Origin of the sequence: Hoylesella marshii DSM 16973 = JCM 13450 (genome assembly GCF_000146675.1) — a bacterium.
In the GTDB taxonomy this organism is placed as follows: domain Bacteria; phylum Bacteroidota; class Bacteroidia; order Bacteroidales; family Bacteroidaceae; genus Prevotella; species Prevotella marshii.
In genome coordinates, this window is the sequence record NZ_GL397214.1 from 1,199,887 (window position 1) to 1,257,557 (window position 57,671).

Below are 57,671 nucleotides of genomic sequence, written 5' to 3' on the forward strand. Positions count from 1 at the left end.
AAACACCGACTTGTCAATCCCAACTTTACAACCCAGAAAACCGACAATCATAAACACCAGAACAGCAAATACGAAAAAAGCACCACAAAAACAAAACAAAAAACAATCCATAAACAACACAACCAGGACAAAGACAGAAAATTATCAAGAAAAAGGGGCATGAAACTTTCCTCGCACTACACATCTTACACCTTTTTTTACTAACTTTGCACAAAGCAAATTCACGCTATTAGCCTATCGACCTATCATTTTCATCCATTCTACCTCATATTAAAAGATATTAAAATGGCGTATCGCATAAGAGAAAATATCGAGAAAAATTGTGAACTATCGGCGAAAATAGTATATTTGCAAGCTTTCATACACAATGAAGACTCTCTCTATGAAGAAACAAACAATACACATACAATAACCTAATATTAAAAAACAATCACAACAATGAAAAGGATTCTACCTCTTTTGCTGCTTTTGTTGCTGCTTATCAATCCGGCCTTTGCCCGCAAGGTGAAGCAGGCAGAAGCTCAACAGATAGCAGCAGCATTCTTACAAAGTACCCGGCAGGGAGACGTGAAAACGCGCTTCCAAGCTATGCCTCCAAAGTTCAAAGCGGCCACAACAACCTCTGATGAGTACGCCCCTTTCTATGTGTACAACGTAGAGGGAGATAAGGGCTTTGTCATCGTATCGGGCGACGATGCTGTAGCCAACATTTTCGGCTATGCGGACAAAGGCTCGTTCGATTTGGAGAATGCTCCCGCCAACGTGGTAGCTATGATGAAACTCTATGCCCACTTGGTCGATGTAGCAGGTGATGGAGCTAAAGTCAATGGCCGACAATCTGCTATGTCAAAGGGTACACCTGTTATTGCACCGCTTTTGGGCAGCATCGAATGGAATCAAAACGCTCCGTATAACAGCAAATGTCCCACCTATCAGAATAAGCAAGGTCAGACCGTAAACTATTATGTAGGATGCGTGGCAACAGCCATGGCGCAGATTATGAGATTCTATTCTTATCCTACCAAAGGTAAGGGGACTAAGAGCTATATATCGAATGTGGGCAAACTGGAGGCCGATTTCGGTAACACCACATATGCATGGGACAGAATGCCTGCCCGTATGTATCCGGATAATGCGAATACAGCACAGAACAATGCCGTCGGCACACTCTGCTTCCATCTGGGTGTTTCCGTAGACATGAGCTATGAGGAAGATGGTAGTGGCGCCTATTCCCAGATGGTAACAGGTGCTCTTATCAAATATTTCGACTACGACAAGGGTGCTGCTTTCAAGCAGCGCAACAACTTCTCATCCGCAGAATGGATGAAAATGATAAAAGACGAGCTGAATGCCCACCGGCCTATATACTACAGCGCTTCCAATGAAGACGGCGGCGGCGGACACGCTTTCGTATGCGATGGATACGACACTAACGACTATCTGCACATCAATTGGGGATGGGGCGGACAAAGCAACGGCTATTTCATGGTTAATGCCCTCAACCCCGACGAACTCGGTATCGGAGCTAACGGTGGAGGATACAATATCGGGCAAGAAATGGTTATCGGTATACAACCGCCCACCGGTACACAGAAAGAGAAAGAATGGCCTATCTACGGTGCATCATCTTTGGGCACCTATTCCTATGGAGGCTCATATACCATAACAACCTATTTTGCCAATCACGATTCGGAGCCTTTCCGCGGCACTGCAGCCGCCGTACTTGTGAAAGACGACAACGTAGTGAAAGTGTTGCAAACCAAATCCCTCAATATCAGCGGAGCTGACCCCACAACCAACTATGTGGTAGGTGGAGAATACGTCACAATGAGTTCCATATCGAAAAACGTAACCGAAGTACCCGACGGAGACTATCGTCTGTGCTTCGCATTTAAGGAAAACGGTGTATCCAACTGGACAATTCTTCGGTTCTCGAAGACTATGAACAGCTTTATGGATGCTAAGGTGGAAAGCGGCGTCATGACGGCGACCCTCCACAAACCCGTGCCCGATGCAGAATTGATGGAGAAGATTACAACTTTGGGAGATATGCATGCAAAAGGCTCCGGACATTTCGTTTTAAAACTGAAAAATAACAGTCCCGACTTCTATCTCCAGCGTATCGCACTTCGCTTCACGATGACGGATGGTTCCAATAGAAGCTTTGTTCTGAACGAACCCACGAAGGTAAAGCACTTGGTCTACGACAAAGCCGAGAAAACAGTTGAGCTGATTGCCGACCTTCCCTTGACAATGAAGCCGGGGAAATATGAAGTGACGGCCTTTGAAGAAAAGTATGCAAACCATCCGTTCAAAGATGCACCCGACGGAAAGACCATCCTCGAGGTGAAAGAAGAGGCAACACACCCCATCATCAGACAAGCGGCCCAATACTATTGGCTGAATTACAACACCTACACGCAAGACATCAAACAGGGCGACTACTTATATGGAGTGCAATCCGTGCGCAACTACGGAACGACAGGAAGAACAAAAGTGCTGACCAAACTCGTAAAGACCAACGACGAGAGCAAGAACTACAATATCTTCATCTTTGAGAAATACCTGGGTAGGCAGGAACTCGTAGAGAAAGCATTCGCCAAGAAACTGTGCGTAGACCCGGGCGAATATCGCATGGAAACATACTATCTCGTCGATAATAAATGGGAGAAAGCAGAAAGAGATGTCGAAGATTGCATCATAGACGTGCAGCCCAATCCCGACCTTGCACTATCCTGCGAATCTTTCGAGCTACCCGCCCAAATGGAGAAAGGAAAGACCGCATCGGGTAAGGTAACGGTGAAAGCTCTCAAAGACGTGCAACGCAGCTTCGTTATCTACCTGCAAAACGACCTCACCAACGAAGGAGAAGTCATTTTCTCAAAGGCTGTTCTCACACTGAGCGCCGGCGAAACCGCGACTTTCAACTTCAATTACACGCCTACAATCGACAACGGCGAATACCTCTTGTACATGAATACGAAAATCAATGCCAAAATGTCTGAGCCGGCAGGAAACTACGACAACTACTACAAAGTGGTGACCATAGGCAATACAACGGGTATTGAAACAACCGTAAACCATGCTGCCGATGTGGATATCACATTCTCTCCCGACGGCAGAACTCTGACCATCAAGACATCGAACGACAGCAACAACGTGAACGGTATCGAGATATTCAGCCTCGACGGACAACGCGTCATGACATCCAAGGCCATCGCGGAAACCATGTCTCTGCCCCTTGCCAACGGCACATACATTCTTCGCGTCACGACCAACAAGGGCGTTGCCACCCGTAAGTTCATGATTCGGTAACCGCCGCGAGGTCTCTGACCTCTACTCACAAAAAGGATGCACCTCTTTATCGGGATGCATCCTTTTTTCGTTCTCTTTGGCGAAGCGAAAGACAACTCATTTCTTATGGGGCAATACGAGATTCAATATCACGCCAATAACCGCCGAAAGTCCTATCCCGCTGATAGAAAAGCTGCCCCATGAGAGCACAGCACCGCCGATACCCATCGTCAAGGTAACGGAAATAATGATGACATTGCGCGTCTCACCCAACTTTACCTGATGGTGGACGAGGTTTTGCAATCCCACACTCGCTATCGTACCGAAGAGCAACAACATGATACCGCCCAGCACGGCTTGCGGGATAGATTGCAACAAAGCGCTCAACTTTCCGATAACAGAGAAAACGAGTGCCGTACCGGCGGCTATCCGAATCACAGCCGGAGACGTAATCTTCGTGATAGACATGGCGCCGGTCACTTCCGAATACGTCGTCACCGGAGGTCCGCCCAACAAGCAAGCGGCCAGACAGGCCAGCCCATCGCCGAAAAGCGTCCTGTGAAGTCCCGGCTTCTTCACAAAATCTTTGCCCGCCACAGCACCGACCACATAAATATCGCCGATATGTTCAATGACCGGCGCAATCGCCACAGGAATCATGTAAATGAAAGGTTCCCAGGCAAAATGAGGCCACGCGAAATGCGCCAACGATGCCGGCCAAGCAAACCAAGGAGCTGCCGCAACAGGTGCAAAGTCGATATTGCCCGTGCATAACGCCACCACATAGCCCGCCACAATGCCGCACACCACAGGCACCAACTTCAGCAATCCCCGCGCAAAGGTAAGCACCGCAATTGCCGTTGCCAACGAAACAAACGCCAATCCCCAGCCCGTCGAAGCCATCTTAACCGCACTGCCCGACAGCGAAAGACCGATAAGAATGATAACCGGACCGATGACTACCGGCGGAAACAACACGTCCAACAACTGACGACCGCGCCATCTCACCAATGCACTCATGCCGAAGTAAACCACCGATACACCCGACAGTCCCGCAATTGCACCCGACAACCCCCACTCATGGCTGGCCGCAAGAATGGGCGCGATAAACGCAAAGCTCGAACCCAAGAACACAGGAACCTGCCCGCGCGTCACAAGATGAAACAAAAACGTGCCCAAACCGGCTGTGAAAAGCGCCGTCGAAGGGTCCATACCCACCAACAGAGGAACCAACACCGTTGCGCCGAAGGCCACAAACAGAAACTGCACCCCGACAACCGTCTGTCGAAAAGGGCTCAATACCATATTCTTCATATCAAAAAAAAATTAATTCATTCACGCGAAGTTATACAATAAAACCCATAATCCGAATATTCCCGACCGAAAGTTTGCATAACGGGAAAATTTTCTTACCTTTACGCACATTATTCACCAAATTATAAACTTTATGACAGCAATCATTTCAATTATCCCCATCTTGCTCCTCTTTATTTTGATGCTCGGATTCAAGATGGCAGGCCACAAAAGCGCATTCCTTACGCTCATTGTCACCATTGCACTCGCAGCCATCGTGGCGCCCGCCATGCAATTTACACCCGAGGGCTTCAACACCATAGGCGTGGGATGGGCTTTTGTCGAAGGCACGTTAAAAGCCGTTTTCCCCATCTTAATCATCATCCTCATGGCTATCTTCAGCTACAATGTACTCGTTGAAAGCAAGGAAATAGAGGTCATCAAAGCTCAATTTACCTCCCTTTCCGACGACGACGGCATCACCGTACTCATGCTCGTATGGGGATTTGGCGGACTACTCGAAGGCATGGCCGGCTTCGGTACAGCCGTGGCCATACCGGCTGCCATCCTTATCTCGCTCGGCTATAAACCGATGTTCAGCGCACTTGTCGCACTCATTGCCAACACAGTCGCCACAGGATTTGGAGCCGTCGGCGTGCCCGTTATCACTCTCTGCAATGAAATAGCTGCTACCGGCTCGGCCGACCCCGCCCTCATCAGCGAGGTAGCTTCCAAATGTATTCTCCAACTCTCCCTCTTGTTCTTCATACTTCCCTTCATTATTCTCACCATCACTAACCACAGCAAGGGAGCTATCGTCAAGAATATTTTCCTCTCTCTCTGGGTGGGCGGCATTTCTGTCGTTGTACAATATTTCGTAGCTCACTTCCTCGGAGCAGAGACCCCGGCCATTATTGGGAGTATCGCGGCCATCATAGCTATTCTCATCTATGCGAAACTCTTTACGCGCAAGAAAGAGACTGCCGACAAGTCTTCGTTTACCATCTCACAGAGCCTTAGAGCATGGAGCGTCTACGGGTTTATCCTTGTCTTTATACTTTTATCCGGTCCCCTCTTCCCCGACATCAATGCTTTTCTCAAAACACATCTCGTCACAAAGATTGCCTTGCCTATCTATCCCGATGGAAAGTTCTTCTCATTCGCTTGGATAGGTAACGGAGGACTAATGCTCTTCCTCGGCACCATTGCCGGCGGGCTCACACAGCGCCTCTCTCTGCGCAGACTCTTTGTCATCTTAGCGAAAACTACCGTGAATCTCAAAAAGACCATGATTACCATCATCAGCCTCGTTGCCATGGCTTCCGTCATGAGTTATTCGGGTATGATTGTGGAAATAGCAAAAGGATTGGTTCTCATTACCGGAGATTATTATCCGTTAGTTGCTCCCCTCATCGGTGCCATCGGTACTTTTGTTACCGGAAGCGATACTTCTTCTAATATTCTCTTTGCCAAGCTGCAAGCGAACGTTGCACACCAGCTCGGCTACGCAGATCCGAATTGGTTAGTTGCTGCCAACACCACCGGAGCCACAGGCGGAAAGATGATATCTCCTCAAAGCATCGCTATTGCCACAGCTTCGTGCGATATGCAAGGTAAAGATGGCGAGATTCTTAAGTCTGCTATTCCTTACGCACTCCTCTATATCGTTGTCGGTGGGCTTATGGTCTATTTTGCTGCCTGATTTCATTTCTTATTTATATCCCGAGCGGGTTTGCCTCCTTCCGAAAGGCAAGCCCGCTCTTTATTTTTCCTTTTACCTATAAGAAATAGGTCTTGCAGCTACTATTATTATCATGAAGTTGTCTGCATGATTCATGGTGTGAGTCATTAGTAAGTTTAGATAGTTAAATATTGGATGATTTACAGCTAAAAGTTATTTTTAAGTCACAACCATAGGATGAATTACTACTAAAAGATGGTTTTAGCTAAAAATCACAGCATGATTTTTAAGTAAAAGTTATTTATAGGTATTAACCATAGAGTGGGCAACGCCTTAAAATTACTTATAGCTATCAACAATGGTATGGATTGGTAGTAAAAAATAAAAAGAGTAGCCGCCCTATCGCAGGGCAGCTACTCAAAACCAAAAAGTATAAATAAAAGTAAAAAGAAAGTGTAAGTAAAGCATCATAGCTTTTCTTTCTGACGCTTGTGTATGTACTTAATTTTAGCGCACTGTATATCGAAACGCGTTTGCAGCGAGTCGCGGCAGATGCGAGTTGTTGTCAGTAGGCGCAGTATGTGTGGCGAGGCCATTCCGACTGTGCGCAAACGGTTTACTTCCTGCTCTAAGCGTCTCACAGCTGCCTCCGTTTGCTGCAACGCCGAGTCTGTGGCGGCCAAGTCTGTCTGCGCAAGTATCAGTTCTGTGGTCTGATACAGTCGGAGTGCCTTTTTGCGGGTCTGTATGGCTAAGGGAAACTGTTTGCGTAAGCTGTCGATACCTGCTAATACTTGGTCGTATTGCTTGGCAGTATAGTGCGTTTCAATGGTTTGCATTAACGGGGCGGCCTGCTCATCGGGCGATTTGCGGCACGAGGAGTACAATAGGGTGAGAGCAAGAAAAAGAAGTATCGGGAGCTGTTTCATTTGAAAAGTGATGGTTGTCGTCATGATTGCATGGAGCTAAATGCAGTTTAGAGGAGTTGTCGGGATAATTGTGGGGTATCATTGAGTGTGCGCGATGGAGACGCATCCGTTGTCTGCGGGATGAAAAGTGATGACATGTCTACGCCTTCTCCTTGCAGGAGCCTCCATTTGCGTTGAAGGCCTCCCGCATAGCCTGTGAGGCTCCCGTTTGTGCCTACGACCCGATGGCAAGGGATGAGCAGAGAGATGGGATTGCGTCCGACTGCGCCGCCAATGGCTTGCGCCGAGCTATGAGGAACTTTGAGCAGACGAGCAACCTGCTGTGCGAGGGCTTTGTAGGTCACAACATGGCCGTAGGGTATGGTGGAAAGCAATCGCCATACGGTTTGAGTAAATGGCGAACCCGTGGGCATCAACCTCGGCATGAAATCAGGTTGCTTCCCAGAGAAATACAAGTCGAGCCATGCGTGAGCCTCCTCGAGAACAGGCAGCGCGCGCACCGCATGACGTTCGGGGAGCGTTCGCGCGAAATATTTCTGGCCATCGAACCATAATCCTGTGATAGCGTGGCCGTCGCTGGCAAGCGTCATGGCTCCGAGCGGCGAAAAATAAGTGGAGATGTAGGCTACGGGGGTGTTTGCTCTGTCGTGCTTCATTATTTTCGTTGCATTTGGGTGCAAAGATACGAAGAAGTTGTCAGCAATCGGTATCCGTGGGCGGGAAAAGGTGAGGGCGCGGCGGACGGAGGGGCGCGGTGGTAGTTAATGTTTGTTGAAACACAAAGGAAAGAGGCGGGGTGTCGCCGATAATCATTATTTTTGTACGCGAAAATCACGGGGACAATGTCCCAAAGAACAAGATTCACATGAGTGCAGAAAATCCTTTTTTTCACGTTGTACACGAACGTTTTACGACGGCCGAGGCCATCGAAGAGGCTAAACGATGTTTGCAATGTAAGAAGCCGACTTGCGTGACGGGCTGCCCTATCAGCAACGATATTCCGGACTTTATCCATCAGCTGTCGATGGGCAATATGGGTACGGCGATGAGCATTCTCAACCAGAAGAGCAATCTGCCGGCCATCTGCGGGCGGGTGTGCCCCCACGAGCGACAGTGTCAGGGGCATTGCATCCTCGAGAAGAAAGGGAATCCGATACAAATCGGGAAGTTGGAGTGCTTTGTGGCGGATTTCGATTCCGACATGCAGCTGACGCGCGAACGGCTGCCGCAGAAGACGCGGGGGAAGATTGCCGTTATCGGTTCGGGGCCTGCGGGACTGACGGTGGCGGGCGATTTGGCTCGTGCGGGGTTTAACGTGACTATCTTCGAGGCGCAACCCGAGGCCGGCGGGGTGCTGATGTTCGGCATTCCGGAGTATCGGTTGCCGAAGAGCATCGTGCGGAAAGAGATTGCGAAGATTGAGGCGTTGGGCGTGAACTTCCGGCTTAACACGGTTGTAGGCCCCGGCGGTCTGACGGTAGACCGTTTGTTTGCGGATGGTTTCGATGCCATTTTCATCGGCACAGGTACGGCTGTTCCGCAAGATATGAACGACACGCCCGGTGCGCATCTGCGGGGCGTGAGTCAGGGCACATACCTGCTGCATTGCGTGAGCAGCTATACGTCGGGGGCTATCGGGCGGCGGTTGGTGCCTGTGAAGAAAGGCGAGCGCGTGGCGGTTATCGGCGGCGGCAATGTGGCGATGGATACGGCGCGCACGGCGATACGTCTCGGCGGTGATGTGACGGTGGTGTATCGGCGGAGGCAGGAGGATATGCCGGCTATTGAGAGCGAGTATCGCGAGGCTGTGGACGAGGGGGTGAAGTTTATGTGGCAGTCGACAGCCATCGAGTTTGTGGGCGATGAGAAGAATCGGCTCACGGCGTTGCACCTCAACACGCCCAAGGGAGAAACGACGGTGGCTTTCGACCGCGTGTTTCTTGCTATCGGTTCAAAGCCCGCCGACCGCATCGTGTCTACGACGTCGGGTATCGAGGTGGATGAGAAAGGATATGTGAAAATCAACGAGCGCCCCTACGGCATGACCACGCGCAAAGGGGTGTTTGCTGGCGGAGACGTGGTGCACAGGCCGCAAACGGTGGTGCTGGCGATGAAAGCGGCGAAGGATGTGGCCGAGGGAATCGCACAATATGTGGATGCCATCAAACTGTTGGAAGATTGCGGCAAGGACGGGAATCCATCGTCGGCAGAGATTGCAAAATAAGGAGGATTGCCTTATATGAAGAAAACGGCATCGATATAATAATGAAGCTAAGCAAAGACGCGAGGCTTCAACAAAAACTGATAAGAGTGGCACGCATCACATGGATGTGCGCCACTTGTTTTTGTGTGTTATCGGCTAATCTGCAAGCATGCGAGCCATCATTCGCGGTTCTTATGTTGCATGTACCAGCGATGGGTGAAGCCCACATACATAAGCAGGGCGAAGGCGACGAGCAAAATAGCGACATACAAGAGCGTGGCGCGGTGGTGGGAAAGGAGGGCGATACCGAGAAAGATGCCCAGCGATACGCCCGACTCCCAGGTCAGAAAGAATGTGCTTTGGGAAGTGCCGCGTTGACAGTGTTTACTCAGCTTGATGAAAAACAAGAGAAACCGCGCACCTATCAGTGCTAATCCTAATCCCACGAACAAGGGTGCGATGACGTGTATCATCGGAAGCGGGCGGGTGAGAATCAGAAGCAGGGCTGTGCCGAAGAGCAACAATCCCGTTACCGTTTCGCTCTGCAGTTCGGCATTTGCGAAGACAATCTTGCGCACCACGATGGCCAGCAGGAAACCGGCCAACATCACACCATAGAACCATGCGTCGAACGAAAGCGTCATCAGCAGGCCGAGCGCCGTGGTAACGAGCATCAGATTGAGAAACAAGCACGCGCCGGAGGGCAGAAAGAAACGGTCGAGCGACACCACGCGCAGTGTTTCTTCAGGGGCTTTGAAGGGATAGCGGATGAGCGAGATAAAAAGCATGGACACCAACACGGCACACACCGACACACCGAACACGGCATGCAGACCGAAATGTGCCTCAATCAACAGGGCTGCCATCGGTCCTAAAGCCACTGCGAACCGGTTGAAGCGTGTGGAAGCGACGTTGGCCTCGGTGCGGTGACACGAGCTGCACGTGTCGATGATAAGGGTGCTCGACAATACCATCTGTGCCAGCCCGAACGTGGCGCCGGTGATGAAGCGGAGGACAACCACAAGACCGTAGCTGCCCGTCTGCTGCCCGTTGATGAGATAAATACCGGTCATGGAGGCCGCCATCACGATGAGCGCAACCATGCACACTTGATTGCGGCGATAACGTTGCACGAGATACGAACAGAACACTCCGAGAGCAAAGATGCCCACGCCGTAAGCACCCATACTGAGTGCCGTATGCAGGGAAGAGAAATGTCGGCCGGCATCGAGCCATTGCAGCAACACGGGTATCTGCATGTAGACGGAAGTCGTGAGCAGCAGGTTGGCTAAAGCCATCAACCAAAACTCCTTGTGCCAGAGTTTTACATGGGGGTGTGTATCCTGAATCATCATATCAAAACAAATAAGAATGGGTAAGGGTGCAGCGACGACGATGCATCAGTACGACTCGTCGGCCGTGGGAAATGCGCTTTGCTTCACGTCGGCGACGTATCGCGCCACAGCATCAGTAACCACGGTGTGGAGGTCGGCATAAGTGCGCAGAAATTTCGGACGAAAACCTTGCGTCATGCCGAGCATATCGGTAACCACGAGCACTTGACCGTCGGTTTCGCTTCCGGCACCGATGCCGATGGTAGCGCACGAAACGCGCTGTGTAACTGTAGCGGCCAACGTGGCGGGCACTTTCTCGAGCGTAATGCCGAAGCAACCCGCAGCGTCGAGTGCCTGTGCATCTGCCAACAACCGCCGCGCCTCTTCCTCGTCTTTTGCGCGCACGCCATAGCCGCCGAAGCGATGGATGCTCTGCGGCGTCAGTCCGAGATGCCCCATCACGGGGATGCCGGCGCGGATAATGCCTTCAATGACGGGAACAACAGCCTCGCCGCCCTCTATCTTCACTGCGTCCACACCCGTTTCCTTCATGATGCGGATGGCATTTCGCAGTCCGTCTTCCCAGCTCACCTGATAGCTGCCGAAAGGCATGTCGCAAATCACGAGTGCATGCCGTACGGCGCGTTTCACAGCCCGTGCATGGTAAATCATCTCGTCTACCGTCTGCGGCAACGTCGTAGCGTGGCCGGCCATCACATTGGCGGCGGAATCGCCCACGAGGATGCAGTCCACGCCCGCACTGTCTACGATACCCGCCATGGTATAGTCGTAAGACGTAAGCATCGAGATGCGTTCCCCGCGCTGTTTCATTTCAAAAAATGTGCGGGTGGTTATTTTCTTTCTCTCGTCTGATAAATATCCTGTCATGTCAATGTTCGGTTCATTATATCACATAAGGTGTTGTAATCGAGCTGCGCGAAGTCTTTCACCACGCAGTCCGAGAGTTGCGCGATGTCGGCCTCGCTGTTGGTCGTAGCGAGTCCCACGACATACATGCCTGCCGCGCGTCCTGCCCGCAGTCCGTTGAAGCTGTCTTCAAACACCACGCAGCCTGCCACCTCGGCTCCTATGCGTGCCGCCGCTTTGAGGTAGCAATCCGGATGGGGTTTGCTCTCGGCAAAGTCCTCGGCCGTGAGGATGGCATCAAACATCGGTCGCATGTCGGGACGACACCGGTACACGTTCTCCATCTTCGCGCGATTCGAGCTGGTCACCACCGCCGTACGCACACCATGCTCGCGCAGTGAGGCGACGAACGCGGGAAGACCACGGATGTAGTCGAAGCGCATCTGTCGTTCAAAGTCGTCGAGTCGTTGGGTTATCTCGGCCTGCACCGCCTCCATGCCCGCGAAATAGCGGTCAAACAGCTGCACAAGCGTCTGCCCCTTGATTTGCTCTTCCAACCCGGGCTGTTCCGGATAATAATGCCGGAACTCTCTGCCCCAAAACTCGGTGTACTGCGGCTCACTGTCGAAGACAACGCCATCGAGGTCGAACAACGCAGCTTGGATTCTCTTCCTACTCATCACTGTCGATATGGAATGTAATAACAGGTTGCAAAATTACGCATTTATTTCGGTTTATACACCAAAAGCAGATAAATAACGCAAGAGCCACTCTTATGTCCTCCCAATGCAAGTCGCAGAATCTTCAAAAACTCTGCATGCACCTCGGATATAAGGAAAAATTCCCGTAAATTTTTATCCGCTATGGCCGACGATAGGTAAATATTTAAAATAATATTGTCGGCTGTGGCCGATGGTGGTTAAATGATTAAAATAGTATTGTCGGCCGTGGCCGATGGTGGTTAAATGTTTAAAATAGTATTGTCGGCCGTGGCCGATGGTGGTTAAATGTTTAAAATAGTATCGTCGGCCGTGGCCGACGTGAATTAAAGTTAATAGAAACATCGTCGGCCGCGGCCGACGTAAATAAAACATAATAAAATTATCGTCGGCCGTGGCCGACGCAAATAAAAGTTAACGTGAACTATCGTCGGCCGCGGCCGACGCAGATAAAAAGTAATTTTACCTATCATTCTTTATAAAATCGGATGGAAAAATAAGCAATTACCTCTCTTTAGCTATAGATTTGGATAGAAAAATGAGTAATTACCTCTCTTCGGCTATAGATTTGGATAGAAAAATAGGAAATTACCTATTTTTGGCTATAGATTTTTATATGAAAATGAGTAAAAAACTGCCGAAAGCAGTGGCGGCGGAGAGGATTTTCCGGTAGAAACGAAGAGCGATGGTGGCGGAGAAGAGGAAAAGACGGGGGAAAGGGGTTTCGAGGCTCCCACAGAGCACGTAAAAGCAAAATCACCTCGGAAAAAGAAGCCTCATACATAGGATAAAAGCTCGTTGCCTGCCCGATGGTTGTCATGAGAGAACGTCATGGAGGTTAAAACTTTCGGACGGGTGCATAAAAAAGAGGGGGGAAGTCGCAGAGCATCATTTTATTTCGTACCTTTGCAGCCACAGCAAAAAACAACAAGGAAAATGAAGGAAAGAGGAATCGCTCTCATGGTCTGCGCTGCGGCAATCGCCTTTTTATCGGGCTGCGGCAGCAAAAGCAAGTCGACCCTAACAACGAACAACATGCGGTTTGATAGTTTAGTGGTAGATACCGTCGTTCCGCTGTCCGCCACGGCCTCTGCACCTCGGGCTACACTCCGGCTCAATATCCACTATGCAGTGGGCGAGAGAGCGGACGTCGTCAATCGCGCCCTTCTGCAAGCAGGCATCATCACGCTCTACAAACCCGTGGAGGCCGACACGGATATCCGGCAGATGGTGACCGCTTTTACGAAACAGTTTGTAGCCGACTACCAAGCTGATTACGGCAAAATCTATTGCGAGGAGGGGGGCGGCGAGTTGCTCAACGTGGAATATACCGTGGACACGAAAGTGGAGGAATTGCGCGAGGGTTGTATCGCTTATGTGGTGTCGGCCTATTACTTCGCGCTCGGGGCGCACGGTATCGATCAGACGCTCGTGAAAAACATCGACCTGAACACGGGACGCATCCTCGCGCTGCGCGACATCTTCACCCCGGGCTATGAGAAGAGTCTCAACGAACTTATCGTGAAGAAACTCGCCGAACGGTTCAAAGTGAAAGACCTCGCCGGACTGAAAGCGCTGTTTGTCTTTGCCGACGGCGACGTGTATGCGCCCGACAATTTCGTTTTGGGAAGCGACGATATCACCTTTATCTATGGCGAAGATGAGATTGCACCGCATGCCGAGGGCGAGATTCGCATCAGCATAGACTACGACGAGTTGAAACAGATTCTGAAAAAAGACTTTTAAATCTCCCGACACATGGCAATGGAAGTATTACTGCGCTATTTTCCCACACTCACGGACCGACAGCAGGAGCAGTTTGCCGCTCTCGGCAGTCTGTATCCCGAATGGAATGCGAAGATAAACGTCATCTCCCGCAAGGATATCGACAACCTCTACGAGCATCACATCCTTCACTCGTTGGCCATTGCCAAGGCTGTGATGTTTCGTGCAGGCACGTCTGTTCTCGACTTGGGCACAGGCGGTGGATTTCCGGGCATCCCCCTTGCCATTTTGTTTCCCGATAGCCGCTTTCGTCTCATCGACGGCACGGGAAAGAAGATTCGCGTGGCCGCAGAGATAGCTTCTGCCATCGGACTGACCAACGTGGAGGCGGTGCAACGGCGGGGAGAGGAGGAACGCGAACGGTTTGAGTTTGTGGTCAGTCGCGCTGTGATGCCGTTGCCCGACCTCGTGCGTCTTGTGCGCAAAAATATCTCTTCCACGCAGAAGAATGCACTGCCCAACGGACTGCTTTGCCTCAAAGGCGGCAACCTTGAGGGCGAGACGACTCCTTTCCGCCGTATAGTGCAGACCTATCAGCTCTCACAATGGTTTAGCGAGCCGTGGTTCCGCGAGAAACAACTGGTTTACATCCCCCTATAAAAACGAAACAAAATGCTGAATATACAACGCTTTGTATGCAATCCGCTGCAAGAAAACTGCTATGTGGTTGCCGACGAGACCCGCGAATGCGTAGTCATAGATTGCGGCGCTTTCTATCCCGAAGAGCGACAGGCCGTGGTGCAATATATCAACGACAGCGGTCTCAAACCCGTTCATCTGCTCTGCACCCACGCCCATATTGACCACAATTTCGGAAACAACACTCTCTACGAAACTTTCTGTTTGCAACCCGAAGTACACAAGGCCGACCTTCCGCTGATGGAAAAACTGCCCATGCAGGCAGAGGCGTTGTTGGGTATCCGGCTCGACTATGAGATGCCGCCTGTGGGACGCGCGTTGCAAGAGACCGATGTCGTCCGCTTCGGCACGCATGTCTTTTCCATTATCCACACTCCGGGTCACACCCCGGGCGGCGTGTTCTTCTATTGCAAGGAAGAAAAAGTCGCCTTTTCCGGCGACACGCTTTTCAAAGGTTCTATCGGACGTACCGATTTTGAGGGCGGCAGCATGTTTCAAATCATCAACTCTCTGCGCTATATCGCCCAATTACCCGACGACACGACCGTCCTCTCCGGCCACGGCGAACGTACTACCATCGGCGACGAATTGCGCACCAATCCCTACATGGACAGATAACGATGGAGAAAGCAGAGCGAGTGATATTGGGCATCGACCCGGGTACCAACGTGATGGGTTACGGCGTGATTGGCATCACGAACAACAAGGCACACATGATTTCAATGGGTGTCATCGACATGCGCAAGATGGCTGACCCTTACTTGCGGTTGGGCAAGATATTCGAACGTGTGACGGGTATCATCGAATCGTTTCTGCCTGACGAATTGGCCATTGAAGCTCCGTTTTTCGGAAAAAATGTGCAATCGATGCTCAAACTCGGGCGCGCACAGGGCGTGGCCATCGCGGCCGCCATACGTCGCGACATTCCCATTCACGAATATGCTCCGCTGAAAATCAAAGTGGCCATCACCGGACAAGGACAAGCCTCCAAACAACAGGTGGCCGACATGTTGCGCCGCCTGCTCAACCTGCATAAAGAGGAACTGCCGCGCTTCATGGATGCCACCGATGCCCTTGCCGCCGCCTACTGCCACTTTTTGCAGTCGGGCAGACCGTCGTCGGCCGCTTCATACAAGGGATGGAAAGATTTTGTGCAAAAGAATCCCAAGAAACTCTGCCGGTGATAGCCGCGTCACCCAGAGAAGCTGTCCTTTGCAAAGGCATCACCACACCAAATAAAGCGAGTGGTACGCATCGTAACGATGCGTACCACTCTGCATATAATAACGTGAGTTCGACGAATTCAGAACAAAGTAAGCTGTGTATCAATAGTCATATGTATCTATTCGCTAATACAATGATGAGGCTTTTATAGATAATTTGTAACTTTGCACACATATGTTCTATTTTGGAACATATTATTAAGTATCAAAACTTATGACAGAGTTGGTTGTTATTTCTTTTCTTGTTGTAGTCGCAGCATTATTGGTTTTCTTTCGTATTAACTATGCTAAAATACGAGGAAAATTTGGTGAAAAGCGTATTTCAAAACTTTTGATGTACCTGCCCGATGAGTATACTATCTTCAATGATGTATACATACATGAAAATAGTAAGAGTGTGCAGATTGATCATATTGTACTGTCTCCATACGGTATCTTCGTGATTGAAACAAAGAATTTTAAAGGCTGGATCTATGGAAGTGAGAATGCAACTCAGTGGGCACAAAATATCTATGGAACGAAGTTCATGTTCCATAATCCATTACTACAAAATTACAGTCATGTGAAAGCTTTGCAATCCTTATTTGGCTATCCTATTCAGTTCTTTATCCCGATTGTTGTTTTTGTTGGAAATGCGGAATTGAAGGGCAATTATCCCAATCATAATGTCGTATATAGAGCGCAATTGTTAAGTACGATAGAGCAATATAAAAATGTTGTTCTTAGAGACGATATGTTGCAGAATGCCATTGGTAGACTCTCATATTCAAGTTTTAAGACAAAGGAGACAGCGTCATTGCATGTTAAGCAAGTGAGAAGTGAGGTGCAAGAAAAGAAAGCCAAGATAAGCCAAGGCATTTGTCCCCGTTGCGGCAGCGAGTTGATTTATAAAAAGGGGAAGTATGGATCATTCTATGGATGTAGTAGCTATCCCAAATGCCGTTATACTCTGAAGAAAGTATAAAGCGTACGGTTTCTTGAGGTTTTATCCGTATTCTAAAGTATATAGCTTAGCTCTATAAGTATACAATTAAGGCAGTTACACCTCGGTGTTGGCATAGGTATAGACAGAGTAAGACTGATGGAGCGTAAGGTGCACTGGCACTTACTCGTATCTTACTATCCGCATCACGACAGGTGTAAAGGTCAGCTGGGGCGCAAACCACATTCGGCTTTCCTTTTGGGTAGACAGTGTGCGGTGCTGGAGAAAATAAAGAAAGGCAGGTATCTCGGTTTTCAATTTCTGAAGAAAGTCGGTATCATCACTTTCCAGACGATTTATCTTCCTTACCCAATATCGGGTTTCTCCCATGTCTATAATGACAGGGAGCGACTCGTTATTGGAGCACAACACGAACTTGGCAAAGAAGGAGATTTCGTCTCGGTCTTTACCCTTTGCTTCCACCTTATAAGAAAGAGTTGTGCTAAGGTTCTTCAATCTCTCACTATCTTCCCTGCGGTTGAGCAGCACCTCATCTACCACAATAAGCAGTTTACCAGCCCAATCAGAATTAAACTGACTGCGAAAATCCTCGTTGGTGTTGAAGGTTACGTTGTTCTGGAATACGGCTTTGAGAAAATTAAGGAACATGCTCTTGCCTGTATTGCGTTCTTCTGACACCATCAGGAGGATGGGGAGTTTCTGCACGGGTTGGAGATAGAGCAACTGCAAGTAATCCATGCCCAACTCGTATTGTTCCCCGAAGATATGTCTTATCCGGGATTTGATGTGTAGGAACTCTCCTTCTTTTGACAGGTGTCCTATTGGCTCGTAGAGATTCAGAAACTTGTCAACCACTGGTTGATAGTTCATGTGGTTAGGAACGGTGCAGAAACCATCGTACTTTAGAACTGTGGCAATGAAATCCTTTCCATAGTCCTGCCGTAGCGTCTCATAGTTCCACACGATACGCTTCTTGACAAAACCACCATTGATGCATGGTTGGTTCACGATTTTCTATAAAGTCGTGCCAACACGGATAAATTCTTCCTGTACCATAAGCTATTTCTGCATTAAGGGTTTGTTGCTCATGATATACCTTTGAGCCTCTTGATTTATCTGTGCTGTGGTCTTAATAGGATTCTGCCGTAGCCACGCTTCAAGTTCTGCCTTCCAAAATAAAGCATTTTACCTTGCGGTTTGTAATGTGGTATCAGATTCCCTGATGTGAGTTTGTAGAGATAACTCTTTGAGAGGTTTAAGAACCTGCTGGCTTCTTCAAAACTCAGCACGTTCTTATTCATGAATACCATTTGTTCGAGTTCTTCAACTCGAGTTTCTAATGTCTTGTTCATATTGAAAACATTTTGAATTAAACAATATGAAGGTGCACCTTCGCTAATTATTTGTTAGCGAGGGCAAAATTAGAAACGATAAAAGTAAATGGCGTTGAGCAATGTTTGAGGTATCAACCTATGCTCAACCTACAGTCCTTGTACACTATCTCTTTAGATAGTTGTCAATATCAAAATCTTGCCAAGGTAGATGTGATGCGTGTAATGGATGCCGTGGATTTCCTTTTTTTCGTTAAGCTCCCAAGTTGTTTCCATTCTTTGCAATATGGCAAGCAAACCGATGCAATGTCACGAAAACATCTTTTCAAATAGTTGCGCTTCCCGATAAGATTACCAAAGGCAACGAGTATAACAGGTTTGTTTTCCATTCCCTTAGAAAGGAGATGCCGAATCTCTTCTATATTTTTCTGGTGATAGCTTTCATTGAATTCTTTATCAGAATGTAACTCGTTCGGATTCGTACTAGGTTGCGGATAAAGGTTCAACATCACAAAACTATCGAAACCATTATGCTCAGCAATCTTCATTACTCTTGTTACTGTTTGATCCGACTTATCTATTCTTGCCTTGCTTGGATTTACCCCAATGGCTATTAATGGATACCGACCAGCCTTCTTCAACGAATAACGGACATGTTCGTCGTCACCACACATCTCTATTTCTTTATATTCCATAACATTTGACATTTAGGCTAAAAGATATTCTAATAAAAAATCCTTTGCAATTCAATCAATTTACAAGGGATTTATAGTACCCAGACCCGGTACAAGGTAGTGAAAACAAGAGAAGCAAAAAGAATATATAATGCTGATAATCAGTAATTTGCATTTTTCTTATTTTTGCTAAATTAGCCCATTTTTGCCTGTTTTTGGTTGGATAGTACACTTTTAGTACACTTTGATATTTGAAACTTTTTAGTATCTTTGCAAAATAAGAAAACATCTGAAAATAAACGAGTTAATGATTTTACTCGGTTTGATACACATTTAGGTACATAACTATCAATTATGGCAAAATTAGAAAATAAAGCAAAGGAAAACCCGAAATTGGAGCAAAATATGCTTGCTGATGGTCGGATTAGTCTCTATTTAGAGTATTATCTCGGTAGAGAAGAAACGCCTATTTTGGACGATAATGGCAATCCTGTTTTGTATGAAACAGGTAAGATGATAGGCAAACCCAAAGTTCACATCAAACACAACAGACGAAAAGAAAACTTGCAGTTGTATTTAATAGCCAAGCCACGCACTCCTGCTGAGCGACAGCAAAACAAAGAAACGCTTGAATTGGCTGCCAAGATTCGTGCGGAGCGTGAACAACAGTTTAAGGAAAGTATGCTCGGCTATCGTTTGAAGAAAGATAGAAATATCAACTTCTTAGACTATTATCAGGCTTACATTGATAGCTATACCAAGAAAGACCTGCGAATGATTAAGATAGCCTTGAACCGTTTTAAGGACTTTTTGAAAGAGTACTACCCTCTCTATGAGTTTAGCATCAAGCCCGATTTGATAACCAAAGAAATGATGGAACGGTTTGTGGAGTATCTGCAATCACGAAGTGTTGGCGAAGGTGCAAAGAGCATCTACCAGCGTTTCAAGAAAGTGGTGCGCTACGCTATCGACCATGAAGTGATGCTGAAAGACCCATGTAAGGGAGTTGTGTGCAAGGTTGGCGAGCAGATCTTGCGTAAGGATGTATTGTCTATGGACGAAATCCAATCTTTAATTCAATGCCATTACGACAACGAAAACCCAAATGTTAGACGAGCATTTATTCTCTGCCTGTATTGCGGTCTGCGTTTCTGCGATGTGAAAGACCTGACTTATAAGAACATCGACTATACCAACCATCTGTTGAAGTTTGAGCAGAATAAGACCAAAGGACATTCTGCTAATAGCGGTGTGGTTATCCCTTTGAACGATGGTTTGCTTTCATTGATAGGAGAAGCCCCCGAAGACTTAGATACCTCCATTTTTAATTTGCCCACATACGAGAGTTGTTGCAAGTCGGTAAAACGGTGGGTAAAGCGTGCAGGTATCAATAAGCATATCAGCTGGCATTGCGCCCGCCACAGCTTTGCCGTGAACATCCTGAATAATGGTGCCAATATCAAGACCGTCGCAAGCCTATTAGGGCATAGCGGATTGAAGCACACCGAAAAATACACTCGCGCGGTGGATAAGTTGAAGTCGGAGGCGATCAATAGTTTACCAGAATTGAAGTTGTAATAAGAAAAATGAATTGAAAAACATTTTTTTGATTAGATGCGACCATCTTTTTGCTCAAAATACATACATTCTAAGAAATAATGAGTAATTTTATGGCGTAATCAAGTTGCATAAGTATGGAACGCAAGAAAATAAACCGTCTAAAGGTGGTTCTCGCCGAAAAAGGAATGACCAATAAACAACTGGCAGAAATCTTGGATAAAGATCCTACAGTTATATCAAAATGGGTAACGAATGTTGCCCAACCCAATGTAGAAATGTTCATTCAGTTGGCAAAGATATTGGGAGTGAGAGTTGATGATTTGTTGTGGACAGAATAAAAATGTAATGCAATATGAGATACGCTACAAAGCTCAATGAATATTTCAGTGGAGATAAAACCTTATTTTTGATACCACTCTACCAACGTAATTACGCATGGCAACGCAAACATTGTGAACGTTTGTTCTCGGATTTGGAGAAAGTGCATAACAATCATGTTTATAGTCATTTTTTTGGTAGTATTGTAACAGTAAAGGCAAGTGAATTGGAGGATGACTTGTTGATTATTGATGGACAGCAACGTATTACGACTATATCCTTGTTGATTTTGGCAGCAATTCATAGTGTGAAAAACGGTCAAATGAAATGTGAATTGGGCGATGAATATATTAGCGATCAGCGTAATAAATATTTAGTGGCTAAGTATCGTAAAGGAGAGCGCAAGATAAAGCTTCGCCCCATAGATAATGATATTAAGGCGTATGATGCATTAATGGCAGATGATGTTGACCAGATAGTCCCTGCTGACAAATCTGGTATAACGAGTAATTTCCAACTATTTTGCACTTTGATAAAAGCCAGCAATATGACGTTTGAGAACTTGATTGAGGCTGTTGAGCGACTGATAGTCATTGATATCAGATTGGATTCCAATGACAATCCACAATTAATTTTCGAAAGCCTGAACTCCTGTGGAAAGGACTTGGAAGAAGCCGATAAGGTGAGAAATTATCTGTTGATGTCCCTTACTTCGGAAGAACAAGAGGAATATTATCGTAAATACTGGAGAAAAATAGAAGAAAATACAGATAATGAGCCTACGATGTTTATTCGTGATTATCTAACCGTAAGGTGTAAGACTATCAGCAGTATTACAGAGCTCTATTTCGATTTCAAGCATTTCGATGAGGAAAACGGAATGTCAAGAAAGGAATTATTAGAGGAAATGCTGAAGTATTCGGTATATTATAAGAATGCCTCAAAAGGTATCGGCTATACAGAGGCAATCAACCGTAAACTAAAGCAACTAAGTTATATAGGCTCGATGGTGTGCATGCCCTTCTATCTGTCATTCTTTGATTATGCAAAAGAGCAAGATATTTCTAACGAAGTCATTTATGAAGTGCTTGATACCATAGAGAACTATTGGGCACGTCGTATTATGTGCGGCTATCCTGCAAATGTTATGGCTAAAACCTTTGCACTCTTGCATAGTGATGTATTGAGAATCATCCACCAGCACGAGAAAAGAGAGGTAGAACTAAATGTGACTTATGCCGAGCTGATGAAGTATATTTTTCTCCGTAAACAGGGAAATGCGAAATTACCAAGTGATGCCATACTTGAAGAGGAATTCCCCAAACGGCAAGTATATCGTATTCCTTTGGATTATCGTTGTTTTTTGTTTGAAAGAATGGAGAATCTGGACAATCTTGAAACAGATGATACAGTTGTTGATAAGATTAGAGAAGGAAAGTATTCTTTTGAACATATAATGCCACAAACATTGAATGCAAGCTGGAAGACAGCATTGGGTTCTAACTGTGAAAGAATCCATGAAGAATATTTGCACACATTTGCAAATCTTACATTGACAGCTTATAATTCTAATTACGGCAACCATTCTTTCCATGAGAAGAAAGAAGGATATACAGATAGAAAGGGTAATAAGATATATGGCTTTAAGGACTCCACTTTCAAACTAAGTAATTATCTAAAAACCATTGATCAGTGGACAGAAGAGGAAATAAGGGAGCGAGGTAGGCTGCTAAAAACTAATTTTCTTTACCTTTGGCCTATGATATCTACTTCATATACTCCACTTGAGCGAGAATCAGATGTTGTATCATTTGATGATGACGATGTAGAAGTTACTAATCGTCAGATACAAGCGTTCATATACAAAGGGCAAAAGCATATAATAAGTTCTTGGAAAGGAATGCTTGTTGAGGTATGCAAGTTGGTATATGCAGAGAAACCAACATCGTTGACATATCTTAGTGCAAAGGACGTTTGGTTTCACACATATGAAAACCTCAAACATTCAAAAATTGCCGACAATTGCTATGTTTGGTCATCAGCAAGTGCCCGAACAATATGTAATATCTTAAGTTTCCTCTTCACTGAGCTTGGTATCTCCAAATCTCAATTAGAATTCGATCTCATTCCTCAAAAAGAAAATGCGATAGAGGAAGAAGAATGATGGAACAGATACCTAAATAGCATATCGTTTGTTTTATATGAAAGAATCATATTTTTAACTTCCGATAATATAGACTTATAAGAACCATAGAAAATATGAACCCAGAAGAAAAGGCACGAGTTATCATTGACAGAATGTTTGAAGAAGCAGGCTGGAAAGTCGTTGATAGAGATAAGTATGCCCCAAATATGACGGCTGTGGCTATCAGGGAAGGATTGATGGTTGGCAATAGGGAAGCTGATTATTTATTATTTCTCAATGGAAAAGCAGTAGGGGTATTGGAAGCTAAGCGCATTGAAACAGATATAAATTCTGATATTGTGCAAGAACAAGCTCGCTTATATACACGTAGTTGTCCTAAGTGGTGTCAAGCATGGTTTCCTAATATACCTTTACCCCTTGCCTATGTTGCTAATAGTAGAGACCTGATGTTTTATGATACTCGAAAGAGTAATTCTGAATTTGAGTATTGTAAGAAAATTCATACTCCCAAAGAAGTTAAAAAGTTATTAGGCTTAGAAGATGATTATGTTGGCTTGCCCACATTGCCCCCCAAAGGATTGCGTGCGTGCCAATATGAGGCAATCACTCAATTAGAGCAATCGTTTCGTAATGGTGAAAATCGTGCTTTGATGGTTTTAGCAACGGGCGCTGGGAAGACTTATACTGCTTGTTTGGCAGCCTATCGCATGTTAGCTTTCACGCCAATGAAACGCATCTTGTTTTTGGTGGATAGGAATAATTTGGGTAAGCAGGCTGAAACCGAATTTGGTACATTCCGTTTGACAGAGAATGGCGATCCATTCAATACTATTTTTACGGTTAATCGCTTGAAGTCTTCAAGTGTACCAACGGATAGCAATGTGGTAATATCCACTATACAACGACTTTTCTCATTGTTAAAGGGTGACGAAATTACCGATAATGATGAGGACGATGAAGAAATAGAAGATAAGGAAATAATACTCCCAGAGAATCCTAATCTTCCTTCAGATTTTTTTGATATGATAATTATTGATGAGTGCCACCGTTCTATTTATGGTAATTGGCAGAAAGTCCTCAATTATTTCTCAAAAGCAAAGTTGATAGGATTAACAGCAACACCTGTTCCTGAGACGAAGGCTTTCTTCAATGGCAATATCATCGTAAACTATACTCTGGAGAATTCTATTATTGATGGCGTAAATGTTGATTGTCGTGTTTATCGTATCAAAACACAAGCAACAGAGAATGGCGGCGCTATTCTCGAAGGTGATAAAGTAAAAAGAGAAACATGCTATACGGGGCAAGTTCAGACTATTAGCAACCAAGAAACAAAAAATTATACTCGTGAGGAACTTAATCGTAGCATTATCAACCCTGCACAGATTAAGCTGATATTGGAAACCTATCGTGATGCGGTATATACTGAAATGTTTACTGAACCGCAGCGAGAACCCAATATGGATTATCTGCCCAAGACACTTATATTTGCACTCAATGAAAATCATGCAACTAATATCGTGCAAATAGCAAAAGAAGTGTTTGGACACAATGATAATCGTTTCGTACAAAAAATCACCTATTCGGCAGGTGATAGCAATGAGCTGATACGACAGTTCCGTAATGATAAAGATTTTCGTATCGCCGTAACTTGCACATTGGTGGCAACAGGTACTGACATTAAACCCCTTGAAGTGGTAATGTTTATGCGTGATGTGGCATCAGAACCGTTATATATTCAGATGAAAGGACGAGGCGTGCGTACCATAGGCGATGAGCAACTACGAAATGTAACGCCCAACGCTTACAGTAAGGATTGCTTCTTCTTGGTGGATGCTGTTGGAGTTACCGAACACGAGAAAGTTATAACTTCACCATCTGAGGGAGCAACCTCCAAACTAATGTCCCTAAAGGAACTCTTAGAGAAAATAACGCACGGTAACGTAAGTGATGATTATCTGCGTTTATTAGCAAGTCGCTTATCTCGTATCAGTCATAAATGTGAAGAAAAAGACCGTGAGAAGTTTATCAGTCTTGCACATATAAGTATGATGGATATTGCATCCAATATCTTTGATGCGCTCGAGCAAGGATCCTTACCGGAATATGTCAATGTGAATAAGCCAAATACGACTCGCAAGGCTTTGGTGCACAACATTGCGAATGAGCCAGATGCACGTGAGTTTTTATTGATACTCAATGCAGGATTTATTGAAACATTGATGCCCGGAGAAGATATGCTTATTTCAAAAGGCTTTTCACAGGAAGAAGCGCAGGCGACCACTTCGGCTTTTGAAGCCTATTGTGAGGAGCATAAGGATGAAATAGAAGCTTTGCGCATCATCTACAATAATCAAGGCGAGCCCCTTACTTATGCGATACTAAAAGATTTGGAGAATAAATTGAAATTTGCAAGTAGTAAGTTTAATACTTCATTACTTTGGAACTCTTATGCCATCATCAATCCCCAAATGGTAAAACATAGTTCAACAAAAGAGGAAAAAGAAGCTCTTACAAATATTATCCAATTAGTGCGTTATGCTTTTCACCAGATAGAAAGGCTCGAAAGCTTGTATCCATCTGCCAACCAACGTTTTAATCTGTGGTGTGGACAAAATCAACGACCTCTTACAGAAGAGCAGATTGGAGTGATGCAACAAGTATTTAGCTACATTGCATCGAATGGTTATTGTACAATTACAGAGATTAAAGACAATGATAAGACACAAGCGGCGCAACTTATCCGTGCCTTTGGTGGAAAAAATATAGCAAACGAAGCTTTGGCTTCATTATCACAATTTATCATTTACAGAAAAATAGCTTAACAAATGACAATAAATATATCAACAGAGCAAGCGCTTACCAAAAAAGTTTGGAATTTAGCAACGACCTTGGCAGGGGCAGGCGTGGCATATACCGACTACATCACCCAACTTACCTATCTTCTCTTTCTCAAAATGGATGCAGAGAACGAGGAACTGTTTGAGGAGGGATCCTCTATTCCAGAAGGTTATCGTTGGCGTAATCTGATAGAACTTGATGGCTTAGATTTGACGGAACAATATGAAAAGACACTAAAGATACTGAGCGAGCAAGACAATCTTATCGGTACCATCTTTACTAAGGCACAAAATGAGATTGACAAGCCTGTTTATCTTAAGAAGGTGATTTCGATGATAGACGAAGAGCAGTGGCTTGTCATGGATGGCGATGTGAAAGGTGCCATTTACGAGGGTATCTTGGAAAAGAATGGGCAAGACAAGAAGAGTGGTGCAGGACAATATTTCACGCCTCGCCCTCTTATCCAGGCAATGGTAGATTGTATCAAACCCAAGATTGGTGAAACCGTGTGCGACCCAGCCTGTGGCACAGGTGGATTCCTATTGGCTGCATACGACTGCATGAAACAGCAATCACAAGATAAGGACAAACGTGAATTCTTAAATAATAAGGCACTTCATGGCGTTGATAACACTCCATTAGTTGTAACTTTGGCTTCGATGAACTTATATTTACATGGCATTGGCACTGACCGTAGCCCTATAGCTTGTGAAGATAGTTTGGAAAAAGAGCCTGACACTTTGGTAGATGTAATTCTTGCCAATCCTCCTTTTGGAACTCGTCCCGCTGGTTCGGTGGACATCAATCGCCCCGATTTCTATGTAGAGACTAAAAACAATCAGCTCAACTTTTTACAGCACATGATGTTGATGCTGAAAACAGGTGGTCGGGCAGCAGTGGTACTTCCTGATAATGTGCTATTTGAGGGTGGTGCAGGTGAAACAATCCGCAAGAAGCTATTGAGCGACTTCAACTTGCACACCATTTTACGCTTACCCACAGGTATTTTCTATGCACAAGGCGTTAAAGCCAACGTGTTGTTTTTCACGAAAGGGCAACCAACAAAGGATATTTGGTTCTATGATTATCGCACAGATGTGAAGCACACATTGGCAACTAATAAGTTGCAGCGTCATCATCTTGATGATTTCGTAGCTTGCTATACAGCTAATCCTCGTGTCGAAACCTATAACGAAGATACTGCTCGTGATGGTAGATGGCGCAAATATGAGGTAGAGGATATTTTAGCTCGAGACAAAACAAGTCTTGATATTACATGGATAAAGGCTGGTGGAGAGGAAGAACAGTTTACATTAGATGAGCTAATGACAAATATCACAACTCAAGCCGGCAACATCAGTAAGGCGGTAGCCCAATTGCAGAAGTTAATGGCAGTAATTAAAGAGTAAACGCAATGGATAGCAACATTATATTAAGTCAAGAGCAGCAATTTGATGAGGTAATCAACATCATTTTGCAGCATCAGAGCCGTGCTTCAAGAGCGGTGAACGAAGAAACGCTGCTTATGGCTTGGAATGTGGGGGGGTATGTTTCCCATAAATTAAAATCGGAAGAATGGGGTAGCAAAGTTGTTATTCAACTTTCTGAATATATCCGTACCAAACAACCAAAGCTGAAAGGGTATAGCAGAAGTAGCATATACAATATGGTACTATTCTACGAGGAATACTCCTCTGAAAGATTTTTATCCACGGCATCACAATACTTATCTAAAGAATTTGTCCAGCCAAAAACTGCACAAATTAATAATCCCTCCCTAGCACAGACAAACCAAGGTACAACTGTTTTTCCTATGCAAATTGTCCAGCCAAAAATTGGACAATTTCCCAAACTACTCACACTAACCACTTTAACGAATCATATAGAGATATTGTGTCGTTGTAAAAGCAGTGAAGAACGGTTGTTCTATATTCTGTATGCTCACAAAGAACATTTAGTAAAAAGAGAACTTCAGCGTAGCATTACCAACCAGACCTACACAACATTGTTAGGCGATAAAAAGAATATGTCGAAAGGCTTATTGCAAACTTATCCTAATGCTCCTGTTGTATTTAAGGACACTTTGTTTGTTGATTTCCTCGGATTACCTCAAAAACATAGTGAAACAAAGCTCAAGAAAGGGCTGATAGAACACATGAAGCAATTTATTCTTGAGTTGGGTAAAGATTTTATCTTTATGGATCAAGAGTATAATCTCAATGTGGGTGCATCAACTTTCAAAGCAGACTTATTGTTCTTCCATCGTGGGCTACAAGCACTTGTTGCGGTAGAACTGAAAAAGATAAAGTTTCACCCTCGTGATCTCGGACAGTTGGAATTTTATCTCGAAGCCCTTGATCGTGATGTAAAGCGAAGCAACGAAAACCCTTCTATTGGTATTCTGTTATGTCCTGATGCAGATAAAATGGTGGTAGAATACGCTATGAGTCGCAGTATGAGCCCAACTTTGATAACAGAATATAAGCGTATTCTTATTCCGCAAGAGCGTATGCAAGAGCAACTCAATGAATATTGTAATCTGTTCTTGGAAGAACAAAACGACACAAATGATTAATTGGTAGATAATGGACACGAAGAAGTTAAGACAAAAGATATTAGACCTTGCCATTCACGGTAAGCTTGTACCACAAGACCCTAACGATGAGCCTGCATCAGTTCTTCTTGAGCGCATCCGTGCAGAAAAAGAACGCTTAATCTCAGAAGGAAAGATAAAGCGCAGTCGAAAGACTCTAAATACTACCGATACGCACCATTATGAGCAGGATGTGCCGAATGGCTGGTGCAAAACCGCCTTATCAGAGATAATAACTTTACTTTCTGGTAGGGATTTACAGCCGACTCAATACAATTCTTTTGAAAAGGGAATACCTTATATTACGGGAGCATCTAACATTGATAACAATACCATCATTATTAACAGGTGGACTACAGCTCCTATTACTATTTCACATAAAGGTGATTTATTAATTACATGTAAAGGCACAATAGGGAAATTAGCGTTCAATTCGGTTGGGGATTTACATATCGCACGTCAATTTATGTCACTTCAATTTATTGAGCCTTTAGTAAGCAAATATCTTTTCTATTGTTTAGAGGAAAGAATAAGCGCCATAAAACAAATGGATAACGGTTTGATTCCTGGTATTGACCGTTCTATCATTCTAAATCAAATTATTCAACTACCTCCTCTTGCCGAGCAGTATCGCATTGTAGCAGAGATAGAGCGTTGGTTCGCTTTGATAGATACAATCGAGAAAAGTAAAGAGGGCTTAGAAACTGCTATTAAGCAAACAAAGAGCAAAATCCTTGATCTTGCCATTCATGGTAAACTCGTACCGCAAGACCCCAAGGATGAGCCAGCATCAGAACAGCTCAGGCGCATCAATCCAAAGGCAAAAATCACTTGTGATAACGGGCATTATGCGCAGTTGCCGAGAGAATGGAGTGTAATATCAATGCAAGATGTTTGTAAACTAAAGGATGGAATAAAGCTGGATAGTACTCCTTTGATAAATTTGGATGTAAAGTATTTAAGAGGGACTTCAGCAGGAAAAGTCATTGATAGTGGTAAGTTTGTAACAGCTAATTCCTATATGATTTTAGTAGATGGTGAGAACTCTGGCGAAGTATTTAAAACCCCGATAGATGGCTATCAAGGAAGTACATTTAAGCTATTAGATATAGACCAAAATATCGATGAGAAATATATTCTCAATGTAATAAACCTACATCGAAAGGCATTAAGAGAGAATAAAGTGGGGTCTGCAATACCTCACTTGAATAAAAAGTTATTCAAGGCTATTTCCGTCCCCTTGCCACCATATAATGAGCAGGTAAGAATAGTAGAAGCGATTAAATCGACATTTAACTTACTTGATGCGCTCAAGGAGAATTTATAAGTTCTCCTTGACTGCGTCTAAGGCATTAAATAAGTTATCTATTGCTACAATAATTCGTGCTTGTTCTTCTTTGGGAGGCAAAGGTATTTTGATGTGTTCCATCTTTGATTTATTTACTATAGAAATAGTTACAGCAGATGACTTTTCCATCAAACTATTTTGGAAATAAGTTGATGTACACAAATGATATAAATAGTCTGGGAAAATAGCTAATGAGGGAATTGCTGTGTTTATTTGCTGGTTTGTAGTGCCTTCTTGCTCGATATAGCCGACTTTTCCGATACTCCCTATACAGCATATTGCAATAGAGTTCGGCGGTATAATCCTGGAGACGTCTCGACCTTTAGTTGTTAGGTATTCCGATGCCGTATTTGTATGTCTACCAGCATCTAAATCTGAAGGTTTATAAAGAGGAAAATTTCCTCCATAATAAGAAAGGTTAGACTTGCTGGGAGTTGAACCTGTTACTATTTTTGCTACGTCCATAAGCTCACAAATACTCCATCCTTTTGGCAACTGCGCATAATGCCCGATATACTTTATTATATTGTTACTTTATTCATTATAAATCAATGTAATATGGTAACAACATTTCAGAAGCATCTTGCTAAGACCAACTTGGCACCAAACACCATCACATCGTATGTGTGGACAGTGAACTACTTCTTTGAACATTACAAGGAAGTGAATAAAAAGAACCTTTTAGCATACAAAGGATTCCTTGTAGAGAATTTTAAGCCGCAAACAGTTAATCTACGCTTACAGGCTATCAACAAGTTCCTGGAATACTCGAAGCAAGAGAAACTGAAAGTGAAGTTTGTAAAGGTACAGCAAAAGAACTTCTTAGAAAATGTGATAAGTGATGCCGACTACAAGTTCTTGAAGACCAAGCTAAAGGCTGATGGCTTTGATGAGTGGTACTTCACAATATGGTTTATGGCAGCAACGGGCGCACGTGTCAGTGAATTGTTGCAAATTAAAGCAGAGCATGTACAAGTAGGGTATCTCGATCTTTATAGTAAAGGTGGCAAGATAAGGCGTTTGTATATTCCTAAGAATTTACGGACAGAAGCAAACAAGTGGATTAAAGAGAGGGGATTAAGTTCGGGATATATATTTCTCAATCGCTTTGGCAATCGAATCACAACACGTGGTATTGCCCAACAGCTTAAACATTTTGCTGAAAAGTATGGCATCAATAGGGATGTGGTTTATCCACATTCTTTCCGCCACCGCTTTGCAAAGAATTTCCTCGACCGTTTCAACGACCTTGCGCTATTAGCCGACCTTATGGGGCATGAAAGCATAGAGACCACTCGTATCTATCTACGCAGGACAGCGAGTGAGCAACAGAAGATAGTGGATAAAGTGGTGAATTGGTAAAGTCACATCAGACCTTAGAAGTGTATTCATTTACACTTCTAAGGCATTTTGAATATCATCAAGAATAAAAAACATTTTTTCTATCTTTTGAACGATTCGTTGTTGCTCTGCAAGAGGAGGTAACGGAAATAGCCATTCATCAATATGTCCTTTATTTATAGAAGGTGAATTGTCTCCTTTCATAAATTGGTTTAATCCATTTACCACATTATCAGAAATCATAAGATAATAGCAATAGTCAGGATGGAGAATTTGGGGAATAGAGCTACACACATAAAATCCCGTTGATGCTATACAATTATCATTAGTAACCTTAGCAATATTACGTAAATACGGACGAACCATCGAAAAAACAACATCATTCTTTTGTGTGTAACGATTGGCTCTACTTGGTGCATTTACCGTTTTTATTGTTTTAACTTCACTGATTATTTGCCGTTTATTATCAATGGAATCAATATCAATATACTGAAATTTTTCATTCGTAGGCTTTGTAGATTTCATGGGTGCAAAAATATTCTTTCCTTTCACCCATGTCCAACTTTGGGGCAACTTCCTACTATGCCCGTTATCACAAGTGATTTGTGCCTTAGGATTGATGCGTCTGACCAGTTCTATCGCAGGCTCATCGTTTGGGTCTTGTGGGACAAGTTTGCCATGGATGGCAAGGTCAAGAATTTTACTTTTCGTCTGCTTGATGGCGGTCTGTAGTTCTACTTTACCTTGTTCAATGGTATCTATCAAAGCAAACCAACGCTCTATCTCAGCCACAATGCGCTGCTGTTCAGAAAAGGGAGGAAGGGGTATGTAGAAATTCTTTAGCACATCAAAAGGCGGAATATTTTTGATAGCAGTTCCTTTACTTTCTTTGTATGCTTCTTCTTTTAGGATATAATCAAAGTAGAGTAAATAGAATTTTTCTATATCTCTATTGTATAAACGGACAAGCATTAAAGCTTGATTTATTATTCCTTCCATTGGTTCTTGGGGTAGAACAAAAGTTTCACCAATAGTTCCAGCACAGCTTACGATAATATCAAAAGGCTGAATAGCAAAAGCTATCAGTTCTTGATATTTCTCTTTGGAAATGTAGTAAGTTCCTAACTTTTCATTTTTTTGTATAGCATTCTTCTGTTCATAGACTTTGTAAGTATTATCCCCTTTGAGGACAAACATAGACTTTGTTAAGCTACTTCCAAATGGCCCTTTCTTATAAAAAGCAAGGTCATCAAGTTTACACCATACCCACCCCTGTGGCACTTCAAACGGCACATCCTGCTCATAATGGTGCATATAAGAAGAATTAAGCTATTACATGTTTTCAATGGTATGTAATAAGAGAGAAAGATATGAGTTTGACAATAAAAGGGGGAAATACTCACAAACAGTCAAGAGGTTAAAAGGTTCTTTGTCCAACCAGCTATCAATAAAAATGCAACTGTAAATGCAACTATAAATGTAGAAAATGCAACTGTAAGTCCCAATGATACTATTGATAAAATATATCCTTCCACCTTGATGATTTTATTTTGAAAATCATAGTTCCAAAAGTTATGTCAGAACAAGAAATGTCTGTGAAAGAGAATACAGATAAGGTAGCTGATACCCTCTCGAAGGTACATAAAAAGGTTACTGATGAGCAGGCAAAGGTATCTGATAGGGTTACTGATAAACAAACTAAGGTTACTGATAAGCGAGAGATGATAGTAGAAAAAGCAGTGGCTAAAGCATTAGAAAATGGTAATAAATTAACGCAAAATCGTATTACCAAAATCCCTATATAACCAAGATGGAACTTGCTTCTGCTGTTGGTATTAGTGCGACTTCTATTATGCGTAATATCGAATATATGCGTAATAAGTACCTTCGCCGTGTTGGACCAGATAATGGTGGCTTCTGGGAAATCATAGAATAATATGGCATTATAGCAAGCCCAACCAAGTTTCCCGTTTGGTTGGGCTTGTTCCGTATAGAGTTACTTCAATTTTCTTTGCATCAGACTGTCTGCCTTCTGCTTCAATTCCAAGTCGTACCCATCAGCTTTCTTCTTGATTTTTCCGATTGTGGTTTCGTTACGATGAATGTCAAACACATCGTTGAGCCATAGTATTTCCTTCGGGCTGCAACCTCGCCATACTCTGATAATTCGGAACTTTAAAGCATCGTCATTATATTGCTGTTTGCTTTGCCACAACCAGAAGTTGCCAACCAAAGAAGCGAGACACACAACTGCTGTTATAACCACATAGGTAAAGACTTTAGACGATTTGATGTCAAATCTATGCTTGTGGATATGTTCTTGTGGTTGTGGCTGCTCTTTCTGCTCCTTCCACTCATGTAACATAGTCAATACGCTTGCCACCAACTTATCAATGGATTTGGCTTCCTCATCCTTGATACGCATTTGTATGGCTATATACTTATTGAGTATCTCCTTCGTTTTCTGCTCATATTGTTTGAGCAGTTCTTGATCATGCTGTTCATTACTTTGCGCTGGAATAGTAGGTGTAGGAAGAGAAACAGAACTGATGTCCTTTTCTTTAAGTTCCCTTACTTCCTTGTAAATTATTTCCAACTTGTTCTTGATTTCCTCAAAGAGGACAAATGTATTATTATCTGCCATAGTTATAAATGTATTTTACGTTTTTTCTTTTTCTTCTTTTTATCAAGTGTATTATAAACTTCCGCAGGGACTGTGCCGTGAGACTGAAACAAGTCTAATCCTCCCTCAATGAAATCATTGACAAGTGTGCTCGTAGCATCTGTAACATCTGATATAAGATTGATGGTTCCTTGTGCCTGTTGACAGTTTTCTTTGTTATTCTGCTGCAAGGCAAAATCAATCTTGGAATAGCTGCAACTCCTATCTACCTTTGAGCCGTTGAAATGATAGCCGTTCTTCTCAAAGATAATGCCTTGTACTTCTTGTGTATTGCCTTTGTATTTAAAGTGCACATCAATCCCTTCATTTCTCAGGTGAGCGAGTAATGATTTCCAATTCCTGCTTTTAGGAATCTTTTCCCTTAAAGCCTGATAAATCTCATACTTGGTCTTGTCTGGTTCTTTCAAGCGGTGTTCCTTGATTTTTTCCTTGCCACTGGCAAAGTATAAATCATATTTAGTGGTCAGTTCCTTACAAATCTTCTCGCTTCTGAATCTGTCGTTTTTGTCGGAAATGGTCTTGCCGTGATTGTCTATCCTATTGAAAGCAATATGGACATGCGGATGATCCTTGTCAAAATGGCGACCTATGATATACTGCGTATCTTTTATCCCCATTTTCTCCATATACTCACGAGCGACTTGTGTCATGAACTCGTTGCTTAATTTGAGAGAATCCTGTGTGGAGAAACTCAAGGAGATATGTCCGACGACCTTACTCACTCTTGGGTTTAGATTTGTTTGGTCGATGAAGCTCTGAATGATGTGGCTAATATCATCTGTCCTTACACCCGAACTATCTATAAGTTCCGTTCCCTTCTTCGGATCGAGGATGTAGTTAATAACACCCTTGAAGCCTGAACCTTTCATAAGCTTAGCTATCATCTTCGTATCAAATTTAGGATTTCATCAATCTTGGCAAGGATAAGTTTATGGAAGGGCGCAATAGCATAGAAGCCGTCCGCATTGGCACGATGTGCCAACTGATTGAGATTGTTTGCCATACCACACAGCTTGCGGATGAAGTCAGCCTGCTCAATGGTCAAGCGTTCAATCACATTTCCTTTATCGAGAACTTTTCTTACAAATTCACTCATGGATATTCCTGCGCTTATGGCTTTGCCTTTGAGTGTATAGTAATCCTCAGTGGTAAGTTTTACCGTGATGCGGTATTTCTTTTTTTCGGCTGCGCCTTTGGTTGGACGACCGCCTTTGTTGTATTCTGATTTAGTCATAATTGTTTCTTTAATTGATTTGATGGAGACCAGCGGGATAATCCTCTACACCTATCTTGGGAGGTGGAGCAAGTGGTTTGGGTATGCCCAAAACATAAACTTGCTCCCCGAAAAATAGAAGATGTAAGGCATCTACCACATTTATAATCCAAACCCCTTGTTTCTTTTTACTTCTGCTTTCTCTGGTTGCTTAATTTCTGCACATAGATACTCGTTGAAGTCCTTAAAGCCATTGTATAGCGTGGAGCAATTAGAAACAGAATCGCCTAATTCTTTGGCTAATTGTTGATAAGCATTCCTGCCTGCATCATCATTATCCAAGTAGCATTGGATACTGTCGTAATGCGACAATTTCTCTGTAATCTTATGAATATTTGATACAGAATTGAGTACCACATAATCTTGTTGGCTTAACTCCGTCCGCTGCGGATTCTTCAGTTTCCTTAATGTCATAAAAGACAAAAAGTCCATAAAGCCCTCGAAAAGGCAACAATTCTTCTTCGACTCATGGGCATAGAAAACACTAATATCCTTTGGAGCAATGCAGCCTTTGAAGAACGGGTTGCGTATTTCATACCCACCTGCACTATTGGGAAAACCTATCCCAAAATAATGCTTACCATTAGAGTCGTAATGAAGTTCTTTACACACAGTGGTAGCTACTTCCATGTCAATACATCTTTCATGTGAGTATCTGATAAGGGCAGGATGTGTCAAAGGTAGAACTTTTAAGTTCTCAAAGGGGTGTGCGTGTTGTGGTGATTCCTTCCTTGAATAAGGAATAGATAAGGGATGCACACAACTTGGAGCATTGCGTTCTATCTGTCTAATAAGATAGGACACATCGGAAGACTTATATAGTTCCTCTGCCAGAGCGATGATGTTTCCACCTTTTCCTATTCCAAAGTCATACCATTGGTTGAGATTTGTGTTTACCTTGAATGAAGCATGGTGTTCTGTACGAAAGGGGGAGAGATACCATAACTTGTTACCTTGTTGTTTGATAGGTATATGTCCCAGACTTGCAAGAAAATCTTGCAGTTTTATTGTTTTAATTTCTTGAATGTTCATATTACAATGAAGTTGAATGGTTTGAAAAATTGATGATTTGATGAAATGAAACATAATCTACTCGTTATAAACGACTTATGTACTCATCGTAGCTTCATCACAATGCCTACCAAAGTAGAATATACTTTTATGCTTCATAGAAGTGTCAAAATCTCGATTTCATGACTTCGTTATTTCCCGATCTCGCTCTCTAACATTTTCCCGAAATACAGAGATTTCTCCGTTATAGCACATCTGACCTTGTTTAGCAAGTTGTACTTTTGTGCGGACAAAAGTGTTACCGATTTCGCGAAATCGGGAAATGGGGTCGCAACTCACATAAGGGAGCCTGCCAAAAGAGGAACTTGATGCATTTCTCTTTTGGATAGTATAAAATACTTCTTTCATCATTCCTTTATACTGATGAGCAAAAGGATGAATGATCAAGATGTTGCCAATCAGAATCTTATATGCTTCTTTCATCATTTCATCAAAATAAATGATTAAATGTTTGTGAGTAGTTCTTTGGTCACGGTGTAGTACCTGCCTGTTCGCTTGATAGGCGAATAGTTCCTGAAGCTATTGTAGTCAATCTGATAGGTGAGATAGGTAAGGCTGTTGGGAGCAGGCGAGAGTTTCCAAATATCCTGTACAATCCTTCGGACTTGGCTTTTGTCAGCCTTGCAGCCTGTGTTGTTTAGCAGGCACACCATATCATTGATACAGAAAGAATATTCGGTAACAACCATCTGTTCCATTACCTCTAAGCAGAGTTCAGACATTTCCAACTCAATCTTGTTTCTATTGCTACGTATTATACGCTGAAGAGCGGATGTAAAAGTCAGCTTGGGTGCAAACCACATACGACTTTCCTTTTGGGTAGATAGCGTGCGATGCTGCAGAAAATAAAGAAAGGCAGGAATCTCGGCTTTCAACTTTTGCAGAAAGTCGGTATCGTCATTCTCAAGCCTGTTTATTTTTCTTACCCAATAGCGGGTTTCTCCCACGTCAATGATAACAGGGAGTAACTCGTTATTGGAGCAGAGCACGAACTTGGCAAAGAAGGAGATTTCATCTCTATCTTTGCCTTTTGCCTCCACCTTATAAGAAAGTGTCGTACTAAGGTTTTTGAGCCGCTCGCTATCTTCCCTACGGTTGAGCAAAACTTCGTCCACAACAATAAGCAGTTTTCCTGCCCAATCAGCATTGAACTGGCTACGGAAGTCCTCATTCGTGTTGAAAGTTACATTGTTCTGGAAGACAGCTTTAAGGAAATTAAGGAATGTACTCTTGCCTGTATTCCTTTCTTCTGAAACCATCAAAAGGATGGGAAGTTTCTGCACGGGTTGGAGATAGAGTAACTGCAAGTAGTCTATGCCCAACTCATATTGTTCCCCGAAGATGTGATGTATCAGGGACTCGATGTGTGGAAACTCTCCTTCTTTTGGCTGGTGCCCTATCGGTTCATAGAGATTAAGAAACTTATCGACCACAGGCTGATAGTTCACATGGTTGGGAACAGTGCAAAAGCCGTCATACTTTGGGACTGTGGCGATGAAGTCTTTGCCATAGTCCTGCCGTAATGTCTCATTGTTCCACACAATACGCTTCTTGACGAAACCGCCATTGATGCGTGGTTGGTTCACAATCTTGTATAAGGTTGTACCAACACGGATAAAATCTTCGTGTGCCATAAGTTACTTCTGCATTAAGGGTTTGCTACCCATAATATACCTTTGGGCTTCTTGATTTATCTGTGCAGAAGTTTTAATAGGGTTCTGCCGTAGCCACGCTTCAAGTTCAGCCTTCTCAAAGTAAAGCATCTTTCCTTGTGGTTTGTAATGTGGTATCAAGTTTCCTGAGGTGAGTTTGTAGAGATAACTCTTTGAGAGGTTCAAGAATCTGCTGGCTTCTTCAAAACTCAGCACGTTCTTATTCATGAATACCATTTGTTCGAGTTCTTCAACTCGAGTTTCTAATGTCTTGTTCATATTGAAAACATTTTGAATTAAACAATATGAAGGTGCACCTTCGCTAATTATTTGTTAACGAGGGCAAAATTAGAAACGATAAAAGTAAATGGCGTTGAGCAATGTTTGAGGTATCAGCCTATGCTCAACCTTTTTTCAGTTGTTTGATGTAGTTATCAATGGTTTCCCATCCTTTCGGCTGCTTCATGTTGATTTGGTCTGTTGCGGTGGAAAGGTCGGTGCGTGTCAGTGGCGTATCTTTTGTTTTCCCCAAGACAAGTTCATTACGAGCAATCGCAGATTGCCATTCATCAGTAATGAACCCTCGAAGATTAAGACTTTGCATGAGATATGCCAGCTGGCGATTGTTGTTTGATTTCAAAACACCTTTTAGTTTACAAGCAAAAAAGTCTTTGAGTATCTTGGCAGATATGTGGGTCGTGAATAATTGGATTTCGTTGATGCAAGCGGTAAGAATCTCAATTTGCTTATCTGTAAACTCGGATTGAAATGGATTTATTCCTTTACCAACGATGACCGGTTTCTTTTTCTGCTCACATGGTTCATCGTTTACCAAGACAGAAGAGCGAGACCGATCAGTTTGTACCTCTGTCAATTCAATTCGTTCTATTTCTGCCATGAGATATTTTGCGTATCGTTCATATAGAATTGCATCAACAAGATACGAGAACATCGGCAGGACATCATTATATAAGGTGTGTGTCTCAATGTATTTCGCATATTCAAACGAAGATACAGAGAATGAGGCATATTTCTGTTTTTGTTCTTTGGTCAGTGATTCAAAGAAGGAGCTTTCCCACAAAAAGTCATCATCGTTGTAATATTCCTCTACACATGCAAGAGCAGGATAATTCAGATAAATGGAGGATAGTTCATCGGTCATTCGGATATATTCTTTTTGCAAAATCTCTTTGAACTGTATATTGTTGATGCAACCTTTCTTCCTCAGAATATTTCCAATGAGCACATTGTAGGTCTGAGTAATGCAATAGCTTAATATTCGCTGAATACTGTCAAGCTGTATCCTTAGATTGTCATTTTCCATTTTTGCAATTTTCTAAGATAGGTATTGTTTACAAAGATAGGGCATTCGTTGGAGAAAAAGCCAAGAAAGGGAAATAAACAGAATAAAAGGGAAGAGTTGTCGTTAATTAAATATAAATCTGAGTGGCGAAAAACTATAAAAGTATACCTTTTTCATTGTATTGTTATATAGTGCACTTTTAGTACATTCTGAAAAAGAAGAATCCATTGTAAATCAAAGACTTACAAGGGGTTTGTAGTACCCCAGACCCGGTACAAGATCGTGAAAACAAGAGAAACGAGAAGAATATATAATACTGATAATCAGTAATTTGAGTTTTTCTCATTTTTACCAAATTAGCCCATTTTTGCCTGTTTTTTGTTAGATAAGTACACTTTGATATTCAAGACTTTTTAGTATCTTTGCAAAATAAGAAAACACCTGAAAATAAACGAGTTAATGATTTTACTCGGTTTGAAATGTGTGACGAGCATTTATCCTTTGCGCCTGTATTGTGGTCTGTGTTTCTGCGATGTGAAAGACTTAACCTATAAGAATATCGACTATACCAACCATCTTTTGAAGTTTGAGCAGAATAAAACCAAAGGACATTCTGCCAATAGCGGTGTGGTTATCCCTTTGAACGATGGTTTGCTTTCATTGATAGGAGAAGATCCAGAAAACTTAGATTCATCCATTTTCAACTTACCCACTTATGAGAGCTGTTGCAAATCAGTAAAACGGTGGGTAAAGCGTGCAGGAATCAATAAACACATCAGCTGGCACATGGCACGCCATACATTCGGTACGCTTGCTTTGAGTGCGGGAATTCCTATTGAGAGTATCGCCAAGATGATGGGAAACGCTTCAATCGCTAGCACACAGATATAATTGCATAGAAAGGCAACTTCTTATCATCGGCTAAAATTCGATATTCAAACCGGCAGAAGCATAAGGAGATACTTGGAAATAGCATGACCTGTCCCGAAACATACTCTTTAAGCTCCTGTCAGTGATTTCCGCAGGGCGTATAACATGAATGCCGGCCGTGAGGGGAATAGAGATGCGTTTGCCGAGTTTTATTTCGGGGCGGAAGCCAGCGATAATGTATTGGTGGGAGAAGATTTTGTCTTTTCCGTCCTGCACCATCAGCGCCATTTGTCCCTTCATTTCCGCCACGATGTTCAGACTTAAATGCCTGTTCGCATTATATCCCGCCGACATTTCCACACCGTCCATCATCGAGATTTTTACGGTATATTTTCCAGCCGTCGCCCAGTTTAGGTAAAAGGCGGGGAACAGCATCGGATAGCCGAAGGAGTTATTCAGAACAATCCCCCCGCCCAATTCAAGATTCGGTTTCAGATGATAGATGAAAACCACTCCCACACTGCCCAAAACGTTCTTGAACCTGATTTTGGAAAGCTTAGTGCTCGGCATATAAATGCCGCCTCCGACGGTGGCGAGCATCGACCATCTGTCATTCAAAGGCCTTAAATGATTCAGGCTCAGGCCGAGGTTCATTATCTCGTCGATGACCAAAGGCTCCGTGAAACCTTTGTTATCGAGCCTTACATATGCTCCTCCCACACTGAGTGCCCACATGGTAGGGCGTTTGTTTTCATCGAGTTTCATCGACAGCGGAATATTGACACCGCCCTGATAAACAACCGCCGAACCTTTGCTGTTTCCCACTTTCCTGTCCGTATCGCCTTCTGTCATTCGATAATCCGATTCTCCGAAATATTCGGTTTTGAACATGATTTGAGCATTTAAGCTCGTGCAGGCAGCCATCATTAATTCTAAAAGCAATATTTTTTTCATCTTGGTATTTATGAATGAATAATAATCTGCCACAAAGTTATATATCCGACCGTCATTTGCCAAAATCTCTTTGACGAATCACAGCTTTACCTTTGACGAATAATAATATTTTCATTTAATCCGTTAACTTTGCAGTATGAATATCGACTTGATAAAAAAAGACCGATACATTATTATCCCATTTTGGATATTGATGTTTTTTATTTTCTGGCTTCAGGTGATGCCGCAAACGGCGTCGGCACTCGAATCGGTGCTGTTTGCTGCACTTCTGATCATTACGATATGCCCTGTTGCCAACTACCTGAGCGGACCTTTGCTGCTGCGAGCCATGAAACAGAAAGAAGCAGGGCGGTTTGCCGGGCAGTTTGCCGCGTTATCGCTGGTTGTGGGACTTGTTTTCGTGAGCTGCATCGAACTGTTTTCCGGTTTGGAAAAGGCGGGGGTGTTTCTCGTGTCAGGCTGTTTCAACTTGTCAGCAACGCAACCTTACGCCTTTTTCGTACCTGTTTCGGCGGGTGTTATCATCAATATCGCCATTTGTGGACTGCGTTTCTTTTTGGAATATGTCAGGTCGCAGCAGCGGCTTGCCGAATATCGGTTGTGCACGCTCAGGCATCAAATGACGCCTCACTTCATGTTCAACGTGCTGAACGACATACACGTGCTGATGCAGACCGATGTGGAACTGGCGTCGGAACTGCTGATAAGGTATTCCGAGATATTGCGTTATCAGCTGTATAGCGGGGACAGGCAAAGCGTAACGCTCGGCGAGGACGTGCAATTCCTGAAAGATTTCATTGCCGTGGAGCAGTTGCGCCGGGACGACAGGCTCACGGTGTCGTGTTCGTGGGAGATTGAAAACGCACAGGTGAAAATCCCGGCATTGCTCTTCATTGCGTTTGTGGAAAATGCGTTCAAGCATGTTGCCGGTGCTGATATGGAAAAAGGAGATATCGATATTTGTCTGCGGCAGGCGGGCAGTACCATCTTTCTTGAAGTAAAAAACTCTAAACCGGCATTGCCTGCAAGAAGAACAGATACGGGAGGGAGGGGACTTAAAAACATAAAAGAGCGGTTGGATATACTCTGTTTCGGAAAATATGACTTGACAATCGATGAAACGGAAAACTGCTATCATACAAAACTCGTAATTGATTTCTAAACCGATGGTGGAAATGATATTGAAAACGAACCCGTACAGGATGAAATGTTTGGTGGTGGACGACGAGTCAATTGCCGTAAAAGGAATTGCGAACTATATCGGAAAGTTGGATTTTCTGGAAGTTGCCGCTTCCTGTTCGTCGGCGTCGGAGGCTGCCGAAATCCTCCGAAACAAAGAGATTGATCTGATGTTTCTGGATATTAACATGCCCTGTCTTTCCGGATTGGACTTTTTGGAGTCGTTGGATAAACCGCCATTGACCATCATCACCACGGCATATTCGGAATATGCGCTCGATGGTTTCCGATTGCACGTTACAGATTATCTGATGAAACCCATTGCCTTTCAGCGCTTCTTTCAGGCGGTATCGAAAGCACGGGAGATGTTTCTCCTGCAAAGCGGACGCGAAGAAACAACGGCTCCGGGCATGTATATCAGGCAGGGAGATTCCTTCAAGCGGATTGCATGGGAAGACATTCTCTACGCGGAGGGTATGCAGAACTACGTAAGACTGCATTTCGAGGACAGGGTTTTGACCATTCACCAAACCATGACGTCTTTAGAAGAAATGTTGCCCCGAGAAGCCTTTTTCAGAATACACCGATCCTTTCTTGTCAACATATCCCATATAGATACCATTTCGGGAGGGCGGATTTTCATGGGCGGGAAAGAACTTCCCGTCTCAAAGCAGCGAAAAGACGAGCTGTTGCGGTCTGTTGTGTATAAGAATCTGATAAGTAAATAGCAATGACAGTACGAGAAACTCATTGAGAGTTCTTTTGTATGTGTACCAAAGGCAGTCGATATGGGAGCAGAATCCTTTGCAGAGTATGAATAATAAAGAAATTCAAGTATGTATGGCAAACTTCCGAATAAAATGGGATCACTCAATAAGAACGAGAGTGTGTCCAAATGGTCATATTCTCTTTTTCTGCACAAAGCCCCGACTTTCTCAAGCCAGGGCTTTACTATTTCCTAAAGTTTTTATACCTTTAGGCATTCAAAATTACAATGCCAAAGATACACTTTCGTTCTTACATATACAACCAAATGCAAAGAATCGACAAAGATATTGTGAAGTGCCCCCAAATCGTATCGGCGGATAACTTAAGCAATACAAAAAAGGAGGAGCGCATCACTTTGCACTTGCTTATGGAATTCGCCAGGGAAGAGTTGTCGTTAATTAAATATAAAACTAAGAGACGAAAAATCATAAAAGTACACCTTTCTCTTTGTTTTGTCATAAAGTACACTTTTAGTACGCCTTGAAAAAGAAAAATCCCTTGTAAATCAGCTATTTACGAGGGATTTGTGGTACCCAGACCCGGGCTCGAACCGGGATGGATTGCTCCACTGGTGTTTGAGACCAGCGCGTCTACCTATTCCGCCATCTGGGCATAGCGTGTGCAAAGGTACGCATTAATTTCAAACGACCAAAATTTTTTGAAGAAAAGTGGCTATCAGTCTTGCTAAAATACGTTTCATTTGCTATATCTTAGGCTCTGTTTCATCACATTCGTTACAATCCTTTTGTCTGCTTTCAATAGGTTTCAATGGCTTTTCTTCGTCGTGCCCGCTCCTTTCGTGACACTTTATTTCGCTTGAAAAGGGCGAAGAAATCGAAGCCGACTCCTGCACTCGTAGGTGCAAATTGCTTGGCATAGGTGGCGATTTCTTTGGGCGTAACGGTGGGTTTCAGTTGGTTACCATAAACAATCACCTCGTCCATTCTCACCTGCTTGGGCAACATATACACCGTGTCTTTTAGTTCCAAAAGAGACAGGGTGCGTCGTAAGTAATTGCCATGTGTCAGTGTGATGCTTGTGACGGATGTCGGTAAAAAGTATCGACCGAAAGCGTCTGTATCGAGTCGTCTATTCGTATTTGTATAAATTTGCGCATAACGAATGGGCAGATGCGTATCAATGTCTAATACCACACCCTGCCGTTGCCCCTTGCAACCGATACTTACAAGGAAAGAAAGAAACAATATATACGACATTCTCTGCATGTCTCATCGGTTTTCCCTTGTACAAATATAGTCAATTTTCATAAGTCCTTTTTATATAAGCGATTACTTTTAGGTATTGTTGTCTTCCCTTTACATACGGAAACATCCGCTTTTCAATCCCGTTAATGTAAGATAATCACCGCCTTTTCGGGTTAAATTATGCTAAACCACCTTGGCTCTCTGATTTTTTATGACATCTTATCCATATATTTGCAATTTGCGATTGTAGCACTTCTGCCGAGGAAATGTCCTTTAAAAAGGCGTTTTGAGGCACGGGTATGTTCCATTCGCACACTACAAAACAACAATTATAGACTTATATCAATGAAGAAGAACGTATTATTTTTAGCCGTTATGGCCGGTGCAATGCTCATCAGCAGTTGTGCCAGTAAAAAGGATTTAGAAAATTGTCAGGCAGAGAATAAGAAACTGACCTCCGAGTATCAGAGCACGAAAGAGCAGCTGGCAGCCAGTCAGGCGCGTGTTACCAGCCTCGAAGACCGTCTTGCTCAGCAGAAGAGAGATTATGCTGCTTTGCAGAATTCACTTGATAAGAGCCTCAACAATGCGAATTCCAACAACATCAACATCTCTAAGTTGGTAGACCAAATCAATGAGTCCAACCAATATATACGCCATTTGGTAGAGGTGAAGAGTAAGAGTGACTCGCTGAACATGGTGCTGACCAACAACCTTACCCGCTCTTTGAGCAAGGAAGAAATGAAAGAGGTTGATGTGCAAGTGTTGAAAGGAGTAGTTTATATCTCGTTGGCCGACAATATGTTGTACAAGAGTGGCAGTTACGAGATTAACGATCGTGCAGCCGAGACCTTGTCGAAGATTGCAAAAATCATCACCGACTACAAAGACTACGACGTACTGATAGAAGGTAATACTGATAATGTGCCCATTTCAAGAGAGAATATTCGCAACAACTGGGACCTCTCTTGTCTGCGTGCTTCCAGTGTTGTTCAGTATTTGCAGACACGCTATGGCGTAGACCCCAAACGCATGACAGCCGGTGGTCGCGGAGAGTATAACCCCCTGTCTGACAACAGCACCGCACTCGGTAAGCAGCGCAACCGCCGTACCCAGATTATCATTACACCTAAACTCGACCAATTCATGGACCTCATCGATAAGGCTCCTGAAGAAAAATAACGGAGAATCAAGTGTCGGCAGTACATCCTTTACAAGTCAGACCACAGGTCGTTGACACCTGCAGACACACGATTCTCGCACAAGCAAGATAGCTTTCACACAGTCCGAGAAAAGGACTTTCGTCGTGAAAGCTATCCTTTTTTGTGTATATGCCTCGGTTTTAATATGATTTAACCCTTTTCTACGTTCTCTGCATGCAAGGTTCTCATCTTATCGCGTTTAAAGAGTAGAACCTAAACAGAATGAATATGAAGAAGAAACACCTATGGGCAACGACACTCGCCTTGCTATCAGCCACGTTCCTTTGGCAGTCTTGTCTCGACAACGGCGAAGACAACACCCGAATCCTCTTTCCCAATGCGCTCGTCACAGTAAAGCCCAACATCGACAACAGCGCTTTTTACATGCAACTCAACGATGAGGAAACCCTCTTGGCCACTAACATAAAGACCTCTCCCTTTGGAAAGAAAGAGGTGCGCGCATTGGTCAATTACACCCTCGAACGCCGCAAAGACCCACATTACAGCCATCTCGTGTGGGTGAATTGGATAGACAGCATACGAACGAAAGACATGGCACCATTTCTCGGAACACAAAATGCAGCACGCTATGGAAACACCCCCGTAGAGATTGTAAAAGACTGGGTAAGTCTTGCAGAAGATGGTTATCTCACGTTAAGGTTCCGCACCCGATGGGGCAACACAGCCCGTCATTCCGTCAATCTCGTGCATACGGAAGATGTCAATACTCCCTATTGCGTGACGTTCTACCACAATGATAATGGCGATGCAAAAGAAACTGTGGGCGACGGTCTGGTGGCTTTCCGGCTCCAAAACCTGCCCGACACAAAAGGGAAGACCGTACTTCTTACATTAAGATGGCTTTCTTACAGTGGCGAAAAGAGCACCGTATTTAAATATTGCTCACGCAAGACCGTCGCATCTTTCCCCGCTGCACCCACGCGAGCCATGCTCAAACCTCTCGACTAAACGGATTGGCACGTGCGTTTCACTATCGGCGACAGAGAGAAACAACTCATCAAGCACCTTCATAGCGGTGAGAGAACCGCTATGAAGGAGTTTTATTCTCTCTACGCCGGCTATCTTTCAGCCGTGGGAAGCCGCTATATCAGCGACGATAACGACCTGAAAGACGTGCTTCAGGATAGCTTTCTCAAGATATTCACCCACATCGGCGACTTCCATTATCAAGGGCAAGGCTCGCTCAAGGCGTGGGCTGCGCGCATCGTAGTGAATGTCGCCATTACGTTCTTACGGCAGCGACGACACGATGACTTGCTCCCAGCCGAGAATATGGCAGTCGGTGAAATGGAAACCGACGACCCGCCGATAGACGATATACCGCCCGAGGTCATCCACCAACTCGTGCGCGAATTGCCCGAAGGCTACCGAGCCGTGTTCAACCTCTATGTTTTCGAGCAAAAAAGCCACCGAGAGATTGCCCAAATATTAGGCATCAAGCAAGACAGTTCAGCCTCTCAACTCCATCGGGCGAAGAACTTGCTCGCACGAAAAATCGAACAATACAGAGCAGAACATGCAGACCCGTTAAGCCCGAGTGAGTATACTTTACATACGATAACCCAACCATCAACCCTCTCAAAACAATAGTTACATGAAAGAACAATGGCGAAAAGCAATGCAAAAGAAGCTGGAGGACTACCGGCTATCTGAACTTCCGCTGTCGTGGGAGGAAATGGAAAAAGGTTTGGAGCAAGTCGGTCGACCTGCTGCAGGCATCGTCTCGTGGCGACGGAGCATTGCGGCTGCAGTATTGGTGTTACTCGTTGGCGGGACGACCTTTCTGCTTCTGCGCCATCACCCAGCATCTTCCACTCTGCAACAGGTAACGCAAAAGACTTCGCAACCGGCACCCCCTGTCTGCGAAAAGCGCCCCCATCATTCGTCCGTATTCATCTCTCATCCCTCTCCGAAGCTGCTTGCTATGGATAACGCGCCAGCAACCGCCACGCACTTACCAAGCCGGCAACTTGCGATCAGTGAAGAAAAAAACTGCGATGAGCCTTCTTCCGTGCAGCCCGAGGAAAGCCCCACGCCGGACGAAAATAGGCAACTGCCGGACGAAAGCCCTGTCATTCAACCGTCAGCACCGTCTGTTTTCACCCATCATACCCCTGCTTCTTCTCCTACAAAACCCGTCTCCCGTTCTTCGCATGGCATGTTGGCAAAGGCTTATGTGACAGGGAGCATGACACAGGAACGCTCCTCCAGCGACATTGCCCCCATGCTTGCCGCAGCACAACCCTATGGTCCTTATCCGTCAGACATGAAAAGCAACGGCATCGCTCCCACGGGCGAGCTTGTGCCCGGCATGGAAACGCGCGTACACCACAAGACTCCCGTGCATTTCGGGCTGTCGCTGCACTACGATTTTTCTGAACGGTGGAGCATCGAAAGCGGTCTTTCCTATACGCAACTTACATCCGACCTCACGGCTCATACTGAGACCTACGCCCGCCACACGCGACAAACACTCTCGTATGTGGGCATTCCCGTCAGTCTGAACTATCGTCTTTGGCAGCATCGCCGCTTCTCTCTCTACGCCTCGGGAGGTGTGCTGGCAGAGAAAATGGTGAGAGGTCGCGCACGAGTGAAGACGATGATACACAACAAGACAGAAGACGTACGCACAGAAAAAGTGAACCTTCGGCGTTTGCAATGGTCGGTCAACGGAGCCATCGGTGCAGAGTATCGTCCCATCAAAAACATGGGCATCTATGCCGAACCGACCGTGGGTTACTATTTCAGCAACGGCACTTCTGTGCCCACAGTCTATCAGGAAAATCCGTTACACCTTACCCTCAATATTGGCTTACGTTTCCACCTCTCAACAAAATAGCAAGCACTTTGTTTCCCATTTTTCATTTCTATTGAGAGGATGGGACATTTCCTATCTTTCAATACATGAAAAGATAGATAAGCCGCCTCATGACCCATTTGGGATGAAGCATATATCGGTAATGGCAAAGCGTCAGTTATTATCCGAAGTCCTTTTCCTCGCTACCTTTTCAAAGGCATTCTGCATTTCGTTTCTGATTCCTTTTCAAAAATGCAGAATACAAAAAAATCACTTTTTGTTTGTTTGTTTCATGTAAAAGATATATCTTTGCAGCACAAAGGTTCGCTTAAACGCGATTAAAAAGGGAATGAGGGTGTAAATCCCCAACTGTCTCGCAGCTGTGAGTTCCTTTATAGCCTACGAACATTAAATCCACTGTTCGGAAACGAATGGGAAGGAGTTTGAAGGAGGAACAAAGTCAGAAGACCTGCCTTGATAAGAAAGAACGGACACTTCTCGATGTAAGGAGTGAAAGTAAAACGGAAAAAATCAGACGAATAAAAGGTGATGTTGCGCCATGTTGTGGCGTGCAATGAAACCATTGTATCACTACAGAAAACTAAACCGTACGTGTATTATTATATAAGTTTTTGAGAGAGATAGCGCAATCGTGAGATTGTGCTATTTTGTTTTTCTGCAAGTGATGTCGTTTTGTTCCATCCTTCTTCAGCTGCTTATCACCTTGATTCAAACAGAGATTCACAATGATTTCTCTCAATAACTATTGCTGTTGTGATTTTCAAAAAAGGAGTGGAGAGTTGTCCATGCATTGCATAATGCAGGCATGTCTGCAAACACCCATTGGGCACCTTGCGAGCGAAGTGCCTCATCGGGCAAAGGACCGCTGTTGACGGCAATGGTGAAGATGCCGGCAGCAACACCGGCTTTCACGCCCAAGGGAGCGTTTTCTACCACGATGGCCTCGAAAGGCTGCAGGCCGCCGGCTTTGCTTAGTCCCATTAAATACGGGTCGGGAGCCGGTTTGCCCCGCTGCACATCATAGGCTGTTACTATCTTGTTGCGGTTTACAAATTCGGGGAAATCGCTGTGAAGTCTTTCTATCAGCGGTTTCTGTGCACTGCCTGTAACGACAACAATCTGCATGCCGGCACGTTGAATCTTATCCATCAACTCTCTTACGCCCGGCATGATGGGGGCAACAGGCATCAGTCCGAAGAGACGGGCTTTCTCGTCGTACATCGTCTGGGCTTCGCTTTCGCTAATTGTCCGCCCTTGTTGCTCGTGCACAAGAAGCTGTATGGTCTCTACTCCCCGCATGCCTTCGTAGCGATAAGCATCGTCGGCTGTCATGCGGATGCCGAATTTTTTCATTGCCTGTTGCCAGCAAACGGCATGGTTGGGCATAGAATCGTAGAGCACGCCATCCATGTCGAAGAGTACAGCTTTGGGTGAAAAGACAGGGAATCGATGTTGTTTCTTATAGTCGTTGATGGTGGTTTGAAACATAAGTAGAGAGTTTTGAAGGGGCGTTTTTTAGCGTGTAAAAAGCGATATCCTCCATAGAAAAGGATAGAGGAACGGTCTCATGACCAATTGGGGGGCAAGGACGAAAATGTAATCGCTAAGGTTTTATGCCGAGAAAGCTATGCTTTCAGCGTGTAAAAGCTATCCTTTCACACGCCGATAGCTTAGCTTTTACGAATCAGGCGCCAATCGTTTTTGTTTTTATTCGTAAACGATTGACAATAAAAGACTTATTGCTCGCTCTGCAACCGCTCTTTAATGGCCTTGCTGTCGGCCTCATACCCGGGTTTGTTAAGCAAGGCAAACATGTTTTTCTTATAGGCTTCTACCCCGGGCTGGTTGAAGGGATTCACCCCTAAGACATTGCCGCTGATGCCGCAAGCGATTTCAAAGAAGTAGATAAGTCTGCCTATATAGTATTCGTTGAGCGTGGGTATGGAGATGCGTATGTTGGGAACTCCGCCGTCTACATGTGCCAAGCGTGTGCCGAGTTCTGCCATTTTGTTCACCTCGTCCACACGTTTGCCGGCAAGGAAGTTCAACCCGTCGAGGTTTTCTTCATCGTGGGGGAAGAGGAGTTGACGATTGGGCGTCTCAACACTGATAACCGTTTCAAAGATAGAGCGTTCGCCTTCTTGTATCCATTGCCCCATGGAATGCAGGTCGGTGGTGAAATCGCAGGATGCGGGGAAGATGCCTTTGCCCTCTTTCCCTTCGCTTTCGCCGAAGAGTTGCTTCCACCATTCGCTGATGAAATGGAGCTTTGGCTGGTAGTTCACCATGATTTCAATCTTCTTTCCGGCTTCTTTGTACAGCGCATTGCGTACAGCTGCATAGATGGCTGCAGGGTTTTCAGAGAACGGAATGTTGAGGGCTGTGTCTCGTTCCATGTCTTGTGCTCCGGCGATGAGGCGGCGAATATCGAAGCCGGCAATAGCGATGGGCAGCAAGCCAACGGGGGTGAGAACGGAGAAACGTCCGCCCACATTGTCGGGAATGACAAAAGTCTTGTATCCCTCTTTATTGGCGGCAGCCCGAGCAGCTCCTTTATGAGCATCGGTAATGGCCACGATTACATTGCGAGCCTCGTCTTTTCCGCGTTGTTCTTCACATTGCTTCTTCAACAAACGGAAAGTGAGGGCGGTCTCGGTGGTTGTTCCCGACTTGGAGATATTGATGATACCGAACCGTTTCCCTTTGAGATAGTCGGTTAATTCGGAAAGGTAGTCCTCGCCGATGTTATTGCCGGCAAACACGATAGTCGGGTTTTTGTCGTCGCGTTGCAACCATGCGAACGAGTTGCCCAATGCCTCTATCACTGCGCGTGCTCCGAGATAACTGCCTCCTATACCGGCTACGACCACTACTTCGCATTGCTTGCGCAGTGTATCGGCTACGTTTTGCACTTCGGCAAGGAACGTTTCGGTGGTTTGGGTGGGCAGATGCAGCCATCCTAAATAGTCGTTACCTTTGCATGTTCCCTGTTCCAATGCCTCGTGGGCGGCCTTTACCTGTGGTTGAAGTGCCGTGATGGCACCGGCCGGTAGGAACTGTTCGGCCTTACGGATGTCTAATTTCATGTTATCCATTTGTTGTCTGTTTATTGATTGAATGCGCACTGTTGCGCTTGATTTGCTATGGTTTTATCGGAAAGAGTCTGTGAGGAGCTTGATTTCTATCTGCGGATTGATGCGTTCGTATAATATATTGTAGACCGCATCTAATATGGGCATATTGACATGCAGGTGGCGATTGATTTCTTTCATGCACTTTGTTCCGAAGTAGCCCTCTGCTATCATCTCCATTTCTATCTGTGCACTCTTCACGCTGTATCCCTTTCCTATCATTGTACCAAACGTCCGGTTGCGGGAGAAATTGGAATATCCCGTTACGAGAAGGTCGCCTAAATATACCGAATCCTCAATGCTGCGCTCTATCGGATTGACAGACTTCAACAGTCGGGACATCTCTTGCACGGCATTAGACATCAGCACCGATTGGAAATTATCGCCGTATTTCAGTCCGCTACAGATACCTGCGGCAATGGAATATACGTTTTTTAAAACCGACGAATACTCTATACCGAGGACATCGGTACTTGTTTTCGTCTTGACGAAGTTGCCCGAAAGAATGTCGGCAAAGGCTTTCGCTTTGTCTTGGTCGGTACAACCGATGGTAAGATAGGACAGCCGGTCGAGTGCTACTTCTTCGGCATGGGAGGGTCCTCCTATGCAAGCGAGGTTTTCGTGGGGCACATCGTACACCTGATGGAAGTATTCGGAACACACTAAATTCTCGTCGGGCACAATGCCTTTAATGGCTGTTATGATGAACTTATCCCGTATGCGAGTCTTCAACTTCTTAAGGTGATTCTTCAGATAGGGCGACGGCGTAACGAAAATCAGCGTATCGTAGGCCTGCACAATCTTATTGATGTCGCTCGAAAACTCTATCTCATTGATGTCGAAACGCACGCTGGCGAGATAGGCGGGGTTATGTCCGAGACGTTTGAAATCCTCTATCCGGTCGTCACGACGCATGTACCATCCTATCCGGTGGGTCTTTCCCACAACTATTTTGGCAATGGCTGTAGCCCAGCTACCACCTCCTATAATCGCAATATTACCGCAATCGAACATTCTTCTGACTATCGTTAAGTTGAAAAAATAAGAGCGGGGGAGGCACACACCCTTATGGGATATGCCTTCTCCGCTATTCTCTTGCGCCCTTATTCCTTAGCGGCATTCGCTATCCACAGGGCAAAATCGTCTACGCTCGGCTGGGTGTAGCCTAATTTATACTTCTTGTTGATGCCGCAGACATCCATCTGCAACTTCTGCGGGTTGAGCTCTTTGATGTCTGAAACGAGGTTATAGCCCGCCTTGTTGAACACCGGCACCCATTCTTCTGCTACGCCGATAGCCGCCCATTCGGCAGCTGTGCTCTTGGGAATCTTCTTTTCCGGTCGCATTTGAGGGAAGAAGAGCACTTCTTGTATGGCTGTTTGGCCTGTCATGAGCATGACTAATCGGTCGATACCAATGCCTATTCCCGATGTAGGAGGCATGCCGTATTGCAGTGCACGGAGGAAGTCTCGGTCGATAACCATGGCCTCATCATCGCCTTTATCGGCAAGTTTCATTTGCTCAATGAAGCGTTGTTCTTGGTCGATAGGGTCGTTCAGTTCTGAATAAGCGTTAGTCAACTCCTTGCCGTTTACCATCAGTTCGAAGCGTTCTGTTAGTCCGGGTTTCGAGCGGTGCATCTTTGTGAGCGGCGACATCTCTACCGGATAGTCTATAATAAAGGTGGGTTGGATGAATGTTCCCTCGCAGAACTCGCCGAAAATCTCGTCTATCAGCTTGCCTTTACCCATGGTTTCGTCTGTTTCCATGCCTAATTTGCGGCATACGTCGCGTATCTCCGTTTCGCTCATCCCGTTGAGGTCGAAGCCTGTCTTCTCTTTGATGGCATCGAGAATGGGCAGCCGTCTGTAGGGTGCTTTGAAGCTGATGGTCTTTCCGTCTACAACGGTCTCTGTACAGCCGTTCACCTCCATACATATTTTCTCTAAGAGTTGCTCGGTAAAAGCCATCATCCAATTGTAGTCTTTGTACTGCACGTAGAGTTCCATACACGTGAACTCGGGGTTATGGGTGCGGTCCATGCCCTCGTTGCGGAAGTTCTTTCCTATCTCGTACACTCCTTCAAAGCCACCTACTATCAGGCGTTTCAGGTACAGCTCCGTGGCGATGCGCATATACATCTCTGTGTTGAGAGCGTTGAAATGGGTGATAAACGGCCTTGCCGAGGCGCCTCCTGCGATGCTTTGCAGTATGGGTGTTTCCACTTCGGTGTAACCTGCGCTGTCGAGCACGCTACGCATGGTGCGCAACACGGCAGCCCGTTTGAGGAACGTTTCCTTTACTCCTTCGTTTACTACGAGGTCTACATAGCGTTGCCGATAGCGCAACTCTGGGTCGTCGAACTTATCGTAGGCCACACCGTCTTTGTATTTTACCACCGGCAACGGCTTGATACTCTTGGCCAAAACGGTGAGTTCACGTGCATGAACAGAGATTTCTCCCGTCTGTGTTTTGAAGACGAAGCCTTTTATTCCTATGAAATCGCCGATGTCCAACAGTCGTTTGAATACCGTGTTGTAAAGCTCTTTATTGTCGTCGGGGCAGATGTCGTCGCGTGTAATATATACTTGTATGCGTCCTTTGGAGTCTTGCAACTCTACGAAAGATGCCTTTCCCATCACTCGGCGGGTCATCATACGTCCGGCAATGCACACTTCTCGCTGCTCGTCGGTGCTGAAATGTTCTTTTATCTCTGTAGAGAAAGCGTTGGTGGGATATTCGTTTGCCGGATAGGGGTTGATACCCATATTGCGTAACTCTTGCAAACTTTGCCTGCGAACAATCTCTTGTTCACTTAATTCTAATACGTTCATACTTATTGAAAATAGTCACTTGATGGATGCAAATTTACGAAATAAATCCGAATAAGCAGTACTTTTCACGTTTATATCTGCCTTTGCATCGCAATTTCATGGGCATCTGTCCGTGTAGGAAGGTTGAGATGGGATTACATCTTATATTGCCCCTGTTTTTCATGTATCATCCTATAGATATAAGGAATCCTTTTGTATTGATATAATGAATCCTGTTGTATTGATATAATGAATCCTTTTGTATTGATATAATGAATCCTTTTGTGTTGATATAAGGAACCCTGTTGTGTTGATATAAGGAACCTTCTTGTATTGATATAATGAATCCAATTGGATGTATATAAGGAGTCCAATCGTATTGATATATGAAGGAGTGTGTTAGGAGGAAGGGGAGAGGGGATGTTTAACTGATAGCCATCCAATTGATGTTGGTCTTTCGCAGTTCTTTCAGCCTGTTCCAGAGCATGGCATATTCGGCTTTCTCGCATGTGGGGTCGGTTTCTATGATTTTCCGAGCTTCTTCTCGTGCCAGCTGCACTATCTGTCCGTCTCGTGCGATGTCTGCTATTTTCAGGTCGAAAGCGATGCCGCTCTGTTGTGTTCCTTCAAGGTCGCCGGGGCCACGCAGTTTTAAATCGGCCTCGGCGATGCGGAATCCGTCGTTTGTCTCACACATAATATCTATTCGTCGCCGTGTTTCGGCCGATAGCTTAAAGGGCGATACGAGGATGCAATAGCTCTGTTCGGCGCCCCGGCCTACGCGTCCGCGTAATTGATGGAGCTGGGAGAGACCGAAACGTTGGGCATCCATGATAATCATCACTGAGGCATTGGGCACGTTTACGCCCACTTCAATCACTGTGGTGGCTACCAATATCTGCGTCTCTCCTGATATGAAACGTTGCATTTCGGCTTCTTTCTCGGCAGATTTCATCTTTCCGTGCACCTTGCTGAGCCTGTATTCGGGGAATATTTCCAGAAGGGCAGCGTAACCGTCTTCCAAGTTTTTCAGGTCAATCTTCTCGCTTTCGCTGATTAACGGGAAGACGATATAGACCTGACGCCCCAACTCTATCTCCCTGCGAATACTCTGATAGAGACTTGTGAGCTGGGTGTCGTACTTATGAAGGGTCTGTATGGGTTTGCGTCCCGGTGGCAGTTCGTCTATCACACTCACATCGAGGTCGCCATAAATGGTCATGGCCAAGGTGCGTGGAATCGGTGTTGCCGTCATAACGAGCACATGAGGAGGGTTCTCGCTTTTGCTCCATAGGCGTGCTCTCTGTGCCACTCCGAAGCGGTGTTGCTCGTCTACGACAGCGAAACCGAGACGGGCGAACTGCACGTTTTCTTCTATCACAGCATGCGTGCCCACAAGTATCTGTACTTCGCCGTTTGCCAATCCCTCGAGGATGGCTTGTCGGCGGCGTCCTTTCACCATGCCTGTGAGCAGTTCCACCCTCACGTCCATGCCCTTGAGGAATGTGCCGATAGTAGTGAGATGTTGCTCGGCGAGTATCTCGGTGGGTGCCATGATGCAGGCTTGGAAGCCGTTATCGAGAGCAATGAGCATAGACATGAGGGCAACAAGGGTCTTTCCCGAGCCCACATCTCCTTGCAGAAGCCGATTCATCTGGCTGCCCGATGCCATGTCGGAGCGTATCTCTCGTATCACTCTCTTTTGGGCTTCGGTGAGTGGGAAGGGAAGGTTGGAGGAATAAAAGCGATTGAACAATGAGCCGACGCGTGTGAAAACATACCCACGATACTTGCGTTTGTGGTCGCTGGCATACCTTAATATATTCAGCTGAACATAGAAAAGCTCTTCAAACTTCAGTCGAAGTCGTGCGCGGGAGGTATCTTCTGCCGATTGCGGGTAGTGTATTTTACGGCACGCTTCGTCGCGGGATATCAGATGAAGAGGCTGTGTGATGAACGGAGGAAGTGTCTCCGGCAGAGGAGAAGGAATCTTTTCGATGAGTGTCTTCGTGAGCTTCTCTATGGCACGCGACGTGATACCGGCCTTCTTCATGCGTTCTGTGGTGACGTAATAAGGTTGCATTCCCATGGTGGAGAGCTGCAGTTGGGCAGCGTTCTCTATGTCTGGATGGGCAAATTGGTATCGTCCGTTATACAAGGAAGGCCTTCCAAAGACAATATAGTCGGTATTTACGCGGTAGTTCTTATAGACATATTGCGTGCCTTGGAACCAAACAAGGTCTACAACGCCGTGTCCGTCGGTGAAATGGGCAATGATGCGTTTGCGTCGTCGGCCTGTATCATATTCTTCAAAGCTGAGGATTCGTCCTTTGATTTGTACGAAAGGCATGTCCGAACGCAACTCGTCTATGGCATAGATGCGGCTTCTGTCTACGTATTTATACGGGTAGTATTCGAGCAAGTCACGGTAAGACTCGATATGAAGTTCCTTACTTAATATCTCTTTCCTTTTGGGTCCTACCCCTTGGAGGTACATGATGTCTTGTTCGAGGATGCTCAATGATGGGTTTATTTGGGGAGAAATGAATAAAACGGAACGGATGATGAGGTGCCGGGAAGACTGCTTTCGGTTGGCAATCGGCAAAGTGTCTCGGCTATCAGGATGTCGAATGGTGTAGTGATTTTTATGTTTTCGCGGTTGCCCTCCACAAGGGTTATCGGTTGCCCCATGGCTTCTACGACCGACGCATCATCGGTATAATCGTCTCGGAACTCCTGATTATAGGCTTGTTTGAGCAGGGAGATGTCAAAGGTTTGCGGGGTCTGTACCAGCCGGAAGTCGTCTCTTGCCACAGTGGAACCACCTATCTGCCGCAAAGTCTCAACCACCGGCACAACCGGCACCACGGCTTTCGCCTCTTTGGCAGTGTCGTAACAACGTTTAATGACGGAGAGAGACACGAACGGACGCACACCATCATGCACGCCAACGATGCCTTTTGCATCTTCGGGGATGAGCCTCAACCCATTCTTTACCGACTGAAAGCGGGTTGTTCCACCATCGGCCACCTCATGATGGACATCGAATCGATGCTCGGCACACAGGCTTTTCCAATATTCCTGCTGGTCTTTTGGCAGCACCAAGATTATCTTCAATGCCTCGGAATAGTCTTTGAAGCGTTGCAAGGTGCGCATCAGTACGGGCAAACCGTTTATCGGCAAAAACTGTTTAGGGATGCTTCCACCCATCCGCAAGCCTTTCCCTCCGGCCACGACAATCAAGTATTGGCTCATACTTGGTGTGCTGCGATGACATCGGGAATGAGCATGCCGCTCTTCACCTCTTCACTCTTCTCTCGCGATACGAGCTGTTCCAGCAGTCTGAAGCTGTAAATAAAAGCGGCGGCAGGGCCTTTCCCCGTGGTGATATTTCCGTCTACGGTGCATAACTCTTGTGTATAGGTGGCACCGTCGAGAAACTTTTCAAAGCCCGGATAGCAGGTAGCACGCTTTCCTTTCAGTATGCCTAACCTTCCGAGAACAAACGGTGCGGCGCAAATAGCTCCGATGCGTTTGCCTTGGGCGTGATGTGCAGTAAGCAGACGGCACAGTCCCTCATGTTCGCTCAGATGGCTTGCACCGGGCATTCCGCCGGGTAGCAGCAACAAATCGGCCTGTTCAAAGTCTTTCACCTCTTCAAATTTC

At 44.8% G+C, this 57,671-nt stretch carries 48 protein-coding genes, 1 tRNA gene, 4 pseudogenes and 1 riboswitch (1 of these 54 running past the window's edge); of the genes and pseudogenes, 24 read left to right on the forward strand and 29 right to left on the reverse strand.

Features of this window, described 5'->3' with window-relative positions:
• The first annotated feature begins 438 nt into the window (after positions 1 to 438).
• Positions 439 to 3,315, forward strand: coding sequence for a thiol protease/hemagglutinin PrtT (locus tag HMPREF0658_RS10645; RefSeq protein ID WP_006949069.1), 2,877 nt, complete (start codon positions 439 to 441; stop codon positions 3,313 to 3,315).
• Between the two features lie 96 nt (positions 3,316 to 3,411).
• Here HMPREF0658_RS10645 and HMPREF0658_RS04945 read toward each other — a convergent pair whose 3' ends face one another.
• Complete coding sequence (locus HMPREF0658_RS04945) at positions 3,412 to 4,608, reverse strand: uracil-xanthine permease family protein (RefSeq protein ID WP_006949071.1); 1,197 nt, start codon at positions 4,606 to 4,608, stop codon at positions 3,412 to 3,414.
• Positions 4,609 to 4,729: 121 nt separating this feature from the next.
• Between HMPREF0658_RS04945 and HMPREF0658_RS04950 the strand changes: the two genes are divergently transcribed.
• Entirely contained in the window at positions 4,730 to 6,289 is a 1,560-nt protein-coding gene (locus HMPREF0658_RS04950) for an L-lactate permease (protein WP_262502314.1), read from the forward strand.
• 446 nt (positions 6,290 to 6,735) lie between these two features.
• Here the strand turns inward: HMPREF0658_RS04950 and HMPREF0658_RS04955 are convergent, their stop codons facing one another.
• Positions 6,736 to 7,221, reverse strand: coding sequence for a hypothetical protein (locus tag HMPREF0658_RS04955; RefSeq protein ID WP_006949076.1), 486 nt, complete (start codon positions 7,219 to 7,221; stop codon positions 6,736 to 6,738).
• 23 nt (positions 7,222 to 7,244) lie between these two features.
• A complete protein-coding gene (locus HMPREF0658_RS04960; RefSeq protein WP_006949077.1) occupies positions 7,245 to 7,853 on the reverse strand; it encodes a methylated-DNA--[protein]-cysteine S-methyltransferase in 609 nt (202 codons plus the stop codon).
• 209 nt (positions 7,854 to 8,062) lie between these two features.
• Between HMPREF0658_RS04960 and HMPREF0658_RS04965 the strand changes: the two genes are divergently transcribed.
• Positions 8,063 to 9,421: an NAD(P)-dependent oxidoreductase gene (locus HMPREF0658_RS04965; RefSeq protein WP_024991085.1), complete on the forward strand. Its 1,359-nt coding sequence runs from the start codon at positions 8,063 to 8,065 to the stop codon at positions 9,419 to 9,421.
• Positions 9,422 to 9,579: 158 nt separating this feature from the next.
• Here the strand turns inward: HMPREF0658_RS04965 and HMPREF0658_RS04970 are convergent, their stop codons facing one another.
• The 3 genes from HMPREF0658_RS04970 to HMPREF0658_RS04980 are packed head-to-tail and all read right to left on the reverse strand — an operon-like array spanning position 9,580 to position 12,281.
• Complete coding sequence (locus tag HMPREF0658_RS04970; RefSeq protein ID WP_006949079.1) at positions 9,580 to 10,755, reverse strand: MFS transporter; 1,176 nt, start codon at positions 10,753 to 10,755, stop codon at positions 9,580 to 9,582.
• A 45-nt stretch (positions 10,756 to 10,800) separates the two neighbouring features.
• A complete protein-coding gene (gene panB, locus HMPREF0658_RS04975) occupies positions 10,801 to 11,622 on the reverse strand; it encodes a 3-methyl-2-oxobutanoate hydroxymethyltransferase (RefSeq protein ID WP_006949080.1) in 822 nt (273 codons plus the stop codon).
• On the reverse strand, positions 11,619 to 12,281 hold the full coding sequence (locus tag HMPREF0658_RS04980; protein WP_006949081.1) for an HAD family hydrolase: 663 nt from the start codon (positions 12,279 to 12,281) through the stop codon (positions 11,619 to 11,621). Before HMPREF0658_RS04980 ends, panB begins: the two co-directional genes overlap by 4 nt.
• A 975-nt stretch (positions 12,282 to 13,256) precedes the next feature.
• On the opposite strand from HMPREF0658_RS04980, the gene HMPREF0658_RS04985 reads away from it, so the two are divergent.
• From HMPREF0658_RS04985 to HMPREF0658_RS05005, 5 genes are all read left to right on the forward strand, one after another.
• Entirely contained in the window at positions 13,257 to 14,066 is an 810-nt protein-coding gene (locus tag HMPREF0658_RS04985) for an RsiV family protein (RefSeq protein ID WP_024991084.1), read from the forward strand.
• Positions 14,067 to 14,078: 12 nt separating this feature from the next.
• Complete coding sequence (rsmG, locus tag HMPREF0658_RS04990; protein ID WP_006949084.1) at positions 14,079 to 14,705, forward strand: 16S rRNA (guanine(527)-N(7))-methyltransferase RsmG; 627 nt, start codon at positions 14,079 to 14,081, stop codon at positions 14,703 to 14,705.
• Positions 14,706 to 14,717: 12 nt separating this feature from the next.
• The gene (locus tag HMPREF0658_RS04995) at positions 14,718 to 15,362 is read left to right on the forward strand and encodes an MBL fold metallo-hydrolase (protein ID WP_006949085.1); all 645 of its coding nucleotides are present in this window, start codon (positions 14,718 to 14,720) and stop codon (positions 15,360 to 15,362) included.
• A 2-nt stretch (positions 15,363 to 15,364) separates the two neighbouring features.
• Complete coding sequence (gene ruvC / locus HMPREF0658_RS05000; protein WP_006949086.1) at positions 15,365 to 15,928, forward strand: crossover junction endodeoxyribonuclease RuvC; 564 nt, start codon at positions 15,365 to 15,367, stop codon at positions 15,926 to 15,928.
• Between the two features lie 253 nt (positions 15,929 to 16,181).
• On the forward strand, positions 16,182 to 16,931 hold the full coding sequence (locus tag HMPREF0658_RS05005) for an NERD domain-containing protein (RefSeq protein ID WP_006949088.1): 750 nt from the start codon (positions 16,182 to 16,184) through the stop codon (positions 16,929 to 16,931).
• A 150-nt stretch (positions 16,932 to 17,081) separates the two neighbouring features.
• Here the strand turns inward: HMPREF0658_RS05005 and HMPREF0658_RS05010 are convergent.
• The 3 genes and pseudogenes from HMPREF0658_RS05010 to HMPREF0658_RS05020 all read right to left on the reverse strand — a co-directional run.
• Positions 17,082 to 17,921: pseudogene (locus tag HMPREF0658_RS05010) on the reverse strand (primase-helicase family protein); the annotation flags it as partial.
• Between the two features lie 48 nt (positions 17,922 to 17,969).
• Positions 17,970 to 18,262, reverse strand: a pseudogene (locus HMPREF0658_RS05015) (helix-turn-helix domain-containing protein).
• Positions 18,263 to 18,432: 170 nt separating this feature from the next.
• Complete coding sequence (locus tag HMPREF0658_RS05020) at positions 18,433 to 18,936, reverse strand: DUF1643 domain-containing protein (protein WP_162149574.1); 504 nt, start codon at positions 18,934 to 18,936, stop codon at positions 18,433 to 18,435.
• A gap of 333 nt (positions 18,937 to 19,269) precedes the next feature.
• Here HMPREF0658_RS05020 and HMPREF0658_RS05025 point away from each other — a divergent pair, with 333 nt between their 5' ends.
• The 7 genes from HMPREF0658_RS05025 (at position 19,270) to HMPREF0658_RS05055 (ending at position 29,700) form a co-directional block, all read left to right on the forward strand.
• Complete coding sequence (locus HMPREF0658_RS05025; RefSeq protein ID WP_006949096.1) at positions 19,270 to 20,493, forward strand: site-specific integrase; 1,224 nt, start codon at positions 19,270 to 19,272, stop codon at positions 20,491 to 20,493.
• 116 nt (positions 20,494 to 20,609) lie between these two features.
• The gene (locus HMPREF0658_RS05030; RefSeq protein WP_006949100.1) at positions 20,610 to 20,813 is read left to right on the forward strand and encodes a helix-turn-helix transcriptional regulator; all 204 of its coding nucleotides are present in this window, start codon (positions 20,610 to 20,612) and stop codon (positions 20,811 to 20,813) included.
• Positions 20,814 to 20,827: 14 nt separating this feature from the next.
• Entirely contained in the window at positions 20,828 to 22,957 is a 2,130-nt protein-coding gene (locus tag HMPREF0658_RS05035; RefSeq protein ID WP_006949101.1) for a DUF262 domain-containing protein, read from the forward strand.
• A gap of 95 nt (positions 22,958 to 23,052) precedes the next feature.
• Positions 23,053 to 25,764, forward strand: a complete 2,712-nt coding sequence (locus HMPREF0658_RS05040; RefSeq protein WP_006949102.1) for a type I restriction endonuclease subunit R — start codon at positions 23,053 to 23,055, stop codon at positions 25,762 to 25,764.
• Positions 25,765 to 25,767: 3 nt separating this feature from the next.
• Complete coding sequence (locus HMPREF0658_RS05045) at positions 25,768 to 27,189, forward strand: type I restriction-modification system subunit M (protein ID WP_006949103.1); 1,422 nt, start codon at positions 25,768 to 25,770, stop codon at positions 27,187 to 27,189.
• 5 nt (positions 27,190 to 27,194) lie between these two features.
• A complete protein-coding gene (locus tag HMPREF0658_RS05050; RefSeq protein WP_006949104.1) occupies positions 27,195 to 28,355 on the forward strand; it encodes a PDDEXK nuclease domain-containing protein in 1,161 nt (386 codons plus the stop codon).
• Between the two features lie 10 nt (positions 28,356 to 28,365).
• Positions 28,366 to 29,700, forward strand: a complete 1,335-nt coding sequence (locus HMPREF0658_RS05055) for a restriction endonuclease subunit S (RefSeq protein ID WP_006949105.1) — start codon at positions 28,366 to 28,368, stop codon at positions 29,698 to 29,700.
• On the opposite strand, the gene HMPREF0658_RS05060 is transcribed toward HMPREF0658_RS05055, so the two are convergent.
• Entirely contained in the window at positions 29,695 to 30,216 is a 522-nt protein-coding gene (locus tag HMPREF0658_RS05060) for a restriction endonuclease subunit S (protein ID WP_081940927.1), read from the reverse strand. The genes HMPREF0658_RS05055 and HMPREF0658_RS05060 overlap by 6 nt on opposite strands.
• Positions 30,217 to 30,279: 63 nt before the next feature.
• On the opposite strand from HMPREF0658_RS05060, the gene HMPREF0658_RS05065 reads away from it, so the two are divergent.
• The gene (locus HMPREF0658_RS05065; protein WP_024991180.1) at positions 30,280 to 31,083 is read left to right on the forward strand and encodes a tyrosine-type recombinase/integrase; all 804 of its coding nucleotides are present in this window, start codon (positions 30,280 to 30,282) and stop codon (positions 31,081 to 31,083) included.
• Between the two features lie 30 nt (positions 31,084 to 31,113).
• Here HMPREF0658_RS05065 and HMPREF0658_RS05070 read toward each other — a convergent pair whose 3' ends face one another.
• On the reverse strand, positions 31,114 to 32,376 hold the full coding sequence (locus HMPREF0658_RS05070) for a restriction endonuclease subunit S (protein ID WP_006949108.1): 1,263 nt from the start codon (positions 32,374 to 32,376) through the stop codon (positions 31,114 to 31,116).
• A gap of 206 nt (positions 32,377 to 32,582) precedes the next feature.
• Between HMPREF0658_RS05070 and HMPREF0658_RS12025 the strand changes: the two are divergent.
• Positions 32,583 to 32,998: pseudogene (locus tag HMPREF0658_RS12025) on the forward strand (ATP-dependent DNA helicase RecG); the annotation flags it as partial.
• A 60-nt stretch (positions 32,999 to 33,058) separates the two neighbouring features.
• Here HMPREF0658_RS12025 and HMPREF0658_RS05080 read toward each other — a convergent pair.
• The 8 genes from HMPREF0658_RS05080 to HMPREF0658_RS05115 form a co-directional block, all read right to left on the reverse strand.
• Positions 33,059 to 33,706, reverse strand: a complete 648-nt coding sequence (locus HMPREF0658_RS05080) for a hypothetical protein (protein ID WP_006949110.1) — start codon at positions 33,704 to 33,706, stop codon at positions 33,059 to 33,061.
• Between the two features lie 2 nt (positions 33,707 to 33,708).
• The gene (locus HMPREF0658_RS05085) at positions 33,709 to 34,629 is read right to left on the reverse strand and encodes a relaxase/mobilization nuclease domain-containing protein (protein WP_006949111.1); all 921 of its coding nucleotides are present in this window, start codon (positions 34,627 to 34,629) and stop codon (positions 33,709 to 33,711) included.
• Positions 34,626 to 34,979 carry a MobC family plasmid mobilization relaxosome protein gene (locus HMPREF0658_RS05090; protein ID WP_006949112.1) on the reverse strand — a complete coding sequence of 118 codons (354 nt, stop codon included), beginning with the start codon at positions 34,977 to 34,979 and terminating at the stop codon, positions 34,626 to 34,628. The genes HMPREF0658_RS05085 and HMPREF0658_RS05090 overlap by 4 nt, the downstream gene beginning before the upstream one ends.
• 141 nt (positions 34,980 to 35,120) lie before the next feature.
• A complete protein-coding gene (locus tag HMPREF0658_RS05095) occupies positions 35,121 to 36,050 on the reverse strand; it encodes a toprim domain-containing protein (RefSeq protein WP_006949113.1) in 930 nt (309 codons plus the stop codon).
• A gap of 159 nt (positions 36,051 to 36,209) precedes the next feature.
• Positions 36,210 to 36,515: a hypothetical protein gene (locus HMPREF0658_RS05100; RefSeq protein WP_006949114.1), complete on the reverse strand. Its 306-nt coding sequence runs from the start codon at positions 36,513 to 36,515 to the stop codon at positions 36,210 to 36,212.
• Between the two features lie 17 nt (positions 36,516 to 36,532).
• Complete coding sequence (locus HMPREF0658_RS05105; RefSeq protein ID WP_006949115.1) at positions 36,533 to 37,723, reverse strand: primase-helicase family protein; 1,191 nt, start codon at positions 37,721 to 37,723, stop codon at positions 36,533 to 36,535.
• Positions 37,724 to 37,726: 3 nt separating this feature from the next.
• Complete coding sequence (locus HMPREF0658_RS05110; protein ID WP_006949116.1) at positions 37,727 to 38,020, reverse strand: helix-turn-helix domain-containing protein; 294 nt, start codon at positions 38,018 to 38,020, stop codon at positions 37,727 to 37,729.
• Positions 38,021 to 38,144: 124 nt separating this feature from the next.
• Complete coding sequence (locus HMPREF0658_RS05115) at positions 38,145 to 39,065, reverse strand: hypothetical protein (RefSeq protein ID WP_006949117.1); 921 nt, start codon at positions 39,063 to 39,065, stop codon at positions 38,145 to 38,147.
• Between the two features lie 466 nt (positions 39,066 to 39,531).
• Here HMPREF0658_RS05115 and HMPREF0658_RS05120 point away from each other — a divergent pair.
• Positions 39,532 to 39,935 (forward strand): annotated as a pseudogene (locus tag HMPREF0658_RS05120) (site-specific integrase); the annotation flags it as partial.
• Between the two features lie 30 nt (positions 39,936 to 39,965).
• On the opposite strand, the gene HMPREF0658_RS05125 reads toward HMPREF0658_RS05120, so the two are convergent.
• A complete protein-coding gene (locus HMPREF0658_RS05125) occupies positions 39,966 to 40,868 on the reverse strand; it encodes a DUF6268 family outer membrane beta-barrel protein (RefSeq protein WP_040557684.1) in 903 nt (300 codons plus the stop codon).
• Positions 40,869 to 41,004: 136 nt separating this feature from the next.
• Between HMPREF0658_RS05125 and HMPREF0658_RS05130 the strand changes: the two genes are divergently transcribed.
• Together HMPREF0658_RS05130 and HMPREF0658_RS05135 are read left to right on the forward strand one after the other, a co-directional pair.
• On the forward strand, positions 41,005 to 42,030 hold the full coding sequence (locus HMPREF0658_RS05130) for a sensor histidine kinase (RefSeq protein WP_006949120.1): 1,026 nt from the start codon (positions 41,005 to 41,007) through the stop codon (positions 42,028 to 42,030).
• 4 nt (positions 42,031 to 42,034) lie between these two features.
• On the forward strand, positions 42,035 to 42,775 hold the full coding sequence (locus HMPREF0658_RS05135; RefSeq protein ID WP_006949121.1) for a LytR/AlgR family response regulator transcription factor: 741 nt from the start codon (positions 42,035 to 42,037) through the stop codon (positions 42,773 to 42,775).
• A 567-nt stretch (positions 42,776 to 43,342) separates the two neighbouring features.
• On the opposite strand, the gene HMPREF0658_RS05145 is transcribed toward HMPREF0658_RS05135, so the two are convergent.
• Both HMPREF0658_RS05145 and HMPREF0658_RS05150 read right to left on the reverse strand, forming a co-directional pair.
• Positions 43,343 to 43,427: transfer RNA gene (locus HMPREF0658_RS05145), tRNA-Leu, on the reverse strand.
• Positions 43,428 to 43,570: 143 nt separating this feature from the next.
• Positions 43,571 to 44,041: a hypothetical protein gene (locus tag HMPREF0658_RS05150; RefSeq protein WP_006949125.1), complete on the reverse strand. Its 471-nt coding sequence runs from the start codon at positions 44,039 to 44,041 to the stop codon at positions 43,571 to 43,573.
• A 324-nt stretch (positions 44,042 to 44,365) separates the two neighbouring features.
• On the opposite strand from HMPREF0658_RS05150, the gene HMPREF0658_RS05155 reads away from it, so the two are divergent.
• The 4 genes from HMPREF0658_RS05155 to HMPREF0658_RS05170 all read left to right on the forward strand — a co-directional run bounded on the left by HMPREF0658_RS05155 (position 44,366) and on the right by HMPREF0658_RS05170 (position 48,082).
• Positions 44,366 to 45,202 carry an OmpA/MotB family protein gene (locus tag HMPREF0658_RS05155; RefSeq protein WP_006949127.1) on the forward strand — a complete coding sequence of 279 codons (837 nt, stop codon included), beginning with the start codon at positions 44,366 to 44,368 and terminating at the stop codon, positions 45,200 to 45,202.
• Positions 45,203 to 45,450: 248 nt separating this feature from the next.
• Entirely contained in the window at positions 45,451 to 46,191 is a 741-nt protein-coding gene (locus HMPREF0658_RS05160; RefSeq protein WP_040557846.1) for a NigD1/NigD2 family lipoprotein, read from the forward strand.
• A gap of 12 nt (positions 46,192 to 46,203) precedes the next feature.
• Entirely contained in the window at positions 46,204 to 46,833 is a 630-nt protein-coding gene (locus HMPREF0658_RS05165) for an RNA polymerase sigma factor (protein WP_006949129.1), read from the forward strand.
• A gap of 4 nt (positions 46,834 to 46,837) precedes the next feature.
• A complete protein-coding gene (locus HMPREF0658_RS05170) occupies positions 46,838 to 48,082 on the forward strand; it encodes a porin family protein (protein WP_006949130.1) in 1,245 nt (414 codons plus the stop codon).
• Positions 48,083 to 48,343: 261 nt separating this feature from the next.
• A riboswitch (cobalamin riboswitch) is annotated at positions 48,344 to 48,531 on the forward strand.
• 265 nt (positions 48,532 to 48,796) lie between these two features.
• On the opposite strand, the gene HMPREF0658_RS05175 is transcribed toward HMPREF0658_RS05170, so the two are convergent.
• The 7 genes from HMPREF0658_RS05175 to HMPREF0658_RS05205 all read right to left on the reverse strand — a co-directional run.
• Positions 48,797 to 49,549, reverse strand: a complete 753-nt coding sequence (locus HMPREF0658_RS05175; RefSeq protein ID WP_006949133.1) for an inorganic diphosphatase — start codon at positions 49,547 to 49,549, stop codon at positions 48,797 to 48,799.
• A gap of 248 nt (positions 49,550 to 49,797) precedes the next feature.
• The gene (locus tag HMPREF0658_RS05180) at positions 49,798 to 51,156 is read right to left on the reverse strand and encodes a glucose-6-phosphate isomerase (protein ID WP_006949134.1); all 1,359 of its coding nucleotides are present in this window, start codon (positions 51,154 to 51,156) and stop codon (positions 49,798 to 49,800) included.
• Between the two features lie 54 nt (positions 51,157 to 51,210).
• A complete protein-coding gene (locus HMPREF0658_RS05185) occupies positions 51,211 to 52,206 on the reverse strand; it encodes an NAD(P)H-dependent glycerol-3-phosphate dehydrogenase (protein WP_006949135.1) in 996 nt (331 codons plus the stop codon).
• An 89-nt stretch (positions 52,207 to 52,295) separates the two neighbouring features.
• Positions 52,296 to 54,026, reverse strand: coding sequence for a lysine--tRNA ligase (gene lysS / locus HMPREF0658_RS05190; protein ID WP_006949136.1), 1,731 nt, complete (start codon positions 54,024 to 54,026; stop codon positions 52,296 to 52,298).
• Positions 54,027 to 54,429: 403 nt separating this feature from the next.
• Entirely contained in the window at positions 54,430 to 56,526 is a 2,097-nt protein-coding gene (gene recG / locus HMPREF0658_RS05195; RefSeq protein WP_006949137.1) for an ATP-dependent DNA helicase RecG, read from the reverse strand.
• 8 nt (positions 56,527 to 56,534) lie between these two features.
• The gene (locus HMPREF0658_RS05200; protein WP_006949138.1) at positions 56,535 to 57,260 is read right to left on the reverse strand and encodes a 2-C-methyl-D-erythritol 4-phosphate cytidylyltransferase; all 726 of its coding nucleotides are present in this window, start codon (positions 57,258 to 57,260) and stop codon (positions 56,535 to 56,537) included.
• Positions 57,257 to 57,671 carry the 3' portion of a DJ-1 family glyoxalase III gene (locus tag HMPREF0658_RS05205; protein WP_006949139.1) on the reverse strand. 161 nt of this gene lie beyond the right edge of the window, so 415 of the gene's 576 nt are visible here — the last part of the coding sequence; the start codon falls outside the window, past its right edge — the gene reads right to left on this strand; its stop codon occupies positions 57,257 to 57,259. The genes HMPREF0658_RS05200 and HMPREF0658_RS05205 overlap by 4 nt, the downstream gene beginning before the upstream one ends.

Coding starts and splice junctions, on each gene's coding strand:
- HMPREF0658_RS05105 (WP_006949115.1), bottom strand. CDS start 37,723: ATGGCACACGAAGATTTTATCCGTGTTGGTACAACCTTATACAAGATT.
- HMPREF0658_RS05090 (WP_006949112.1), bottom strand. CDS start 34,979: ATGACTAAATCAGAATACAACAAAGGCGGTCGTCCAACCAAAGGCGCA.
- HMPREF0658_RS05045 (WP_006949103.1), top strand. CDS start 25,768: ATGACAATAAATATATCAACAGAGCAAGCGCTTACCAAAAAAGTTTGG.
- HMPREF0658_RS04985 (WP_024991084.1), top strand. CDS start 13,257: ATGAAGGAAAGAGGAATCGCTCTCATGGTCTGCGCTGCGGCAATCGCC.
- HMPREF0658_RS05035 (WP_006949101.1), top strand. CDS start 20,828: ATGAGATACGCTACAAAGCTCAATGAATATTTCAGTGGAGATAAAACC.
- HMPREF0658_RS05155 (WP_006949127.1), top strand. CDS start 44,366: ATGAAGAAGAACGTATTATTTTTAGCCGTTATGGCCGGTGCAATGCTC.
- ruvC (WP_006949086.1), top strand. CDS start 15,365: ATGGAGAAAGCAGAGCGAGTGATATTGGGCATCGACCCGGGTACCAAC.
- HMPREF0658_RS05050 (WP_006949104.1), top strand. CDS start 27,195: ATGGATAGCAACATTATATTAAGTCAAGAGCAGCAATTTGATGAGGTA.
- HMPREF0658_RS05080 (WP_006949110.1), bottom strand. CDS start 33,706: ATGGCAGATAATAATACATTTGTCCTCTTTGAGGAAATCAAGAACAAG.
- HMPREF0658_RS05180 (WP_006949134.1), bottom strand. CDS start 51,156: ATGGATAACATGAAATTAGACATCCGTAAGGCCGAACAGTTCCTACCG.
- HMPREF0658_RS05150 (WP_006949125.1), bottom strand. CDS start 44,041: ATGCAGAGAATGTCGTATATATTGTTTCTTTCTTTCCTTGTAAGTATC.
- HMPREF0658_RS05160 (WP_040557846.1), top strand. CDS start 45,451: ATGAAGAAGAAACACCTATGGGCAACGACACTCGCCTTGCTATCAGCC.
- HMPREF0658_RS04960 (WP_006949077.1), bottom strand. CDS start 7,853: ATGAAGCACGACAGAGCAAACACCCCCGTAGCCTACATCTCCACTTAT.
- HMPREF0658_RS05055 (WP_006949105.1), top strand. CDS start 28,366: ATGGACACGAAGAAGTTAAGACAAAAGATATTAGACCTTGCCATTCAC.
- HMPREF0658_RS04980 (WP_006949081.1), bottom strand. CDS start 12,281: ATGAGTAGGAAGAGAATCCAAGCTGCGTTGTTCGACCTCGATGGCGTT.
- HMPREF0658_RS04965 (WP_024991085.1), top strand. CDS start 8,063: ATGAGTGCAGAAAATCCTTTTTTTCACGTTGTACACGAACGTTTTACG.
- HMPREF0658_RS05135 (WP_006949121.1), top strand. CDS start 42,035: ATGGTGGAAATGATATTGAAAACGAACCCGTACAGGATGAAATGTTTG.
- HMPREF0658_RS05125 (WP_040557684.1), bottom strand. CDS start 40,868: ATGAAAAAAATATTGCTTTTAGAATTAATGATGGCTGCCTGCACGAGC.
- HMPREF0658_RS04970 (WP_006949079.1), bottom strand. CDS start 10,755: ATGATGATTCAGGATACACACCCCCATGTAAAACTCTGGCACAAGGAG.
- HMPREF0658_RS04995 (WP_006949085.1), top strand. CDS start 14,718: ATGCTGAATATACAACGCTTTGTATGCAATCCGCTGCAAGAAAACTGC.
- HMPREF0658_RS04945 (WP_006949071.1), bottom strand. CDS start 4,608: ATGAAGAATATGGTATTGAGCCCTTTTCGACAGACGGTTGTCGGGGTG.
- rsmG (WP_006949084.1), top strand. CDS start 14,079: ATGGCAATGGAAGTATTACTGCGCTATTTTCCCACACTCACGGACCGA.
- HMPREF0658_RS05025 (WP_006949096.1), top strand. CDS start 19,270: ATGGCAAAATTAGAAAATAAAGCAAAGGAAAACCCGAAATTGGAGCAA.
- HMPREF0658_RS05095 (WP_006949113.1), bottom strand. CDS start 36,050: ATGAACATTCAAGAAATTAAAACAATAAAACTGCAAGATTTTCTTGCA.
- HMPREF0658_RS05030 (WP_006949100.1), top strand. CDS start 20,610: ATGGAACGCAAGAAAATAAACCGTCTAAAGGTGGTTCTCGCCGAAAAA.
- HMPREF0658_RS05040 (WP_006949102.1), top strand. CDS start 23,053: ATGAACCCAGAAGAAAAGGCACGAGTTATCATTGACAGAATGTTTGAA.
- HMPREF0658_RS05170 (WP_006949130.1), top strand. CDS start 46,838: ATGAAAGAACAATGGCGAAAAGCAATGCAAAAGAAGCTGGAGGACTAC.
- HMPREF0658_RS05110 (WP_006949116.1), bottom strand. CDS start 38,020: ATGAACAAGACATTAGAAACTCGAGTTGAAGAACTCGAACAAATGGTA.
- HMPREF0658_RS05070 (WP_006949108.1), bottom strand. CDS start 32,376: ATGCACCATTATGAGCAGGATGTGCCGTTTGAAGTGCCACAGGGGTGG.
- HMPREF0658_RS05200 (WP_006949138.1), bottom strand. CDS start 57,260: ATGAGCCAATACTTGATTGTCGTGGCCGGAGGGAAAGGCTTGCGGATG.
- HMPREF0658_RS04955 (WP_006949076.1), bottom strand. CDS start 7,221: ATGACGACAACCATCACTTTTCAAATGAAACAGCTCCCGATACTTCTT.
- HMPREF0658_RS05085 (WP_006949111.1), bottom strand. CDS start 34,629: ATGATAGCTAAGCTTATGAAAGGTTCAGGCTTCAAGGGTGTTATTAAC.
- HMPREF0658_RS05005 (WP_006949088.1), top strand. CDS start 16,182: ATGACAGAGTTGGTTGTTATTTCTTTTCTTGTTGTAGTCGCAGCATTA.
- HMPREF0658_RS10645 (WP_006949069.1), top strand. CDS start 439: ATGAAAAGGATTCTACCTCTTTTGCTGCTTTTGTTGCTGCTTATCAAT.
- HMPREF0658_RS05185 (WP_006949135.1), bottom strand. CDS start 52,206: ATGTTCGATTGCGGTAATATTGCGATTATAGGAGGTGGTAGCTGGGCT.
- lysS (WP_006949136.1), bottom strand. CDS start 54,026: ATGAACGTATTAGAATTAAGTGAACAAGAGATTGTTCGCAGGCAAAGT.
- panB (WP_006949080.1), bottom strand. CDS start 11,622: ATGACAGGATATTTATCAGACGAGAGAAAGAAAATAACCACCCGCACA.
- HMPREF0658_RS05130 (WP_006949120.1), top strand. CDS start 41,005: ATGAATATCGACTTGATAAAAAAAGACCGATACATTATTATCCCATTT.
- HMPREF0658_RS05065 (WP_024991180.1), top strand. CDS start 30,280: ATGGTAACAACATTTCAGAAGCATCTTGCTAAGACCAACTTGGCACCA.
- HMPREF0658_RS05175 (WP_006949133.1), bottom strand. CDS start 49,549: ATGTTTCAAACCACCATCAACGACTATAAGAAACAACATCGATTCCCT.
- HMPREF0658_RS05020 (WP_162149574.1), bottom strand. CDS start 18,936: ATGGAATATAAAGAAATAGAGATGTGTGGTGACGACGAACATGTCCGT.
- HMPREF0658_RS05115 (WP_006949117.1), bottom strand. CDS start 39,065: ATGGAAAATGACAATCTAAGGATACAGCTTGACAGTATTCAGCGAATA.
- HMPREF0658_RS05100 (WP_006949114.1), bottom strand. CDS start 36,515: ATGATGAAAGAAGCATATAAGATTCTGATTGGCAACATCTTGATCATT.